Here is a 57671-nt window from a genome sequence, read left to right as displayed (position 1 = left end):
CCCAGGCCTTTTGGACGGCAAGCACCGTACGCGTCCGGCGAAGCAGCTGCAGGCCGTAGGCAAGCTCGCCCCCGCCAGCCGCAGCGGTAGCCAAGCCTTCGAGCTGCTCCAGTGAAAACGGCTGGGCCGCAAAGCGCAGAAACACTAGATGGAGTGTGCGGGCTGCTAAAGAATCCGGCTGCGCCTTCACCCCCGTCTGGGGGTCAAAAGCCATCCTGTTCATTGCCTACGCCTCCTTCTGATCCTGGCCGGTTTCCCCGTTCTTCGGACCTGCAAATCTGATCTTGTACTCATAACCTTGCTCAATCAAAAATAGCTGGCGTCTTTCGGCAAACTCCTGCTCCCGGGTTTGGTCCGATACCAGACTGTAAAAAAAGGCCCGGTTATCCCCTCGTTTCGGTCTCAGAATGCGCCCGAGCCGCTGCGCTTCCTCCTGCCTTGAGCCGAAGCTTCCTGAAATTTGAATCGCCACCGAGGCATCGGGCAAATCCACTGCAAAATTGGCCACCTTGGAAACAGCCAGCACCCGGATCGTCCCCTCGCGAAAGCCGGAATATAGCTCGCTGCGCTGTGCTTGGGGCATCGCTCCCGTAATCAACGGAATGCCCAGTTCGGCAGCGAGCGCCTTCAGTTGGCCGACATACTGCCCGATAATCAGGATCTGCCGTTCGCCATGGCGTTCGATAAGCTGCCGGACAATGGCTGTCTTTCCAGGGTTCTCGGCGGCAATTCGAAATTTGCCCCGCCCCGTTTCCTGCTCATAACGTTTCTGAAAGCCTTGTTCCATCGGCACCCGAACCTCGCAGCAATCCACTTCCGCGATCCATCCCTTCGCCTCAAGCTCCTTCCAGGCTACTTCTTTCTGCTTGGGGCCGATCAGCGAGAATACATCCCGCTCGCAGCCGTCTTCACGCACCAGCGTAGCGGTCAGCCCCAGCCGGCGTGTTGCCTGGATATCGGCTGTAGCCCGGAATACGGGCGCAGGCAGCAAATGGACCTCATCATAAATGATCAGCCCCCAGTCCCGACCGCTCAGCAGCGGCATATGCTTAAACCCTTCTCCCTTGCGGGAACGATGGGTTAATATTTGATAAGTTGAGACCGTTACCGGCCTTACTTCCTTTCGCTCACCCGAATATTCTCCGATTTGTTCCGGCCTAAGCGTTGTTTTGGCCAGCAGCTCATGAATCCATTGGCGCACTGATGTGATGTTGGAGGTCAGAATCAGTGTTTCGCACTGAACCCGCTCTATCACTCCAAGACCAATTACGGTTTTTCCAGCTCCGCATGGAAGCACAAGAACACCGCTCCCCTGGGCTCCTTCAATGCCGAGAAAGGAAAGGATACTTTCCTGCTGATAATCCCGCAGCCGGAATTCCCCTCCTCCAGGCAAAGCGGAACGGAAGCCGAACGATAGAGGAGCGCCTTTGCGATAACCGGCCTCATCAAGAACCGGGTATCCCAATCTTGTAAGCTCCTGTTTCAGCAATCCCCGATATGAGGCCTTCACAATTAGGCGATCCGGCTTGGCGTGCTTAAGTCCGAACTGCTTCAGTGAAGGAAGACGCAGCAGTTCTTCCGGCAGACGGGAGCCGCCGCTTCGGGCAATGAGGGCAAGGCTCCCTTCTTCCTCCCCGGATGGTTGAAGCACAAGCTGTCCGTACCTTGACATCCACAGCACAATGTTGTCCTTCACTTTGGCTGGTACATCCCAGCGGGACAAGCTGTGCAGCGTTTCTACTGTCTCCGCAGGCGTCCATCCGGCTGCTGCCGCATTCCAGAGCGAAAGAGGGGTAATCCGGTAAGTATGAAACATGGCCGGATTTTTCACCAGTTCCGCAAAGCCCGACAGCTTTTCTCTTGCCTCTTCGAATTCGGGGTGAGAGGTATCCAGCAGAACCGTTTGATCGTTTTGTACAATGCAGGCTCCCTGTCCATTCATTAAACAAGTCCTCCTGTTTCCTCCTGTTAGTGTACACATCCGATGCTCTTCTCGGAGATTCCCCGTATTTAGTAGACTTTCCCAGCAAAGGCTTGCTCATTCACATTATTTCGGCTGCCATTCCTTCATGTAAGATTCGGCCAGTGAAATGAGCAGCCCGGCAGCATGTCCCATCGCTTCCTCGTCCAGGTCAAACTTCGGATGGTGGTGCGGATATTCGGCCTGTTTAGCCGGGTTTCCGGCACCGACAAGAATAAAGCAGCCCGGCACCTGCTGAAGGTAATAAGCAAAGTCTTCTGCGGGCATGATCGGCTGTGAAATTTCCGGTTTGATGGAATCAAGCTGTTCCGCTACCTGGAAGAAGCGGTTTGCTTCCGTCTCATCGTTAACCAGCGTCGGATACCCGGACATATATTCGAGCGTTGCCTCGGCCCCGTAGGCCCGGGCAGTATTCTCCACAACCGCCGTAATGCGCTCGCGAATGAGATGCCTTGCTTCCTCATTAAAGCAACGCACCGTGCCTGCCAGACGGCAGCGCTCTGCTATGATATTTTGCGCGGTTCCGCCTTGAATGAAGCCAATTGTCACCACAGCCGGATCCAGCGGATTGACAGAGCGGCTCACGATACTTTGAAGCTGCATAACTAAAGCGGCTCCGGCCACTACACTGTCCACCGTTTTATGAGGCATGCCACCATGGCCCCCGCGCCCATGAATGTCTACAAAAAACTCGTCGGTAGAGGCCATCAGCGGTCCCGCTGCGCTTGCCGACGTACCTACCGGGATCGGTGTCCACAAATGCACACCGTATATGACGTCTACGCCTTCTAGCGCTCCGTCCTGAATCATCGCCACAGCGCCGCCGGGGCATACCTCTTCGGCCGGCTGGAACAAAAGCCTGATTTCCCCGCTCAGCTCCGCCTTTTTCTTGCCGAAGTATTCGGCTACTCCAAGCAGTGCGGCCGTATGGCCGTCATGTCCGCAGGCATGCATCACGCCGGGGACCTGCGATTTATATTCGCAATCCTTCTCATCCTGAATAGGCAGCGCGTCCATATCCGCTCTGATAGCCACGACGGGGCCCGGAAGGCTGCCTTTTATGCTGCCGACCACACCGTGTCCGCCGACTTCCGTCTGTACCTCAGCCCCCGCCTGACGCAAGATTTGTGCGACATAGGCCGAAGTCTCTTTTTCCTCATAAGATAGTTCAGGATGGCGGTGCAAATGGCGTCTGCGCTCCACCATTGCCGGATACAACTGTGCGATTTCTCCCCGTTCCATATTCCGTACCTCCGCTATTCATGCCGGCGGGCGGTCCCGCCCGGCTTTTTATCCCATTGTATCAGAAAACAATCGCCTTGGGGTACATGCCGGAAAAACCGCAGCAGATGGAGGTTATATGCTTCTTTTTCTATAAATGCCAATGCTTGCACAAGCCTGGTAAACATACTATCATTGTACTGACAGCTCTAGCAGCTTTGAAAGTTAGGAGGATGTTCATGTACGTGGACACTGGATACAACGGTTTGGGCAGATTAAACGGTATTCCTTTGGTAAACAACGCCGCCGATTCACGGTGCGGGTTGTCAAATATACAGTTAACCGGGTGTGAACATTCAGCAAGTTTCCGGGGCGCGTTCCCGTCCCTTCTTAATAGCCCATATATGGCGAAGCTGACCTGCAGGTCTTCGTCTGCTTCGGCCGCTTCGGCTTCAGCTTGGCTAGCTCGGCTTTGAAGCGCAGCGGTCCACAGGGCAAGAATACTGTACCCAAACGAGGAACGCCGGATTTTCAACTGCTTATTCTTACGTTATTGCTTGTAGGATTCGGCTTGGTTATGGTATTCAGCTCCAGCTCCAGCATTGCGGTCATCGACAAGGATTTCAATTTCGATTCGATGTATTTCGTCAAGAAACAGCTTATCTTCGCGATTGCGGGCGTGTTCTGCATGTTCATCGCCATGAACATCCCTTTTTCGAAATATAAAAAGCTATTTATTCCCGCGTTCATCATCGTAATGATTATCCTTCTGATGATGCCGTTTATCGGATCTGTCCGGAACGGGTCCAGAAGCTGGCTGATCATCGGGCCTTTCAGCATACAGCCTACGGAATTCGCCAAAATTACAATTATTTTGTATTTGTCCGCGCTGATCGCCAAGAAAGGCGAACGGTTCCGCGATCTGCGCACCGGATACATTCCGGTCATGATGATTGTCGGTTTTGTAGCAGGACTGATCATGCTGCAGCCCGATTACGGATCATGTTTTATTCTGGTTGCTACCTCCTTCCTGATTATTTTTGCGGGAGGGGCCAACCTTAAGCATATTCTCGGGTCGCTGGCACTGCTGCTGCTTGGCGCCAGCCTTGTGCTCGGCACACAGGCGCTTTTGAACGGCCTTCACTCGTCCGGCTCCACAGAGGCGGGCACATCGGACTACAAAGCCGGACGGATTCAGGCCTACCTGAATCCTTGGGAAGATGAAAAGGGCACCAGTTGGAACCTCCTTCAATCGCTTGCTGCTATCGGGCATGGCAAGATTACAGGCACCGGATTCGGGCAGAGCATCCAGAAGCTTCATTACCTTCCGAATGCTTATAATGATTTTATTTTCTCGGTTATCGGAGAAGAATTCGGATTTATCGGAACGTCCATCTTTCTGCTGTTATACATTTATTTTATATGGAGGGGGCTGCTTGTCTCCCTGCGCTGCCGGGATACATTCGGAACGCTTGTCGGAGTAGGAATCATGGGGCTTATTGCGATCCAGGCTTTCGTCAACATCGGCGGGGTAACCCGCACCATACCGATTACCGGTGTAACGCTGCCCTTTATCAGTTATGGGGGATCCTCTCTCCTCGTGATGATGGCCAGCATGGGGATCGTCCTCAGCATTTCCAGATCGTCCGCCGTCCCGCACAAGCAGGAAGTAACCAAGTCCGTCGTGATCCGGCAAGAGGAAGCCGGCAGACGGGACAGACGCTTCGGACGTTATGAAACAAGATAACAAGAAAGCCATCCCAAGTCCGGTTTCGCGGACTGAACGGGATGGCTTTCTTGTTGCTTTCTTCTGCGAGAACTATAAAAAGTCCGGCCGGGCAAATTCAATTCCCGAAAACCGGACTTTCTTCAAGATCCCGCCTCGCGACTTCGCTCCCGCGCGGGATGCTGCTGCAGCTTGAGAAACAGGCTGCATCTATGTCAATCATAGCCTGCAAGCCCTTCGCTGTTAAACTTCGTCATTCTTGAAGGCTACGCCTTCAACCTTTACATTCACTTCAACCACTTTAAGCCCTGTCATACTCTCTACCGCTTCCCGGACATTCTGCTGAAGCATCCGGCATACTTCGTGGATAGGCGTTTCGTAGAGCACGATAATGCGCAAATCGATGGCCGCTTCCAGTTGACCAACTTCCACGGTCACGCCTTTTTGCACATTTTTGCCGCTAAGCCGTTTGGCCCATCCTTCCGACAAGCCTCCGGACATAGCCGCAATTCCAGGGGTTTCCAGTGCCGCCATTCCCGCCATCTTGGCAACGACATCATCGGCAATCCGAATGCTGCCCTTTTCGAGTTGAAGTTGCTCGGTCATGGTTATTCCTCCCAACCTTGTAGACGACACTTTTTGCAAAAAGTAACCGCTACAAGCTCATTTATTTACAATTGTAATTGTAACCGCCTCGGAAAGCAAATATAGACTTAGGATAAATTTATCATTTATAATCTTCCTCATATTGGTTATATTGAATTTGTAATGTTTTGTCGGCTGCAAGACGAAACAGCCCGTATCTTACTTAAAATCGAGGTGTCTTTGTTGAAAAAAATGTGGTTTCCAGCATTACTTATCACCAGCTTTGTGCTAAGCGCAATCGGGCATTATGCCGGTTTCCCTTACACAATCGAGTTTATCATTTCGGCCATTTCCGTTATTTTCGTCGCGGGCTTTCTAGGCAAAGCTACAGAGAGCGTTGCCCATCATGCCGGACAGCGGCTTGGCGGATTCCTGAACGCCACCTTCGGCAATGCAGCGGAATTGATTATCGGCATACTCCTTGTCAAGGAAGGTCATTTTGAAATGGTAAAAGCGAGCATTACAGGCTCCATTATCGGCAACCTGCTGCTCGTACTGGGTCTCAGCCTTCTGGCCGGCGGTCTGAAATATAAGGTCCAGAATTTCAATATTTCACTCGCCGGTCTCAACGGCTCGCTTATGATCCTGGCGATTATCGCCCTGTTCGTGCCGGCTATTTTCTTACATACCCGGGCTTTGCGCACAGATGATGCCAATCTGCTTAGCCTCGTCGTATCCGGAATACTTATCGTGGCTTACCTGCTGTGGCTTGTGTTCTCCATGATCACTCACAAGGATTATTTGGCCGACGTTACAGATAAACGCGATGAGGAACTACCGCACGAACGGGAAGCGGAATGGTCCAAAGGACGATCTGTTCTGTATCTCGTCATTGCCACCGTCATGGTCGCATTTGTCAGCGAATGGCTCGTGCACACCCTGGATCCGATCACCGAAAGATTTGGATTGTCTGAAATTTTCATCGGCGCTTTCGTTGTTGCGATTGTCGGGAATGCGGCGGAGCACTCCGCGGCCATACTACTGGCGATGAAAAACAAGATCGGAGCAGCGGTAGAAATTGCTGTCGGCAGCAGTCTGCAAATCGCTTTGTTCGTCGCTCCTGTACTTGTATTTGTCAGCCAACTGTTCGCGTCAGGACCTATGGATATTATTTTTACCGTCATTGAGCTTGCAGCTATCGGCGTGGCTGTATTTATTGCCAAGTCGATCACCCAGGACGGTTCTACCAACTGGTACGAAGGGCTGCTGCTGCTTACGGTTTATGCGATTCTTGGCGTTTCCTTCTATCTCGTATAAGAGCATAATCACCTATTCAAAAAGGGACGAACCCCGTCAGATCTTTCAATCCAACCGGGTTCGTCCCTTTTTCCATTTCAATCTATGTTGGCCTGCCGAATGCGGCAGACTATTCTTTAGTGTTCAGTGCTTCGTAGAGAAGAGCCAAATTCCGTTCCAACTTACTCAGAATCTGCTTGCCGACCAGTTCGTTCACAAGCCCGGCTCTTACTGCGAAATCAATTTCCTTGGAAAACCCGAACATTTGCGTGTCAAGCACTTCCTCATAGAGTGGGCAGTAACGCGTAGCCAAATTCTCCATCTGCACTTCGATTAATTTTTCTATTTTATAAGCATCTTCCTGCAGAAGATTCAGCGCTTTTAAATTCAGCTGTTCTTGCAAATCAGATGAAGTCATGCATCTTCTCCCCCTCTCAGTGTCAGTAATCTTTAGTCCACTTATTTAACTTAATATTAGTCGAAATCACGGAGCAATACAAGGCTCCACATAAAAAGCACTCCTCCCGCTTCGGAGAGAGTGCTTTCATGAGTCCGATTATTCAGGTATAACCGTTACTTTCAATCCATGTTTGGCGAAAACTTCTGTTAAAGCCGCCTTGGCTTCTTCGGCGTCCGGCCCGTGAACATGCAGCTCATAGGTATGACCGCCTACCAACGTCGTAAAAAGTCCAAGAATACTTTTCACGTCGATGTACTTGTTCTCGGCTTGCAGAACGATGGAAGAAGTAAACTTAGCCGCTGTTTGGGCAATTTCCACTACAGCTTGATTGTTCGATGCCATTCAAAACCCCTCCGAATTCAGCGATGAATTGTCTACACCCATCATACAATGAATCCGCTTTCCAAGCAAGAACATTATGAAATTATTTCAGGTTCTCCGGGTTCAGAGGCTCCAGCTCGGGAAGCACAAAAATGCCGTCTTTTCGAATCAGAACGTCATCAAAATAGATCTCGCCTCCACCGTAATCTGGGCGCTGGATCAGCACGAGATCCCAATGGATGGAAGAACGGTTGCCATTGTCGGCGACTTCATAGGCCTGGCCGGGAGTAAAATGCAGGCTTCCCGCGATTTTCTCATCAAACAGTGTATCTTTCATCGGGTGGAGAATATACGGGTTGAAGCCGATCGCAAACTCGCCGATATACCGTGCGCCTTCGTCGGAATCCAGAATTTCGTTGATGCGGACATTATTATTACTCGTCGCCTCAACAATTTTACCGTTTTCGAAACGGAAAACCACATTTTCAAAGGTAACGCCATTGTACAGCGAAGCTGCGTTATAGCTGATCGTGCCGTTAACGGAATCCCGAACCGGCGCCGTGTACACTTCTCCATCCGGAATATTGGCTTGTCCGGAACATTTTATGGCATCGATGCCTTTAATCGAAAATTGAAGGTCCGTGCCGGGTCCGGTAATCCGCACCTTATCCGTGCGTTTCATCAGATCGGCCAGCGCATCCTGGGCCCGGTCCATCTTGGCGTAGTCCAAATTGCAAACGTCAAAATAAAAATCCTCAAAAGCTTCCGTACTCGTATTGGCAAGCTGCGCCATGCTGGCATTCGGATAGCGAAGCACGACCCATTTCGTATGCTTGACGCGTCGTTCGCTGTGCACAGGATGATTATATAAGGAATTATACAGTTTCATTTTATCTTCCGGAACATCCGCAAGATCATTGACATTTTCTCCCGCCCGGATTCCGATATAAGCCTGCATTTGCTTCATGCGGTTCAAATCGAAGGCGGCCCAGGTTTTGATCTGCTCTTCCGTCGCATTCATGAGCATGGCGCGCTGTGTCGTTTTGTCCGTGAGCTGAACAAAGGGATGACCGCCCTTTTTAGCCACTTCCTCTACAATCGCATTGATCAGATCGCGTTCACTGCCAGTCATCTCAATAAGCACATTTTCACCAGGCTGCACATCCACCGAATAACCGACGAGATTTTGCGCTAGTTTCTGAATTCTTGGATCTTTCAAGCTCTCTCCTCCTCCAAAAGAAGCAGCTTGGCCGTTCCGGTAGAGCCGGGAGCCAAACTGCAATTGAACAATGGTAAATTCGTGTTTTATTGTAGCACGTTTGCGGCACAAAGTCAGTGTTCTGCTTCGGAAAATGCAGTTGCTAGCGGTATCCGGTGAATTTTGCGTCATTCCATAATGACTCTCTTTGCAACGTCCCCTTGCCGTCGCGATAGGTGATCTGCGTCTCCGATGTCATCCGCATAGGAAGGTTGTTTCTCTTGTCGATCGTCAAATGATAGACCGTGTTTACTTTGGCTGTATCCAGCATCCCGGTCATCTGACGACGGCTCCGCGCAAGGAGCTCATCCCCTTCCGCTTTGACTGAATCCGCCACTTTCCCCTTCGTGTACATCTTCCATGCAGACTGGAGGCGGAACATCTCTTCCTCTAGCGCATTTTTCAGGCGCAGCCGTTCCTGCTCGGAATCCGGCTTAATTCTTAAAATTCGCGTTCCTCTTGCAGCCCCATGCTCTTCACGTATGCTTTTCTGCATGGAACGAAGCTCTTCGATCGCAGCCAGCGGATTAATCCGGCTAACGGCCGACGAAGACGGAGACCACGGATAAACCGCTTTTTTATCCTGCAAAACAACCCACCTGCCGCCGTCCTCCAAATGGAATTTTGCCGTATTTCCTGATACTGTTTTGGAGGCAGCCGCGTTCAGCCCTCCGCCTTGGACTTCAAACGGAGGAACCGTCTTGATGGTCAGCTCCGTATGATTGTCCAGATTGGCTGTATAATGAAATGTATGCGCAGCTTTTGATTGTCCTGACTGAATAATCTCGGCTTCGCCTTGAATATGGAAAGCATCTGCGCCTGCCAAACCGGTCCATGTCAAATCAAACCATTCCTGCGGCGTCTTATTGTTCTGGCACCCGGTGAAGAGCATGGCAAAGAGCGGCAAGCACGCTATGTAACGCACGAATTTTCGCATAAGGCCATTCCTCCCTTAACATATGGAACCTACATTCAGTAGATTGTCCTCTCTGCCTGCTGTTATACACAAAGCTATCCCCACAAAGTGACATAGATGCTTCGAGGTTATTTCCGATTACTTTGCGGGGACCCCAAAACTCTTACCCCCACAAAGTGACGCGGATACTACGAGGCTGGGGTCTCAGCAAAAAAAAGAACGCCCCTTGCCTTTAAGGAGCGTCCTTGCTTGGAAACAATAAGCTTATACCTTCCAGCCCTTCGCCGCAGCGGTCTACCTCCGTTCGGTTTCTTCCGCCGTTCTTCGCTTTGTACAATGCCATATCGGCACAGTAGAACAGCACTTCCGCGCTGATTCTTTCACCGCTGTAGGTCCATCCTCCAACGCCGCAGGATACGGTGACGCCGGGGTGCGTCTCGGCAATGACCCGTTCGCGGATCCTCTCCGATACCGCAAAGCATTCTTCTGCAGTCATAAATGGAAAATAGACGGCCAATTCCTCTCCGCCCCAGCGCGCGGCAATATCCACCGGTTGGGCCTGGCTTTTGATAATATCGCATACCTGCTTCAGAATCCGGTCACCCGCCTGATGCCCGTAGCTGTCATTCACCTGCTTGAAGTTGTCAATATCCACGATCAGCAAGGAGCCGGCGTTGTCGGTCTGCAGCCTTTGCTGAACGCAATCATCCAAATAATGCCGGGCATACAAGCCGGTAAGCATGTCCCGGTTAGCCATGAACTGAACCGCATCATAGAGAGACGCGTTCGCAATGGCAAGGCCGATATGGGTGGCCAGCACCTGCAGCAGCTTATAGTTCTCATATGAAAAATAATGCGCCTGCCTGTGCGACAATAAGATAGCGCCGCTCACTTCTCCCCGTATGGTGACTGGGGCCGCGATCAGCGATTTTGAACCGGTTGATTCCATCATTTTGGAATGAACCTTGCTAAGAGCGTTGTAGTCCGACATAATCAGCGGTTCACCGGTTGTATAAACAACCCCGCAATATCCGTAGCTCGCCGGAAAAAGCTCATTTTCCATGGAAAGGACATTGGTCGACATCACTTGGAAATGATCCTTGTCCGGGTTAAATTCGGTAATGCAGCAGTAATCGGCTTTAAAAACATCCAGCAGCTCTTTCGTCGCAAATTCAAACACCTCTGCGGGCTGAAGACTTTGACTGAGCTGCCTCGACAGTTCGTTGATCAGTCGAAGCTCATGAATCAGCAGATTGGACTGCTCATACAGCTTCGCATTTTCAAAGGCATTGCCTGCCGTATCGGCAAGCATGCTGACGAGTTGCAGATCCATGTCTTTTCCAAGCTCGCCCGGAATAAGGAAGTGAAAAACGCCATAAACCCCTTGTTTGCCGCTTAAGGGAACGGCGATTTCAAGCGTCTTGGCCCCGCTCTCCGACATCTTGTCCTTAGACAGCATCGTGTTCTGCATATAGGCCCTGATACAAAGCTTCTCATCTTCGTTCAAGGTATTCATCTGCAGCAGCTTGACTCTCGGGTCACTGCTCCGGTAGTCTTGAGAGATCAGGAGCTCAAGCTGGGCACCGGGATAAATATCGGTCATGCTCTCGAACACTTCGGTCAATACGGAATTGACATCTATCTTGTCATGCATTCTTTTAACGATCTGAAGCAGCGCAGTCCAGCGGGCAGCCTCTTCCCTTTCCTTTTGCTCGCGCAGATTGAATAGATCGCTGAGAAACACATATTTTAGCTGCTGATAAAAACAGGTCCGGAAGTGCCTAGCGGAAACCGCCGTTAATGCCAGGCTTGCCGTCAGGTTGTCCGCAAGGCAAACCAGACTCCCAAAAATTTCACCCTGAAGTCTCGTCCTGAGCGGCACCGCCGCAGCCTCAACTCCGCTAAAGGCGACAATCTGCGGTTCCCCCGTCACCCGTGCGCTTTCTGCCGCAAGACGGCCGGCTTCAACCTCGGGCCCGGACCTTCCCTCCGTTCCTGCGATCAGTTTCCCTGCATGATCGGCCAGCAGCCAGCGGGCTTCTTCCATCCCTGGAACAGGAAGAGCTTCTTGAGTCCAGATCGAAAAAGCTCTTTGTATTAACGTTTCAATATAGGGAAAGTCATGTTTGGTAACGTCCATATCGTCCAACCATGCCGTCGCATCTCTGGCAATCTGCGGATTACCATTTCTGAGAAACGTATTGATGTGATGTTCAGTCCGGTCTTCCCGTAGATATTCAGCCATAGAAAGCTCCTTTTGCCGTTACATCTCCGGCTCATGATATCCCCAAGTAAACAACCCAATACGACTTAACCGTCCGCTAGAACCAACTTATATCCTATATTCTACTATTTCTATACTCATTTTGCATTATTATTAAGGAGATTTCAAAGTGTTTTTTAGTCCTAAAGGCCTACAAGGAAAAATCTACGTTTATTTCGTTTCTCTTCCCTTGACTTTGCATGGGTATTTCATATAATATATATTGATGAAAAAGACTGGATAGAGTCTTTACCATGGGCGTAATTATTGTGTCACCCTCACGATTTTGTTGCTGACAGGACAGCGGCTGAACTTTCCTGTCAGTAGAGCGGATACTTCTATCCTTCCGCCCGTCAAAACAAATTCGGCGCAAGTGTAGCCCCATAAAGAAAATTTCTTTCATAAAGGAGTCTACCTATACAATGGCACGTTACACTGGTCCTAAATTTAAACTTAGCCGCCGTCTTGGCATTTCCCTGAGCGGTACAGGCAAAGAATTGAAACGTCCTTTCCCGCCGGGGCAACATGGTCCTAACCAACGGAGAAAGATCAGCAACTACGGCATGCAGCTTCAAGAGAAACAAAAGCTTCGCCACATGTATGGATTGGGCGAAAAGCAATTCCGTACTTTGTTCTCCAAAGCGCACAAATTGCCTGGTATTGCCGGCGAGAACTTCATGTTCCTGCTTGAAAGCCGTTTGGACAACCTCGTATACCGTCTTGGCTTTGCCAACTCCCGTGCAGGCGCACGTCAGCTGGTATCCCATGGCCACGTAACGGTTAACGGCAAGAAAGTCGACATCGCTTCTTACCAAGTAAGCGTTGGCGACGTAGTCGGCCTTCGCGAAAGAAGCCGCGGCCTCTCTTCCATCAAGGAAGCTCTTGAGAACCGTACGCATCTTCCGGCTTACCTCGAGTACAACGACAATGCGATTGAAGGCAAATATGTCCGTTTCCCTGAACGGTCCGAGTTGTCTCAAGATATCGACGAGAAACAAATCGTCGAATTCTACAACCGTTAAGATTGGCGCAGGGCCGTAAAAACCCCCTCGAAAGAGGGGGTTTTTACTTTTCCTTTTTCCTTATCCCATTTGAAGAAAGTGAAAAGAAGGGCTTCCCCTGCTTGTTTAAAGCCAGAGGAAGCCCTTCTTCAATGCTCCCGTATTATTGTACAATCAGCTTCGCGAATTTGCGTTTACCCACCTGCAAAATGTCCCCGGTTTGGACGGCTACAGCCGCCCCTATATCCGTCAGCTTTTCTTCATTGATCTTGACGGCGCCCTGCTGAATGCTGCGCTTCGCTTCAGCGTTGGAAGAAGCAAAGCCAACCAGTGTTATCAGCTTGATCAGGCGAATCTCCCCTTCGTCAAATTCGGATGCCGCAATTCGGGCCTCTTCGATGTCATCCGGAAGCGCCCGCTGCTGAAACACCGTAACGAAATGCTCCTCGGCGCTGTCCGCGTCCGCTTCGCTGTGGTACATGCGGACAAGCGTATGGGCCAGCTTCATTTTGGCGTCACGCGGATGCAGTGTTCCGGCCTTCAGCCCCTCTTCGATCGCTTTCAGCTCTTCATTGGACAGGTCGGTGACCAGTTCGTAATACTTGATCATCAGCTCGTCCGGCACAGACATCGCTTTGCCGTAAATTTCATTTGGCTCTTCATCGATGCCGATGTAATTGCCGAGGCTCTTGCTCATTTTCTTCACACCATCCAGGCCTTCCAGCAGCGGCGTCATCATAATAACCTGAGGTTCAAGCTTATCTTCCTTTTGAAGGGTCCGGCCCATGAGCAGGTTGAATTTCTGGTCCGTTCCTCCGAGCTCGACATCGCTTTTTAACGCTACGGAATCCATGCCCTGCATAAGCGGGTAGAAAAATTCATGGATGCTGATCGGCTGTCCGCTCTGGTAACGCTTTGTGAAGTCATCTCTTTCCAGCATACGGGCAACCGTCACTTTGGCTGCAAGTTTAACGACATCCGCAAAGTTCATCGGCGCAAGCCATTCCGAATTGAAAAATACCTGCGTCTTCTCCGAATCCAGAATTTTGAAGATCTGTTCCTTGTAAGTCTCGGCATTTCGAAGGACATCTTCCCTTGTAAGCTGCTTGCGGGTTTCCGATTTGCCCGTCGGATCGCCGATCATCCCTGTGAAGTCGCCGATGACAAGCTGAACCTGATGTCCCAATTGCTGGAACTGGCGCAGTTTCTGCATGACGACCGTATGGCCGACATGAATGTCCGGAGCCGACGGATCCAGACCCAGCTTAATTTTCAGCGGCTCATTCGTAGCGACCGATTTCATGATTTTGTGCTTCAGTTCCTCCTCCGGAACCGTCTCTACAATACCCCGATTAAGGATGCCGAGCTGGCGCTCCACTTCCTCACGCTGCGGCAATGACAATTCATCCCACTTCACGATTCATTCCTCCAAATAATTGATCTTAAGCGTAAAACGAACACAAAAAAGCTCCTTCCCATCCCAAAGGGACGAGAAGGAGCGCTCGCGTTACCACCCTAATTAAAACCGATGGACTCCCGGAAAAAAAGCAGGCCGAAAGCAGCATCGATCTTCACTTCATTAACATAACGGTTGCCCGGTACCAGACTACTTGCGGCAAAGCGCTTTCCCCCGGACAGCTCCAGACTGTAATTCAAAGGGGACCGCTCTGTCGGTTCGCACCATCCACCGTTTCTCTGCCAGCGTAATCCTGCCTTTTACTTGTGTCTTTCTCAGCTTTTCGAATATGCAGCTTTGAGTTTTTTTATAACACAGAACATTTCGGCAAGTCAAGGCTTGCCGGTATTCCCGGAAGGGCAGGACGGCCCCGGTTGGTCGAAAGAACGATTCAAACCGCATATTTTGTGCTATAATGTTGCTGTTAAAAGGAGGATGCTCATGGCTTTTGATAAAGACAACAATCCGGAACAGCAGGCAACCCAGTCTAAGAAAAGAAGCAAAGGCCGGGTCGTATGGAGAATTATCCTGGGACTATTCGTCCTTGCCGTGGCCGGAGTGCTGTTTATCGGCGGTACTGGGTTCGGTTATCTTTCCGCCATTGTAAAGGATGACCCGATAAGGTCCCAGGCAGAAATCCAGGACAAGATCAGCTATAATAACATCACCACTTTTGCTTACTTCCGGGATGCTTCACCCATCGGGCAGCTTCGTTCGGAAGAAGACAGACGGCCTGTCGAGTATAAGGAAATTCCTTCTTCCGTTATCAACGCAGTAATCGCCATTGAAGACAATCATTTCGATGAGCACAAGGGCGTTGACATCAGCGGAACGCTTCGCGCCGTCAAGCAGCGGGTTCTCAAAGAGGATATTCAAACCGGCGGAAGTACCTTGACTCAGCAGCTGGCGAGGCGCGTCTTCCTGAACCTGGACCGTACGGATAACCGAAAGTTCAAGGAAATTCTCCTGGCCCTCCGTCTGGAGCGGTTTTTGTCCAAACAGGAAATTTTGACGGCTTATCTGAACAAGGTTCCATTCGGCAACGGAGCGTCAGGCTATAATTTGTATGGAATTAAGGCGGCAGCCAAAGGGATATTCGGGATCAATGATCTGAACAAACTGAATATTGCTGAGGCCGCTTATTTGGCCGGTCTTCCGCAGCTCCCTTCAACGTACTCGGCCTTTAACGGCAAAGGGGAGTTCAATCAGGGAGCGTTTGACCGCGCGGTCAAACGGCAGCGTCTTGTCTTGCTGCGCATGCTGGAGGAAGGAAAAATCAACCAGAGCCAATACAATGAAGCACTGGCATTTGATCTTAAGTCCGCGCTCGCTCCGACAATGAAGAAAGCATACGACACTTATCCCTATCTGATGCTGGAAACGGAGCGTCAAGGAGCGCAAATTCTTGCCAAGCTCAAAAACCCCGGGCTGGACCAAAGTGCGCTGGATAGCAAAGAGAACAGCCAGATTCTCGAGGATGCCAGACAGCAGCTGCTTACCGGCGGCTACCGGATCTACACGACGATTGACAAGAAAGTGTACAACGCCATGCACAAGGTGTCGGGCAACCCGGATAACTTCTCACCATACAGTGAGAAGAAAGGGCTTGAGCAGGTTGCAGGCATGCTGATCAATCATAAAACCGGCGCTATACTTGGCATGATTGAAGGCCGGGATTTCTACACGGAACAAATGAACTATGCAACCCAAATGGTACGCCAGCCGGGGTCGACCATGAAGCCGATTGCCGCATATCTTCCTGCCCTGGAGAATGGGTTGATCCAGCCGGCAAGCATCATCGACGATTCACCGATCATCCTGAAAGACTATGAAAAGGGCTTTCATATTCCGGTGAACTCGAGCGGTGGGTATAAAGGACTCGTTACAGCACGGACTGCGCTAAACGAATCGCGCAACATTCCGGCGCTCAAGCTGTTCAATAATGTGGTTGGCATTGATAAATCATGGGCTTTTGCGAAAAGCCTTGGCATTACCACTCTCGAAGATTCGGACTATCAGGCACAGACCGGCGTTCTTGGCGGGCTCGCCCATGGTGTAAGCGTTGAGGAGCTTACGAACGCTTATGGAGCAATTGCCAATCAGGGAGTCTTCAACGATGCCTATATGATTGAACGGATCGAGGATTCGAAGGGCAATGTCGTTTACCAGCATAAACCTGAGCCGAAGCGTGTTTTCTCCAAGCAGACGGCGTACCTGATGACGGACATGCTCCGGACTGTCATTTCAGAGCCGGGCTCAACCGGCCATTCGGTAGCAAGCGAGTTCAAGGAATACGGCAAAATTCCGGTTGTAGGTAAAACCGGTACAACCCAGAACTATGCGGATGTCTGGTTCGAAGGCTATTCGCCGGATGTGACGCTTGGCATTTGGATCGGTTATTCGGAACAGGCCAATACGCTGACCGATGACGGCAAGAAGCGCGCCCGAAAAATATGGGCTAAAGTCATGAATGAAGTCGCAGACAGCAAACCCGAGCTGTTCCAGACCAAAGCTTTCGAGAAGCCGGATGGAATTGTCAGAATGACCGTGTCGGGCTACAGCGGACTTCTGCCTACGCCTCTGACGGAGCAGGCCGGCAAGACTGTGACCGATATTTTCAATGCCAAATATGTACCGAAGAAGCAGGATGATGTTCTCGTTCGCGCCAAGTATGTTACGTATAACGGTGTAAACTATATTCCGCACGACGAAACGCCATCCGATATGGTGTTGGAGAAAGTCGTAATGAAGCGAGAGAAGCCGATCAAGGAGCTCATTGATGAGCTCGAGAACGCTTTTGCCAAAATGAAAGGCGACCATAAACCGCTTAGCTTCTATCTCCCAAAAGATGCTGGCGATGATGCTCCGTATGAGGTCGATCCGCGGGTCGATGACGGAATGGTGCCGGTAGCGCCAGCAGGAGTCGCTGTTGATTCCTCCACAGGCCGAGCGATTATCACCTTTAACAAGAACAATGAGGCGGATATCGCGGGCTACCGTTTTTACAAGGCGTTAAACGGAGGAGATTTTAAGTACGCAGGATCCAAGCTGGGAGAAGACACTCGTTTTGTCGACTACGTTTCTGCGGGCAACAACTACGCTTATTATGTGACCGCTGTGGATGTGGTGGGCAAGGAATCCGCTCCAAGCAGCCAGGTTTCACTGAATAACGGTTCTGCGCCCGGCAGCATCATCGGAATCCCCGGTGTCGGTGAGGGAGATCCGGGTTCTAACGGAGAGGCTGCAAATGTGCCTTCCGAGCCGGGCCAGCCTCAAGGCGTATGGAACGATTCGGGTATTACGCTCAGTTGGAACGCCAATCCGTCCGAAGATCAGGTAACAGCCTACAATATCTACTACTCGGATCATGCTGATGGCAATTATACGCTGGTCGGTACGACAGAGCTTACCCAGTTTGAGTATGCCGGTGCTCCTGCGAGCGGCTTTATCCGGATCACCGCAGTGAACGTTAGCGGAGAATCCAGTCCTTCCGGTTCGCTGAGTATTGAGAAGAACTGAAATCATTCAAAGAAAGAGGATTCCCTGGGCCGTTTTCAATGGCTGCCTCAAGGGATCCTCTTTTTTTATCGAAAACAATAAATTAATCTTCAATCGTGGACAAATCGCCGGTAGGCAGATTCAATTCCCACGCTTTCAGCACCCGTCTCATAATTTTGCCGGAACGGGTCTTCGGCAGCTTCGCTTTAAATTCAATTTCACGCGGCGCGGCATGGGCGGACAAGCCTTCTTTTACAAACCGGGCAATTTCCGCTTTCAGCTCCTCCGTTGGCTCGTAACCGTCCCGCAGAGCGATGAACGCCTTGATGATTTCTCCGCGCACAGAGTCCGGCTTGCCAATCACGCCGGCCTCGGCCACAGCCGGGTGCTCTACCAGCTTGCTCTCGACCTCGAACGGTCCGATCCGCTCTCCAGATGAATTGATAACGTCGTCAATTCGGCCCTGAAACCAGAAGTAGCCATCCTCATCCATAAACGCGGAATCACCTGATATATACCAGCCCGGGATTCTGAAGTATTCTTCATATTTCGCTTCATTGTTCCAAATACGGCGCATCATGGACGGCCACGGTGTCCGGATCGCCAAATTCCCCATATGGTTCGGCGGCAATACATTGCCCTGATCATCGATAATCGCAGCCTGTATTCCCGGCAGCGGCTTGCCCATGGAACCGGGCTTGATCTCCATTGAAGGATAGTTGCAGATGAGCTGTGCTCCTGTCTCGGTCATCCACCAGGTATCGTGAATTCTCTGCCCATATGTGCTCAGCCCCCACCGCACCACTTCAGGGTTAAGCGGTTCGCCGACGGACAGAACATGACGCAGGCTCGACAAATCGTACGTGCTAGCCAGTTCCTCCCCCGCTCCCATCAGCATGCGGAATGCCGTAGGCGCGCTGTACCAAACGGTGACGCCAAATTTCTGTATAGCTCCATACCAGTCTGCCGGATGAAACCGTCCGCCAAGCACCAGATTACAGGCCCCATTCAGCCAAGGAGCAAAGATGCCGTACGAGGTTCCGGTAACCCATCCCGGGTCTGCCGTACACCAGTAGATATCGTCTTCGCGCAAATCAAGCACCATCTTGCCCGTAAAATAATGCTGCAGCATCGCATTATGAACGTGGTATACGCCCTTTGGCTTGCCGGTGGAACCCGAGGTATAGTGAAGGATAAGTCCGTCTTCCCGGTCGACCCATTCGATGTCGGCATTCTCGGCGGACAAACTCATCTCTGTTTCAAAATGGTAAACCCCTTCGGCCCCGGCTGTCTCAAAAGCTTCCCCTGCGACCACAACAGTTCGAAGCTCCGGGAGCTCTTCCCCCTTTACACGCGGCAGCAAAGCGTTCGTCGTAACGAGAGCAACCGCGCCGCTGTCTTCCAGCCGGTCCTTTACCGCCGTCTCCATAAACGCTTCGAACAACGGACCAACGACAGCTCCCACTTTGATGGCGCCCAAAATACTGATGTACAGCTCAGGAGTTCTGGGCATGAAGACAAACACCCTTTCTCCCTTGCCGATCCCGTGTCTGCGCAGCACATTCGCAAATTTGTTCGACAATGTCTGAAGGTCTGCAAAGGTATACGACTCCTCACGATTGGCATCGGAGTAGACAAGTGCGGTCTTGTTCCCCCGTCCTTCCGCCACATGGCGGTCGATCGCTTCATAAGCCATGTTGACAAGGCCTGTGCGGTGCCATGTAAAGTCCTTCTCTACATCCGCCCACTCAAATTGCTTGCGTTCATCCTCGTATGTTCCCATGTTGGAGTAGGCCGCCGCCGCTGAAATGATTTCTCCCTGCAATTTGTTCATCGCTTCATCCTCCTTAAATGTTCATGCACACGCTGCTTAGGTGCACTCTGAATGAAAACGGATACATAATAGAGCAAAACAAGCAAAAACGGCGGGTTCCGTCCTGTGGCGACGAGATCCGTTTCTGCTGCGAAATACAAGTTAGGGAGAACAAATAAACTGATCCTTGGCTCATATTTCAGGATTAAACCGAACGGATGAATGTTGTTTGGAGAAAAACAAAAATGGGGCTGCTTGAATCAAGTGCGTCTCGGGGAGAATAGATGTACTTCTTTTGGAATTGTGAACTTTTTATGTCAAAAGCATTATAACATATGGCAATGAAGGGCGCTATAACTTTTCAATTTTTCATTTTTCTGTTATAAGTGAGTGGAAGAGGAAGGAGGCTAAAAACGAATGCTCCACTCCAAAATCCACTGCAGACATGAACTCCCTTCCACCAGGGATGAGCCGCTTATTGTAGAGGGACCCGTCGATCCCGGTATGTTGCGCACGCTTCGCATGCACCCTTCATTGGATGCTTTTCGGCCTCCTCCCGAGCAGCATGAAGCTCTCATTGAAATCGCAGGCCTGCCCGAAGGACGGATTATCATAGCAAGGCATACGGAAACGATAGTAGGCTATGTAACCTTTCATTACCCGGATGAAATGGAGCGCTGGTCGGAAGAAAACATGCAGGACCTGATCGAGCTTGGCGCCATTGAGGTTGCGGATGAATACCGGAAATTCGGAGCCGGTTCCTCCATGCTCCGCACCGCTTTCGAAATGGGACAATTGGAGCCGTATATTGTGTTCACGACTGAATATTACTGGCACTGGGACCTTACAACAAGCGGCCTCGGAGTTTGGGAGTACCGGCGAATGATGGAGAAGCTGATGAAGAGCGTGAACATGGTCTGGTATGCGACAGACGACCCCGAAATCTGTTCCCATCCTGCCAATTGCCTCATGGTGCGGGTAGGGCGCGATGTACCGCTGGCCTCGAAAGAACAATTTGACCGGATTCGCTTCCACCAGCGGTTTATGTACTAAATCGCCCGCCGAATTTCTTTTGGTTATCCTAATTGGAATTTACGTCATTTCTTATGATTTTATGCTCCCGAGCATTTCGCTCAGAATCGCGTAAGAGCGATTAGATGCCTCCACCGTAAATTCAGCAAAATTAACATGCGCCGACCCGTCCGCCTTGTCGCTCATCGAACGCAGCACAACGTAAGGAACGCTGTTCATGAAGCATACTTGCGCCACAGCCGCCCCCTCCATTTCCACGCATGCCCCGTTCATGGCGTCATGCAGGTCCTGCACGGCGGCGCGGTCGGCCACAAAGCGGTCTCCCGACAGCACCTTGCCGACCATAAACTGATGGTCCCGGCAGACCTTTTCGCAGGCCTCTTTGGCCAATTGAACAAGACCGTTATCCGCCGGAAAATCCGATACCTCCTGATAAGGGATCACACCTCTTTCAAATCCCAGCGCGGTTACATCCATATCATGCTGCTGGCAGGAAGATGAAATGACGATATCTCCGATCTGAAGCTTCGGGTTCACAGCGCCGGCCACGCCCGTAAACAGCACTGAAGCAACTTTGAACCGGTCGATCAACAGCTGTGTGGTGACTGCCGCATTTACCTTTCCGACACCGGATTTGCATACGACGACACTGCGGCCTTGAAATGTTCCGGCAATGAAAGAAATGCCGGCATGAGTATGGGTCTCCTTCGAGTCCATTTGCTGAAGCAGCAGCTTAATCTCCTCATCCATAGCTCCTAAGATTCCAATACGCTCCACGCAGCAATCAGCTCCTTCCATATATGTACGGCTATAAGCAGCCGCCGGACTGTCCCTCAAGAGACAGGTTCCGTATTTAGCGGGAATCATCACTCTCAAAAAAAAGCTCCCGCAGAGGAGCTTTTTAAGGTGAACCCTATGAATCTGGTTTTACATGAAGTAATTTTACAAATGACTTACGGATAAACGCAGAATCGTTTCATGCGGCAAAATAACCCGCGTATTCTCCACATTTTCCTTCTTCATCAGCTTTGTAAGCAAACGCATGGCAACCGCTCCAAGGTCGTACATCGGTTGGGCCACCGTAGTGAGCTGAGGACGTACCATCGAAGCCATCCGGGTATTGTCGACACTGATAATCGAAAAATCATCCGGAACTTTAAGTCCATCGTCCTGAATGCTGTGAATGGCGCCAATCGCCATCTCGTCGGTTGCGGCAAAAATGGCGGTCGGACGTTTCTTCAGGCCAATAAAATATTTCATCGCCTCTACGCCGGACTCATAACGGTAGTTGCCAATCCGGACAAGATCTTCCTGGTACTCGATCCCAGCCTTCTCCAACGCTTTCTTGTAACCCTGAAAACGGGCATACCCGTTCGCCGGATCCTGCAAGGTGCCGCTGATCATCGCAATCTCGCGATGTCCATGACGAATCAGCGCGCTTACCGCATCAAAAGCGGCAGCTTCATGGTCAATGTCGACCGAAGGAATAACACCGTTCTCATCGCTCGTGGCGCAAAGCACGATCGGTACGGCTGACGTCTGGAAAGCCTGAAGATGCTCGTCCGTCACAGTACCGCCCATGAATAACAGCCCGTCCACCTGCTTCTCAAGCAAGGTGTTGATGACGCGAATTTCCTTTTCCTTCTTCTTATCCGCATTGCACAAAATAATGTTATAGTGGTACATGTTTGCTATGTCTTCGATCCCCCGGGCAATTTCCGCAAAAATCGAGTTTGAAATATCCGGAATCACCACGCCGACCGTAGTTGTCTTCTTGCTCGCAAGCCCTCGGGCAACGGCATTCGGACGATATCCCAGACGTTCAATTGCTTCATACACTTTCTTCCGGGTCTGCGGCTTCACATTAGGGTTATTATTCACAACCCGTGAAACCGTGGCCATCGAGACTCCTGCTTCGCGTGCCACATCGTAAATGGTTACCGTCACATTCTTCTCTCCATTGCCAATAAATTTTCATTCGTTCTTCGGGTTAGGTAAGGAGCTTTGTTAGGTCTTATGATACGACAAAATACTGCATTCTGCAATGATAACGCTTCACTTTCATAGATTTTCCTTCAGATTTTCAGAAGTGATGCCCGAATGGGATGTATTCCACACCGCTTTTCCGTCCTTCACGAGAATTGCCTGCGGGGATTCGTGCTTCACACCGAGCAAATCTGCAGCCTCCAGGGAAACCGGACGATCTTCGACAACATGAATCAGAGCATAGATGACGTTTTCATTTGGCTGATCGTTCAAATAGTCTGAAACTTCCTGATAGGCCCGGGCGCTGATCGGACAGCGCGTACTGTGCTTAAACAGCAGAACCGGCTGGTTTGCCGAAGCTTTCAATACATCCTGCAGTTGTTCGGCTGAAGTAATTTGAGTCATTGCAGACACCGTGATCTAACCCCTTTCCGAATCATCAAAACGAATAAATAATCGAACTTTCTGATATTTTATCAAAAAGAAAAGAAAAAAGCCAATTTCCATGAAAATTTTCAATAAAACTTTAAAAGGCGCACCAAATAATCTTTTCAGCCTTTGAAAATTCATTTTCAATCACAAGTCAATGAATCATATTGGGCCTTTTAGCCAAGATCCCTCAGTTATGTAGCTTTCGCAGGTGCAAGAGTCAGCTGGGAAAGGCGTTCCATCAGTTTCTCCATCCACTCCCGGTCGCCGTTATTTTTGGCATAGCCATAAACGTCAAGCAGCAGGTTGATCCGTTCTTTGCAGCGGGCCGCCATCTCTGAAGTGAACAGATCCGCATCCAGCTCCGCAGATTCATTCTCTTTATAAATTTCGTACATCACATCAGCAAGCTCGTTGAGTTCGGTAAAGGTGACACCGGCAAGGCCGGACTGGCTCTTAAGCTGTCCAAGCACCTCGCATAAGTGGGACTTGATTTTGGAGTAAACCTCGTATCGTCCGCAGTGCTCGCATTCCCATATCGGAACTTTGTTTATCCGGATTCTTCTTTCATGAATAACGGTTCTAAAACCAAGGCTCTTGTTCTGTCCACAATTGCAGCGGGCGTACACTTGGACCACTTCCTCTATATCTAAACTTTTCACACAGCCTGTCCTTTTCAGGGGAACCGGACGTGTGAATTATAGAATTATTTTTGATACAATTAAATAATTGAATCGTTATTTCGTCAATAGAGAATTATACAGGAGGATTCAAATATGAGATTATCTGGAAAAAGAGTCATTGCACTCATAGACGAAGAATTTGAAGATTTGGAGCTATGGTATCCGGTATACCGCGTTCGCGAAGAGGGTGCGGAGGTCGTACTCGCGGGTGCGGAAAAAGGCAAAAAGTACATTGGAAAATACGGGGTGCCCGCTGTAGCCGAAGCCAGCTACGATGAACTGAATGCGAGCGAATTCGACGGCATTCTTGTCCCAGGCGGCTGGGCTCCTGACAAAATCAGACGTTATCCGAAGGTGCTTGAACTGATTCGCGACATGGATAAAGCCAAAAAACCGATCGGGCAAATTTGCCACGCCGGCTGGGTTTTGATCTCTGCAGGAATTTTGAAGGGAGTAACGGTGACTTCCACTCCGGGAATCCGGGATGATATGGAGAACGCAGACGCCATATGGAAAGATGAGGCCGTCGTTGTGGATGGGCACATCATTTCCGCGCGCCGCCCGCCCGACCTGCCGCCATACGGCAAAGCATTCTGCGATGCCCTTTTCGGCTCGGGGAAATAAATTTCATAATAACGGAAAACAAAGGCGGCCTTCCGACTATATCAGTCCGAAAGCCGCCTTTTCCTGTTTATTTGCTGAACCGTTTCACGCTTCAGCCTTCCTGAAGCTGTCTTGACGCCAGGAAGCTTTCAATTTCCATAGCCGTTCTGCAAGTGTAGCATTGTTCGCCGATGCGGGCTTCCTCCGCTGCGCTGATGTTCAGGAGACGGTGCTTGATTCTGAGCAAAGCTTGCGGCGACATGCTCAGATTGTACACACCCAGATATGCCCACAACGGGATGGCCCGTTCATCGCCGGCAAGCTCTCCGCACACGCTGACCGGGATGCCCCGAAGATGGGCCGCTTCCACCGCTGTCTTCATCATACGGAGCACGGCCGGGTGAAAAGGACGGTACATATGGGCAATTTTTTCATTCATTCGGTCTACGGCCAGCACGTATTGAACAAGATCGTTCGTCCCGATGCTGAAGAAATCGCATTCCTCGGCAAGCAGATCGGCAGAAGCTGCCGCGGCCGGGACTTCAATCATGATGCCGACCGGAACTTCCCGATTATAGGCCAATCCCCTGCGGTCCAGATCGGCCATAGCCTCCCTTAATATGAAATTGGCGCTGCGGATTTCCTCGACCGAAGAGATCATCGGATACATGATTTTCACATTGCCGTAAGCGCTGGCCCGGAGAATGGCAGTCAGTTGGGTCTTGAACAGGTCCCGCCGGTCAAGGCTGATCCGGATCGCCCGGTAGCCGAGAAACGGGTTGTCTTCTTTCGGCAGCGGAAAATATTCAAGCTGCTTGTCTCCGCCGATATCCAGCGTGCGGATGACTACCGAATGCTCTCCTGCAAGTTCGGCCACCTTGCGATATACTTCATACTGCTGCTCTTCGCTTGGAAATGCAGCGCGGTCCATATATAAAAACTCGGTCCGGAACAACCCCACACCCTCGGCTCCATGCTTGACTGCCAGCTCAAATTCCTTAAAGGAGCTGATATTGCCGGCCAAATGGAAATGGATTCCGTCGTGCGTTACCGCATCTTCAGATGCAAGCAGCTGCAGTTGTTCTTTACGCTGCTTCTGCTTCTCGGCAACCAAAGTATAGCGCCCCACAATATCAGTGTCCGGGTTTACATACAAGCAGCCCTCATCGCCATCAAGGACCAGCAGATCCCCGGTCTGAATCATCCGGTTAAGCTTGTCTTCAAAACCCGATACAAGCGGAATGCCGAGCGCTCTGGCCATGATTGCCGAATGGGAGGATTTTCCGCCAACCATCGTAACCATTCCCAGTACATTGTTTGGATTGAGATGGACCAGTTGGGAAGGCGAGAACTCCTTGGCAACCAGGATGTAAGGCTGATTATCCTTGGGCAGCGTCACTTCCGGCGTCCCCAGCAAGTGCTTCAGCAGGCGGTTGCCGACATCCTTGATGTCGAGGGCCCGTTCCTTCATATATTCATCGTCAAGCAGATCAAACATTGTCACAAAATGGTCAATGGCTTCTTTTACGGCAACCTCCGCCGCTTTATACTGTCTTTCGATAATGCCTCTGATTTCACTCATGAACACCGGATCTTCCAAAATCGCAAGATGCGCGTCAAAAATGGTCGACTCTTCTTTACCGACCATTTGCTGAATTTCATTTCTGATCTCTTCGATTTCATGTTTGGAAGTAATGATGCCTTCATGCAAACGCTCGAACTCTTTGCTGAGATCGATGGTTTCCAAACGCCGGTCCTGAACGTCCATCTCCCAGGCGGGCAATACAAAAGCCCTGCCGATGGCAACGCCGGCAGCAGCGCCAATACCTTGTATCATAATAAACTCAGACCCCTTCAGCTTGCGAATGATAGCTGTGCTCTCTTTACCCTAGTTATGGTAATCTTCGCTTTGCAGATTGTCAAAGGAATTTCAAGACAAAAGGATTATCCCACTAATCTGGCGCAAAACGATAAAAAAAGCCCCGAGGGCTCTTTTTGGGTGGCGCATCATAGAGCATCTCTTCGGGGCTGCGTGATTGCATCTTCGACTTTGATGCAGCGGTCCATTACGACCTTGAGGCCGGCTTGCGCTGCGATTTCGGCAGCCTGTTCGTTCACGATCCCCTGCTGAAGCCAAAGGGTTCTCGCACCGGCCTCCACCGCTTCCTTCGCGATATCGGGCGTAAATTCGCTGCGCCGGAAAACGTCCACAATGTCAATCGGCTCAGGAATGTCTTTAAGCGAGGCATAGGTCTTCTCCCCGAGGATGTCATCCTTCACGGCCGGATTTACCGGAATGATGCGGTATCCTCTTTTCTGCATCGCCTGCGCCACCATATACGAAGTACGGTCCGTTTTATCGGACAGTCCGACTACGGCGATCGTTCGGGCCGACTCCAGAATTTCCTTGATTTCCTCGCGTTCCGGGTTTTTAAAAGCCATCCGGGGTCCCGCCTTTCTTCTTTATCTTAAGTTTACGATACCCATTCTACAGATCCGCCAAGCGCGGCGATATGATCAAAAAATTGCGGATAGGATTTGGCCACATGATGGGCATCCTTGATAACAAGCGGATTTCTGGCTCTTAAACCTACAACGGTCAGCGCCATAATTACCCGGTGGTCATAATGGGCGTCGATCGTGGCGCCTCCCTCCACACCGTACGGTTTGCCGTGGACTATAATTTCATCCCTTTTCTCTTCCACATCCGCTCCGGCTTTTCTGAGCTCGGCAAGAAAATCCGTAATGCGGTCGCATTCCTTATAGCGCAAATTCTCGACGTTATAAAAACGCGACGTTCCCTCTGCAAAGACAGCCGCTGCAACCATGGCAAGCACAGCATCCGTTGCGGCGTCACCGTCAAATTCAACCGCCCGCAACCGGCCGTCTCCTTGCACATGCACGATGCCGTTTTCATGCCGCAGCGGCACATTCATCATCTGAAGCACGTCTACAACCGCACGTTCTCCCTGCTTGCTCCGCTCTTCCAGGCGGTGTACGGTAACATCCGAATTCGTAACGGCAGCCGCCGCCAGAATGGCCGCAGACCCCGGATAATCTCCCTGAACCGTATAAGTTTGGGCTTTATAAGCCTGCCCTCCGGGTACTTTGAAAGTCGTGTAATCGTCAGAAGCCTGAACGGTAATCCCCGCCTGTTCCAAAACTTCAAGCGTTTGTCCGACAACGACTTTGGACTTCAAATCCCCGGTCACTTCGATTTCGCTGTCCTCAGCAAGGAGAGGCGTCAGAAACAGCAGTGCGCTCAGATATTGAGAGCTTACCTCGCCGGATACCTTAATTTTGCCGCCTTTTGGCGCTCCGCCGCGGATCGTAATCGGCAGCCGGCCTTCCTGGTGCTCGACCTGGACGCCGATCTGCTGCAGCGCATCGATCAGATCGTCATGCGGACGTTTTCCAAGCGAATCCGGATAGGTGTTAATAAACGTAATTTCAGGAGAGAGGGAGGCAATGGCCATGAGAAAACGCAAAACCGCTCCCGCATTGCCAACGTTCAGCTCCTTAACCCCGCTCAAGTTTTTCCCAAAGCCCTTAATGACTATTTGCTCATCGTTCTCTTCCAGCACTGCACCGAGATCAGCAATGCAGCGGCGCATCGCATCGCTGTCCTGACTGTGCGCCGGATATCTTACCGTGCTTGTTCCTTCCGCAAGAGCCGCAGCCAGCAGATAGCGTGTAGTATAATTTTTGGATGATAGCGCCTGAATTTCACCCTTTAGTTCAGGGGTTGGCCTAACGATGATATCCATTCCATTTGCTCCTCTCACGATTGTGGATAAACGCGGTGACGCATTAAAATATTCATAGCCACTTCTTCCTCCCCAAGGTCCGATGTATCCACCGTGCAATGGGCGAAATCATAGGCAAGCTTCCGCTCTTCCAGCAATAAGCTGATTTTTTCCTCCGCTCCTCCAGTGAGCAGCGGCCGGTTCGAATCGTTGCCGACCCGGGCAAATATCGTCTTGGCATCGGCCTTCAGAGCGATGACCCATCCGTTCTCCAGCATAATCCGTCTGTTCTCAGGCTTCAGAACAGCCCCGCCTCCTGTGGCCAGAACAATTCCTTGTCCTTCAAGAACCCGTGCAAGAATCCGCGATTCAAGAGCCCGAAACTCCGCTTCCCCCTGCTGTTCAAACAGTTCCGGAATCGAACAGCCGGCTTCACGGACAATTTCCGCATCAAGATCGACCATCTTTCTGCCTGTCTCCTTCGCGAGCAGCGCCGCGACCGTGGATTTACCGGTTCCCATCATGCCGACGAGGATCCAGTTGACCTGTTCCGGCTGCATGACGCACCTACCTTCTGTTGTTAACTTTTTTCCTATCATATCACATGTCGTTCAAGTCGGCATTCCCTTTTACAAAAGGTTTGGCGCTGATAGACACTTTGCTTGTTATTCTGAAAAAAGCGCCAGGTCCGGCTGCCTGAGCCGATCCTGACGCTTTTCCTCCAAACCGGACAATCAGAACCACTGATGGTGGAATACGCCTTCCTTGTCCACTCTCTTGAAGGTATGCGCTCCGAAATAGTCGCGCTGTGCCTGAAGCAGGTTTGCCGGGAGGCGCTCTGTGCGGTAGCTGTCATAGTAAGACAGGGCGCTGGAGAAGCCCGGTACAGGAATACCGTTTGATACGGCAGCGCTGATGACTTTGCGCCATGCATCCTGATAGCTCTCAACCACATTTTTGAAGTAAGGGTCCAGCAGCAGGTTCTTGAGCGCAGGATCACGATCATAGGCATCCTTAATATTCTGCAGGAACTGAGAACGGATGATGCAGCCGCCGCGGAAAATCATGGCGATGTTGCCATATTTCAGATCCCAACCGTACTCGTCGGAAGCGGAGCGCATTTGCGCAAAGCCTTGGGCATAGGAAACGATCTTGCTGGCGAAGAGCGCCTTGCGGACGTTCTCGATAAATTCCTGTTTGTCCCCGTCAAACGCTTTAACAGCAGCAGGCCCACTCAAAATTTTGCTGGCTGCTACGCGCTCTTCCTTCATGGCGGACAGGAAACGGGAGAATACGGACTCCGTAATCATGGACAGCGGTACGCCGAGGTCAAGGGCGCTTTGGCTCGTCCATTTTCCCGTACCCTTCTGTCCGGCTGCGTCAAGAATGACATCAACCATCGGCTTGCCGGTTTCTTCATCATATTTCGAGAAAATATCGGCTGTTATTTCGATCAGGTAGCTGTCCAGTTCCCCTTTGTTCCATTCGGTGAAAATTTCGTGCAATTCCTTGGCGTCAAGACCCAGTACATCTTTCAGCAAATGGTAAGCTTCTCCGATCAGCTGCATATCGCCGTATTCAATGCCGTTGTGCACCATCTTCACGTAATGCCCGGCACCGTCCGGTCCGATATATGTACAGCAAGGATCGCCATTTACTTTGGCGGAAATAGCCGTCAGAATCGGTTTTACAAGCTCGTAGGCGCTTTCCTGACCGCCAGGCATAATTGCAGGACCATGGAGCGCACCCTCTTCGCCGCCGGATACACCGGTGCCGATAAAGCGGAACCCTTTGGCTTCAAGCTCTTTGCTGCGGCGCTGCGTATCAGGGAAGTACGCGTTGCCTCCATCGATAATAATATCTCCTTCATCCAGGTGAGGGACGAGCTGCTCGATGGTTGCGTCCGTTGCCGGACCGGCTTGTACCATGATCAAAATTTTGCGCGGCTTTTCAAGCGACTCTACAAATTCTTCAATCGAAAAAGTGCCTGCCAGGTTTTTGCCTTTTGCTTCTTCCAGAAGATCGTGCGTCTTCTGCGGAGAACGGTTAAATACAGAAACCGTAAATCCTCTGCTTTCAATATTCAGCGCCAGGTTTTTACCCATGACGGCAAGTCCAATAACGCCAATTTGCTGTTTTGACATCTGCTCTCCATCCTTTGCGACATTGTATATATCAAAATAATATCATTTTAACGCGTTAATATCCACTCATGCAAAAATCCTTCATCAAACCAACATAAAACACCCCTGGAATTCTACAGTTCCGAGGTGCTTATGTCCGATGAAAAACAGTCCTGCCTTCCTTTAATAAAGATACCCCATCCGGTTACCACTCAAGCTCCATCAAATCCCGCCGGATGCCTTGCAGCACGTTCTTGATGGCCTCCGCCTCTTCCGTGCTGCCGGCCCGGATGGCCGCATGCAGTTTCGCAAGCTGCTCATCCAGCTTCGTTCGCAGTTCTTCTATTCGCCGTTCAGACATTTGGGATTTATACATCTGGGCAAATTTGGCTGCGCTAGGTACAGGATCCTTTTGATACAAGACTTTATGCTCCATTCCTGAAATCTGGACTTGTCGGATCACTTCGCCGAATAAAATATTTTCAATTAAAATTTGCCTGTCTTTGATTCTTTTGACCACAGCATGCCCCCGCAGGTCTCCAATCAGCTTCTCCAGCCATTCCGCCAGCTTGGCGTCTTTGATGATATAGTCGCCAACCAGCTTATAACCTTGACCGAGCCGTTCAAACCGCAGCTTTGTCAGCTTCCGGCCGGTTCGCACCGAAATAATAAAGATGGAGTCATTTTCGCTCCAATACAGCGAATATCCGTCCTGGATCAAATCACGGATCAACTGCTGCAGGTGCCGGCGCTCGAAACGCAGATCCAAATTACAGTACTCGACCTCGTAGCTCTTATTCACGGCACTCCCTCCTCTGGCGTATTGCACCCTGCAAGACGATCATTCGTCACAAGCGTAAGCAAGCTTACAATATCTTATACTCCATCCTATGTGAAGGTAACTTGGATTAATGATTATTTTTAACCTCTCTGCAGCTTGTATAGGGGCAGCGGGCTGCCGATAGCCTGAAGCTTCAGGAAAGAGCGGCCTCCATTAGGGGCGGCCAGCGTCCGTAAGCCAGCGCGAAGCGCGGGCGTATAACCTGTGCTATAATCGGGACATGCTGGCACTTGCCGGCCGATTTTGCTACATAAACGGGAGGAAGATAGATATATGTCGATTACGGGGTTTACCGATAAAGATTTTGACAGCATGGCCGTTCCCGGCCTCGAGTCCAGAATGGAGGCTCTGATCGCCAACGTTCGCCCGAAGCTGGAGGGCATCGGAGCGGAAGTAGGGCCGTTTCTTTCCGGGCTCTGCGGCAGCGAGATGTATCCCCATGTGGCGAAGCATGCCAGACGGACCGTCCATCCGCCTAATGATACCTGGGTCGCCTGGAGCAGTAACAGCCGCGGGTACAAGGCGCTTCCTCATTTTCAAGTTGGTCTGTTTGCCACGCATCTGTTCATCGTTTTCGCGGTCATTTATGAGAGCCCGAATAAAGCGGTATTCGGACGCTACCTGGAGCAGCATGCCGAGCAGGTCAAGCGCCTTGTCCCGGACTGCTACTTCTGGTCGCTTGACCATATGACGCCTGGCGGCAGGCTGAATGGAGAACTGTCGGAAAGCGGTCTTGCGGAGATGGGACAAAGGCTGCAAAAAGTGAAGAAATCGGAAATTTTGTGCGGACTGAGCCTTCCGCGCACAGCGGAAGAACTTAAGGACGGAAACGAGCTTACGAACCTTATCGAGCAGACCTTCGAAACGCTGCTTCCGCTGTACAAGGGTTCCTTTTGATCAAGAGCGGGCTTCGTCCCGCTCTTTTCTAGATTTCAAGGCAACTTGCGCTAAACTCCTCGCGTACGTTGTACTAAACCGCTATACTTGTATTGGCACAGCGGGTTGGGAGCAAGCTCCCTAAGCCTTGTGCGGTTTTCCTGCAAACTCTGTCTGCGGACGCGAAAGCCACAGATGCAGGAAGAACAACGTTCCCATCGAGATGGCGCTCGCTACAAACGGAGCTGACGGACCAAGCATATCCCAAAGTTTGCCGGATACGATTGGGCCGATCACCATTCCGCATCCTTGTACAGTCAGAAACAGTCCCCAAACCGTGCCCTTCTCTCCTTCCGGAAGATACTGCGCAATCTTCGTATCCCAGCTTGGCAGAATCAATGAATAGCTCACACCGAGACCAATAACGAGCACCCATACCATCGTGATCTCACGGAACAGGGCCAAGCCCAAAATCGACAAGAAAGCCGTCAGAAATCCGGCATGCAAAAACATCTTCGTACCAAACTTATCGACCATTTTACCTACCGGTATCAGTCCCAGAGCCGTTATCCCGCCGCCGACGATCAGCATGCTGCTAAAAGCCCCCGGCGATAACCCCAATACGGTTCGGATGTACAGCGTAATGACCGGGGTCAGAAGCCCTACGGCGAACGACTGTAGAAACAAGGCAGGATACAGCAGGGGACTTACATGCAGATTGTTTCGAATTTCAATGAATGTATGCTTCAGATTGGCTCCGAGCTTCTTGATTCCTCCGACCAGGAGCAGATTTCCCTTCTTTGGCAGTCTGCCGACCTGTCGATCCGCTTTTGCAGCATCCTTGCTCATGCCGGGCAGCAGTACAGCCAGCGCAATCGTTACCGCCAGGCAGCCAAGCAAAATCCAGAAGACCAGGCTGTAAGATTTATCGACGAAAAAATTGATCACAACCGGTCCGGCGCCTGTCCCGCCCAAAGTTGACATCTGGATGACTCCCATGGCCGTGCCAAAATTTTGATTCCTGCTGGATATATCCGATATTCCGATCAGGACGCAAGGCCAAAGCGGCGCCGTTCCGATACCAAGCAGCGTGCTGGCGAGTGCGATGAATCCCGCCTGCTTGGTCCATGCGATCATCGCGACCGCTCCCGCGGAAATCACTAAGCCAGACAGCATGGTAGCCCGAAACCCGATACGTTCTACGATCCATCCGGCAGGACCTCGGGAAAAATTGTCTCCAATATACTGAAGCGATAATGCTAATCCGATGGCAAAGGCGGACAGCTGGAGCACACTTCCCATGTAAACTGGCAAAATGGTCACCAGCAAAGCACTTTTGACCAGCTCGACAAGGAACATAATCAACCATAAATAAATGAATGTCGGTGTCAGCAGTTCTCGGCCTATCCCTTTGCTCTTAAGCTGCATAATTATCTTCCACCCCCACCCGAAGTTATCAAAATCGTGTCTGGTTAACAGTCTACCCTTTAATGGAATCATTTTAACCCTCGACTCGCAGATCTCTTAAATGCATCAGATGCTTGCATTCCCCTCTCTTTTTGTTATACTCAACTTTGTTTATATTTCACATTAGAAAGGCAGTGACGGCCTCAGATGGACCACAACCGCACGCCGCTCTTTACCGCATTGAAAAACCATGCGGCCGGCGACCCCGTCCAGTTCCACATTCCGGGACACAAAAAAGGCATAGGAATGGACGAAGAATTTCGAACATTTATCGGTGACAACGCCTTGTCCATCGACTTGATCAATATTGCTCCACTTGATGATCTTCATCAGCCTACGGGTGTCATTGAAGAAGCTCAAAAGCTTGCGGCGGATGCGTTCGGCTCCGACTTCACCTTTTTCTCCGTGCAAGGGACAAGCGGCGCCATTATGACGATGATCATGTCGGTTTGTTCTCCCGGCGATAAAATCATTGTTCCGCGCAACATTCATAAATCGGTTATGTCTGCGATCATTTTCGCCGGTGCGAAGCCTGTATTCGTTTCGCCTGCCCAGGACCATAACCTCGGAATCGACCATGGCATTACGACCTCTTCTGTCAGCCGTGCGCTGAAACGGCATCCCGACGCCAAGGGCGTGCTCGTCATCAATCCGACCTATTTCGGAGTTGTGGCTCATTTGGAAGAAATCGTAGAGCTGGCACACAGCCACCACATACCGGTCCTTGTCGATGAAGCGCATGGCGTGCACATCCATTTTCACGAGGACCTTCCGGCATCGGCGATGCAGGCCGGAGCCGACATGGCGGCCACCAGCGTGCACAAGCTGGGCGGTTCCATGACCCAGAGCTCCATTTTGAACGTAAACACCAAAAATGGCCTGGTGAATCCACAGCGTATTCAGACGATTATAAGCATGCTGACAACAACGTCCACTTCTTATATTCTGCTGGCTTCGCTGGATGCAGCACGGCGGAATTTGGCTCTGAACGGCCACGAAATGTTGAATAATGCTTTACAGCTGGCTAATTATGCCCGTGATGAAATCAACAAAATTGAAGGACTTTATTCTTTCGGCAAGGAAATTTTGGGTGGAGAAGCCACGTACGGGCTGGACCCGACCAAGGTGACGATCCATGTCCGCCATTTGGGTATCACCGGTTACGAGACGGAGAACTGGCTCCGGGAGCATTATAATATCGAAGTTGAGCTTTCTGACATGTATAACATTCTTTGTCTGATTACACCCGGAGATACCCGCGAGTCGGTCGACACGCTGATCATAGCGCTGCGCGAACTGTCCAGAACTTTCTATAAAGTAGGCGAAGTCAAGGAACTCATTGTCAAAACGCCGGAAATCCCGCAGCTGTCCCTGATTCCGCGCGATGCTTTCTATGCGGATACCGAGGTTATTCCGTTCCGGGAATCGGCAGGACGCATTATCGCAGAATTTATTTATGTGTACCCGCCGGGGATTCCAATTCTGCTTCCAGGCGAAGTCATTACCCAGGAGAATATCGACTATATTGTCGATCACGTGGAGGTGGGTCTTCCCGTCAAAGGCCCTGAGGACCGCAATATCAACAACGTCAAGGTCATCATTGAAGCGGATCCTATTTTCTAGAACGAAATAACGGTACAAGCTCTGCTCTGAAGCTTGTGCCGTTTCTTTGCCGGCATCTCAAGTAGAAAAGCTCCCCTTTAAGGGGAGCTTTTTAGGCTTTGAAGATTCAGCTTATGCTTCGTCTTGCGCAGCAACCAGTTCGTTGAAGGCTTCTTCTACACGAGCCCATTCTGCTTCGTCTTCAATGTTGAGAAGAACCATTTCTTCTTCCTGTTCTTCCAGACGGAGAATAATGCCGTCGGCTTCGGGATTATTGCGTTCCAGAAGCAGCGCATACACGTTCTCTCCGACATCGAATGTCTCCACAAGAGCCATTTCCACCTCGTTGCCTTCTTCATCCGTCAAAGTTAACACGAACTCTTCATGTTCGTGATCGTGATCATGTCCGCATCCGCATGCTTCGCCATGTTCATGTTTGTGATCGCTCATGATTCTACCTACTTTCCTGGTTGTTTTAGAAAAACCTGCCTGTTACCATCGTATCGTATCATTTTCCAGGAAGCAGGTCAATTTTGGCGGCCAGGCAATCCCTAATTGTCAATTGCGTTGACGATTTTCTCCGAGATCAAGGTATAATCATCACTTTGGGACTGCTTGATATAGAAGCCGACCGAATATTTGCCGGAACTTTTGAAATCGTAAGTAAAGTCGTCAGTCCGGAACCAGAAGTTGTCCTTCTGATTGCTGCCAATATTCTGGGACTGTATCGACTTCACCGTTCCGTCAGGCGCGGTGATAGCCACTTTAACAGCGCTAATATCCGTTCTCAAGCTGTCGATCTGACAAAAGACATTAAACTTCAGTTTCCCTACATTTACATTTCCAAAAGGCGTTTCCCCCTTAAACAGGAACATATGCACATTCGGTTTGTTGAAAGAAACCACCTTGGCATTGTCGTTATACGTAACAAGTCCGTTAAATTCACGGATTGGAACATAAGTTTTCCCATCAATGACGTAAGCTCCGTCAGCCAGCTCCCGGCCGTTATACAAAACCTTGATCTTCTGCGTAACCCCGTCCGCATACAATAGCGTGCTGCCCATGAGGGAAAACAACAGCACAAACGCCGTCGTTCTCTTCCATTTCATATCGTAATCCCCCCAATCTATCATCGCTGCTGTACAATTATACGAGGGGACTTTATCTCAAGTTGCGGTCGAATGAAGTAAAAATCTCATATTTTTTATGTTACTATTCGGATAGAGCACAAGATTGTTTATTAGGAGGCTTTCTCATGGAACTGCAACTGCAAATGCTTGGAACGGGCAACGCATTCGCCAAAACAAACTATAACAACAACGCGCTTGTTTATAGCAACGATTTCACCCTGCTGATCGATTGCGGGATTACAGCACCCGTTTCTCTCTACGAGCTTGGCCGAAACTGGGGGCAGATTGATGCCTGCCTCATTACGCATATCCACGCTGACCATGTTGGCGGGCTTGAAGAATTCGCCTTCCAGATGAAATATGTGTATAAGCGCCGGCCTGTTCTCTATATCGCCGAATCTCTGGTCCAGCCGCTTTGGGACCATACGCTCAAAGGGGGCATGAGCCAGGAAAATATGAACACGCTTGCCGATTTTTTCGAAGTAAGGCCGCTTCAGGAGGGGAATATCTACAGCTTGTTTCCTTCCCTCACCGTACAATTAATCCGCACCCCGCATATCACCGGCAAGAACAGCTACTCACTTGTGCTGAACGGCGATATTTTCTACAGCGCCGATATGACCTTTCAGCCGGAGCTGCTGAAAAAGCTCGTTTATGAACGCGGGGTAAAACGGATTTTTCATGAATGCCAGCTCATCGGGCCCGGTGAAGTCCATACGACGCTGGAAGAGCTGAAATCCCTGCCGGAAGATATCCGGTCGCTTATATCGCTTATGCACTACGGCGACGAATTCACTGACTTCGAGGGCAAAACATCCGGTATGCCTTTTCTCAAGCAGCATCAGATTTATGAGCTGTAGCAAGCCCGGCGTTTTGCGGCTTCGGTTACATCCGGCTTGGAGCAGGCAATCCAAGGGTTTCCAGAACGTCTTTCAAAGCAGCATTAAACTCGCTGACCAGCCACAGCCGGAAAGAACGCAGGTCGTCAGCCGCTTTGATGATGGGACAGGCGGCATAAAAATTGTTGAACAGGGCGCACAGCTCGTAAGCGTAGCTGCAGATCAAATTGGGTGTCAGTTCGCGGCATGCCTTGTCCAGCACATCCGGCCAGGCTGCAATTTGTCTGATCAAGGCATATTCCGGCTGCTCGAACGCCGGCAGCTTCTCAGGAACTGCCGGTAACGCCTCCGGAGTTGCGCCGCCCTTGTTCAGAACGCTCAGGGAGCGGGAATAGGTATACAGCAAATACACGCCCGTGTTCCCTGAAATTTCGGTCGCCTGCTGCAGGTCAAACACCACTTCGGTCTGCAAATTGTACCGCAGCAGGTAAAAGCGGATGGAAGCGGCCGCAATCATCCGGCTGGAAAGGCCGGTATGGTCAGAACGGCTGTCTTCTATCACCTGCTCCATTTTATCCAGCAGCGTTGATACCTTCATGCCGATGCCCTGTCTGCCTGACATGGCATAAGAGGCTTTTCCGTCCGAAGTATCTATTCCAAGCTCCGCTGCCGCTGACCTGCTCAGCGATACGACGCCATAAGCTACATGGCGCAGCCCCTTTGCCTGTTCCCGGTATCCGAGCAGTTCGAGCGCCTGCTTCACCATCGCCTGCGGATATTCCTGCCTGTGGTCGATCACATTGATGACGCTGTCCGCCCTGCCGAATTGCCGGCTTGCTCCCTTCCTTACGGTGGACCAAACCCCGTCCTGAAACAGGCTATAGCAAAAATCGTTGTCCAGCAGCCCGAATTTCCACAGGTGGTAAGCAATATCCTTGGCCGTATAAGTCAAGATTCCGTTCGAGCGAACCAGCACCTTATCCTTGCTGTGCGCCGAGTCTCCCGCTTCCTCCGCAGAAGTGTTCGTCAGGGGCAAAACTGGATCTGTCTCCTGCACGGGGTTCTTTTCCCCGTCCCCGGACCGCTCGGTTTGCTTGAGTACCCAACACCCCGCCAGCTTTCCCTCGGCTTCTTTATGAAAATAAGGAGTTTGCTTCAGCAGCTCAAAAGCCGAATTCCAGAAGCCTTCCCTTACGATGCTGCTTTCCCAGACAAGCAGATCATAATGGATGCCGAACTGCTTCATTTCCTCGAGATGCTCGCGTACAATCCGTTCGGCGGTAATCGTCCCCGTCCAGGCGAGATTGCCGTCCCCTTCTTCCAGCGCATGGAGGACATTCGTACGCTCCTCAAGCAGCTCGGGACGAGTTTCAAACTGCTTATGGAGCTTCGAGTAGACGTCCCAGCAGAAGTCACCAAACCTGCTGTAATCTCCGGTTACAGGCGTGTGCAGAAGGCCGACAACCGTGTCCGCGAGCTGGTTCCCCAGGTCATCGATATAATTGTGAACTTCAACCTGGGCACCGCTTCTTCTCAGCATCCTCACCAGCGTATCGCCGATGCAGGAGTTGCGGAGATGGCCGATATGAGCTGATTTATTCGGATTGATGGAGGTATGCTCCACCACAACTTTCCGGACAGGCACCGCTTTGCTCTCCGGTTTCCCTGAGGCCCAATGATTCCAGTCGACATAGACGTTCAGAAAACCGGGAGCCACCGCCTCCATTTTCCGAACAAGCGGATCTCCACCGCTGCGCTCCAGCTCGGCCTTGATTTCCTGAGCAATTTTGAGGGGCGGCTGTTTAAGCATTTTGGCAAGCTGCATCGCTATATTCGTGGAGTAATCCCCGTGCTCTAACCTGGCCGGCGTCTCCACCTGAATATGCACGTCAGGCGCATCATATCCTAAAGCCGTTAACCACCTCCTCAAACCGGTTTCGATGTAATCCGAAATTCTTTGACTTAACATCCCCGTACTTCCTCCTTCATAAAAAAACAAAAAGTCCCCGTCTCCAAAAAGAGACGAGGACGGGGATTGCTCGCGGTACCACTCTTGTTGTCCGACCTTCCATGGTCCGACCACTTGAACAAATAACGGTTTGTTTCCGGGGCAGCCTACGCCGCAATAGTTCGGCAGCCCATCTCCCGGGTCCGTTTCACTACAGCTTCCGTACCGGCTCCCACCCTTCCGGCTCTCTTGAACTTCCGCTATACAGCTACTCTCCCGATCTTCGATTTTGCATTAATTTCTAATCATTATAGAGAGAACAGCGTAAAAAATCAAGCATCAAGATAAAAAAGAACGCTCCCGGACAAACCGGAAACGCTCTGCTTTGTAAACTGATGTCTGGCAAGTTTCAGGAATCAAATGTCGGAAGCGAGTCCAGATTGTTGGTCGGATCGCCATCCGCGTCCCCGCGGATATAAAATTCCCCGTCCCGGCCTTTGAATACATTGACGCCGGCTATTGCCCCGCTCTGTACTTCGCGCAGCGCATCTTCATAAGCAAGAACGCGCCCGCTGGACGTCTTGAAGGCGGTCAGATCGCCGTCTCCATTTTTCCGGACTGCTATAAAGGTTTCTCTTGTAGGTAAAGCCATCATCATCACAGCTCCTTGATGTGGATTTCCTTCAATTGCAGGATAGCGTTATGATGTCCGGAAATGGATAGCTTATTCAAGCCGTTACAGCTTTTTCTCCATTCGGTGATGCATAATGCCCGCATCCTCAAACGGTTCCTGACTGGCCACCTCATAACCAAGCTTTTCATAAAACGGTACGGCATGAAGCTGCCCGTCCAGAACGGCTTTCTCAAAGCCAAGCTCGCGGGCCAGCTCCTCGAGCGCCAGCATCAGAACTTGGCCGATGCCCTGGGAGCGGAACTCTTTCCGGACGGCTATACGCTGCATTTTCGCCGCGTTATCCTTATAATAGGTAATTCTTCCGGTTGCGGCATTTTTGCCGTCTTGCTCAATCAGCAGATGATGGGCATCCGGACTGATGCGGTCGAACTCGTCGATTTCCAGCTCGATGGGAACTTGCTGCTCCTCGACAAAAACCTCCTTGCGGATATCCAGACAGCTCTGAAGCTGTTCTTCTGTTCTAACGGGTATGATCACAGCGGCCATTAAACGAATAACCTCCTATGTACAAGTACTTAACCGCATTATTATACAAAAAAATGACCGGCATGCATACATCGGCTGTTTACCGTTCTTATGGCAGTCTTAATCTGTCCGGGTTGTACACGTCCGACTCTACGGAAGATCCGTACACATCATCGATCATCGGCAGGTCCGTCGAAGATTCCGGCATCTGCATTTGAAGCGTCTGTTCACTTGGCTTCATCGCCCCGCAGCCGGTTAGGACTGAAAGAATCAGCCCGCACAGCGCTGCTCCCAGCACTGCCCTGACGGAAACGGAAATGATACTGATGCGCTTCGTTTTCTTTTTCTTCAAGCTATTGTTCACTGCGGACCCTCCCTCGCACGGCTAAATTCAATATCCATTGTTGCCGCGGATAGGAGGTTTATACGCAAAATCTGTTTGACAGTTAGCCATCGGGATGATATCATATTACTTGTTCCCTTTATTTTGATCTGCTAGCTCAGCTGGGAGAGCACCATCTTGACAGGGTGGGGGTCAGTGGTTCGAGCCCACTGCAGATCATACGAGAAAAACCCTTGAGGCATGAGGCTTCAAGGGTTTTTCTTTCTTGAAAGTACTATTAAAAATGTCTTTTGGGGTCTAATCGGGGTCTGATTTTACTTCAGGTAAATTGCGAATTCACTATCAAGTATCATTATACGTTCGGCATATCCGTCTGAATTGAATATTGCAGAAATCACATATGTACTCTTCGCATCATCTTCTGACTTAGGTGATATCTTATTCAAGAACTTGCCTTCTTTACTGTCATAAGCATAATCCAAGTTTAATGGAGTCTGGTCGATGGCATGCTTTTCTCCATACATTTTTTTTATCTTGCCTTTAAGCATCTTTATTTCAGCTCCACGAGTTGTTTTATAGTGACCATTCGAATGCTCACGTAACGCAATTCCTGCAACTGAATCATCTCTATAAAATACTGAAACTCCAGATTTATAATCAATCATTCCTAATGCAGATTTGTCACCTGTTCCTAATATATCTTCAGCTTCTGTCCTGCTCATTCCATAAATAACTTTGTTTCCGCTATCGATTTGAACAATACCCATGTCGTCTTGAGAAAATGTGTCCGGTTTGAAATCTATATTACTGCATGCACTTAAAATTATAGTCACTATAAAAGTCAAGTATAGCATGTACTTTTTCACAAGATCACCCCTACCATTTTCTCTAAATTTTACCACGAAAAAGGTGGATTTATATGCTCAAATAAGCCTTCAAAATGGTTTACTATTTCCCGAAAACTGAGTGGTTTTATTTCGTATATTTTCTAAGTAATTTGATTACGAGATATACTATATATCCAACAAATATCGCACATAAAATTGGTAGTATAATCCCTATAAATTTTAACATTTCCATCCTCCCTCAGTGTTTTATGTAATTATATTACAAAAAAATCAGGAAGAAAGAAATGAAAAATCCGTACTCAAACACTTGCGTGGCGCGGATTTTAAGACGAAATTCGGTATTGCCTCCGCTTATTTTCTTCATACCATAAATCCTTAACAGAATGATGCCCGTTCATCTGGTACAATATTTTCATAAGAATAACATTGATTTTCAATGGATTTTGCCAACTTTATCTATTGATACTATACTACGAGTAAAGTTCATTGTTGATTGTGATCCCGCCGTTCGTGCTTGACAAAAAAAGCAATGTATTGGAGTGATCATCCATGAAAAAAGTGCTGATCCCCGTTGTCGGAACCCTTGGCGCAGGGGTAATCATCATCTCAGGCATGTCCACTTTTGCTCACAAAGATAATCCTTTCTCCGCCTCCCCTCCTGTGAACCTTGCTTCTTCCGGCAATGATGCTTCAGCTACAACCAGCACCCCTAGCGTAAAAACGCTGGGACTTGTCGATATCCACTACCAGCTTTACCATCTGGACAGGCTTGCCAGCAATCAGATTGCAATCTGGATTGAAGACAGCCAGGGCAACTATGTAAAAACGCTGCGCGCATCGAGCTTTACGGCGAATGGCGGTTACAGAACAAGACCGGAAAGCCTTCCGGAATGGCGCGAAGCGGCAAACTGGGAGAATGCTTCGGAAAATGAAATCAAGCGAGTCAGTCTTCCCGAGCAGGAACCGGGAATGCATGTCGTGTACTGGGATTGCACGGATGAGTCCGGCCAGGCGGTCGATCCCGGAACCTACGTTTATAAAGTTGAAGGCAATATTTTCTGGGAAAACCGCGTGATTTACACCGGCGAAATCGCTGTCGGCAGCGATTTCGCCGGTGAGACGAAAGCCAAAGTCGAATATAAACCTGCAGATGCTGAATCCCAAGGAACGCTTCTGGAAAATGTAAGCGCAGGATTCAAGCCAGGGGCAAGCATCGCTTCCGCTCAGCAGGAACCGGTCACTCAAACCAGAGGATCCTGAGAATGGCGACATTCCAAATCCGGGCGATGAACACCAGCATCCTGACCGCCGGACTGAGCGCTGAGGACGCGGCACAAGTGTTCCAGTGGTTCCGATTCATTGAAGCAAAATTTTCACGCTTCCTGCCTGCAAGCGAGCTCAGTCTTGTGAACGGGAAGGCAGGAGAGGCCACAAAAGTCTCCGAGCTTTTTGCGCATCTTGTATATGAATCTCTTCATTACTTTGAAGAGACTGGCGGTATTTTTACTCCTTTTTTGGGAAAAACGCTGTCAGGATCAGGCTACGGGCAATCTTTTGAAAAAGTAGAACGGGAAAATGCGCGGACCGATGACCCGGTTGATAATCCTACGGGATTCGTAGAACCGATTCGGTTCAACCTGGACCTGCGGACCGTGAATATTAATGACGAATGTTTGTTCGATTTTGGCGGAATCGCCAAAGGCTGGAGTGCGGAGCAAATGGCTGCGTCCTTGATGAAAAAAGGACGGAAGGAAGGACTAATCGACGCTGGCGGCGATATCATGTCCTGGAAAAGCGGGAGTTCCGGAGAACCTTGGCTGATCGGCATCGCGCATCCCTATTCGGATGACAAAACAATCGCCAGGCTGCAGTTGAAGGAACAGGCAGGCGTCGCTACAAGCAGCGTTATCAAACGGAGCTGGAAGCTGGATGGACGCAAAATGCATCATATCATCGACCCGCGCACCGGGCTTCCCGCCGAGTCGGACCTTGTTCAAGCGACTGTAATCGGCCGGACGCTTGTTCCATGTGAAATCTACGCGAAATGTCTGCTGATTCTGGGTAGCGAACAAGGCCCTTCCTGGTTAAGATTACGCCAACCTGAGCTTGCCTATATTCTGGTCGATCAACAGGGGCGGCTTTCAGCCTCTTTGAATATTGACCAATACCTGGATGAAGCGGATCTGTCAAAGCAAATCACACTTGATGGATCATGAAGGGAGCATTTTTTCATGGAACATAAGCACAAACCGTTAAAATGGATAACCGTCATTGCCCTCATCATGATCTACGCCATTTTTATAGAAATGGTTCGCCGTTCCGGATCGCCGCTTTCAACCGTTCCAACATGGGTGATCACGCGGACACTCGGAATTACCGCTTACCTGCTGCTGTTTCTTGGAATATGCCTTGGAATTACATACGGCATGCCGATCTGGAAAGGGAAACAAAAAATCCGATCCAGGGTTAGAGATTTTCATTTTCTGACCAACACTGGCGGCGTTTTTCTGGCGATGCTGCATCCGATGCTGCTCGTGATTGATGCCTATGTTCCCTTTTCCTGGGGACAGCTGATCGTCCCGTTCACAGGACCCAAAGAACCGTTTATCTACGGGCTGGGGACATTGACTCTGTACGGACTTCTGTTCGTCGTTACCACGACCGATCTGAGGGCAAAAATGTCCGTCAAACTGTGGCGCGCCATTCACCTTTCGGCCTACATTCTCTTTATTTTCGCGCTTGCTCACGGAATGATGGGGGGCACGGATACGAGAAAAATCTGGATTTTTTCGATGTACGTCGTTACTTTCTGCACGGTGCTTGCTCTGATGATTGCACAAGTGACCATGATCAGCAGCCTGAAGAAGAGAGCGCAGCACGGTCAGCATGTCCGTGAAAAAAATAGCATGAGATTTCATTCTTAACTGGTCGGGCAAGTAGTTCGAGTGATTCGAGCCTACTGCAGATTGCACGAGAACAACCTTGAGGCCGTTGGCTTCAAGGTTGTTTACTATGTTGAGCGGGATACATAAAAGAGAGCCTTCGTCATTTTTACATAATTCAGCCTAAAATCGACATTTAGACCTATATTCAAGGCAAATTGTGTGATTTTGTCTATTTTTGTGGATATATTTTCCTAGTTCTGATAGAGTCGGCGACTCGGTAACTTTTAATGATTTGGTAATCACCTTGAATTCTGTGAAAGACAACAGTGGAGACGATCTCATGAAACCTGCGGAAGGGAATGTTTATAAAGTTATCGATGTAACTGTTGAAAACAAAGGCACAGAGGACACTGTGGTTTCGTCCGTCATGAATACAAGCCTTGCGGACAGCGATGGCTATAAATACAACATATCGATCGTAACCTTCATTAATAATCAGCTGGACGGATCCGTCCCGGCAGGTCGCAAATTAAGAGGTCAGGTCGCTTATGAGGTTCCAAAGGGTGCAAAAGGATTGGAGTTTATTTTTTCCGATCCTTTAACAAACGGTCAAGCCATTTGGAGCTTGAAATAATCAATAGCTCTGCTCTCTTTCACCAGATTGTCCCCTTGAAGCAGACATTGCCCTCCCAATGAAGCTTTAGGTGATTTTTTAGCAAGAAAAAGTTCACTGCCTGGCGCAAGCCGGGCAGTGAAACTTTTTCCGGGAGATTGCTGCGATAGGTCAGTGTAAGTGCTGCTCAGAGATTTCGCTAAGCGCATCGCCGGCGTTATCCACAAAAATGTTGTGAACGGCCAAATCGCCGATGGAAATTACCCCGATCAACCGGTCGCCTTCCGTGACAGGCAGACGGCGGATTTTTTGCTGGGACATGAGCTCTGCTGCTTCATCCACAGACATGTCCGGAGTAGCGGTCCGAATTCCTTTGGTCATGACCGTTTCGACGGAAGAGGACCCGGAGTGCTTCTCCGCATAGCCGCGGATCACAAGGTCACGGTCTGTTACGACCCCGACCAGTTTCTCGCTTCCCGGACTTTCCACGACCGGAATAAACCCGGTGTCGTTATCTCTCATTTTAACGGCAATTTCAAAAATGTTATCCTGCGGGGTTACCGTTACAATGTCATCGGTCATAAATTCACTGACTTTTTTCATGTACATCCCCTCCTTTCGGATTTTAGGTTGCCCGGATTCCGGTTTCACATTCGCCAGCTTGAAAAAAAGCCGGGAGGCTCTTCCGCTTTCACCTTTGACTGGGCTTTTGCATAGACTGCCATATCTACATGAATAATTTGGAGGTCGTCAATGATGTCTGTAACTCCTACTCAGGCTTCGGTCATTTATCAGCTTCATCCGAATGCGGCAGAGTCCATGAAAGGCGTTCGGGACCAGTTATATGAATCCTGCGGCAAATATTTAAACCGTCCGATCCGTGTTAAAACTATGGATGGACACGTTTATGAAGGCACTCTGGTGTCGCTGGACGGAGGACATCTCTACCTAAAAGTGTCGCCTCAAACTACAATGCCCCGGAGCGCTTCCCGGCTACAGAGCCCTCTACCCGCCTTATTACCCTTATTACCCTTCTTACTATTACTACAATACCATCCTTCCCCTTGTACTGTATGAGCTGCTGGTTATAAGCCTGCTGTAGCATGCGGTACGAACCGGGTCCACTGGGTCCGGTTTTTTTTACAAACCCGTACACTCCCTTCTTCCGCGATCCAAATAAATATTGACGCCGCAGGGTTCCTTCAAGGAGCCATTGCAAAAAGCACCGGCGAACATCCCGCTGTCCAAGGTTGGTGGGCCGCTTTTCTGGAACATGCGTCGCTGCCTGGAGTGAAGTTCTTTAATATTCTTCATCGCTGGGTTCTTCCTTTCCTCCGCAATTTGTTCAGACATGGTGGCCCTGCAGATCCTGCAAAAACACCGACCCCTATCAAAACAAAACATAATGCATAACCTGAAAATCAAAAGGGATATCCTCCTGGCTGAAAAATTCGGCTCAAGAGGATATCCTTTTAGTATAAAACATAGCCATTTTAGCCCTTCCATTCCCACTGTTTATCCGGTATTCCGGCTTCGTGCATATTCATCATCTGCAGCAGGGTCACCGGGTCCTCCGCTACATGAATGGAACTCAGGCTCGCCGGAGCCGAAAATCCCTCACGGATGCTGTGCCCTATTAGTTCAAGCAGCGGACCATAATATCCGCGGACATTAAGCAGTCCGACCGGCTTTCGGTGAAGTCCGATTTGGGACCAGCACAGCACTTCAAACAGCTCTTCAAAGGTTCCGATTCCGCCCGGCAGAGCAATAAACCCATCCGACAATTCCCCCATCTTCGCTTTTCGCTCATGCATTCCGCTTACCTCGATCAGCTCGGTCAATTCGCGGTGGACAATCTCGGCTTTAAACAGCCCTGTAGGCATAATACCTGTCACTTCACCGCCGCATGCCAAAGCTTCATTGGCCGCATAGCCCATCAAACCATTACGCGAGCCTCCATAGACAAGCCGGATGCCGGCACGGGCCAACGTTTGGCCCAAACTCACCGCTGTATCTACATATTCCGGATGAATGCCAAGGCGGCTCCCAGCAAAAACACAAACGGATTGCACTCCGCTCAACTCCCGTTCCTTAGTGATGATTACTTGCTATATAAGTTTGAAAGAATGATTGAATCATGTGTCACTACAAAGATGGATAGTTCTTACAATCGCTGTTCTTTAGCAACTTATATAGCTATAATTTATATTTTACTATATCCAGTAATGTTTATGTTAGAACCGGGAAGGCCCCCCTTACGTTTGGACGCTCGCTTGCTCCGCTGTTCTTTTGCCACCCGGCGCTCCGGCTTAAGACCACAACAGCTCTACCGCGGCTTCCGCCATTTCTTTTCTGCATCGATATTTTCTTTGGCCGGGCCATATGCTATCCATCTAAAACGTGCTACACTGAACACAATGTTATTTTACATAGGATAATAACGCCAAGTTTTGTAAAGTTAGAAGTCTCGTATACAAGGAGGCAGTCCCTTATGAAGGAACCCATTTTTCTGAATCCCGTATTTCAAGAGCGAATCTGGGGCGGAACGAAGCTGAAGACATTGTTCGGATATGAGATCCCGAGTGACCACACCGGGGAGTGCTGGGCCGTTTCCGCACATCCTAACGGACAGAGCGCTGTCCGAAATGGAAAATACGAAGGGCTCAAGCTTGGTGAACTATGGACGGACCATCAAGAGCTGTTCCGTTCGGATTCCGCCGTGTTCCCGCTCCTGACCAAACTGCTGGATGCATCCGACGATTTGTCCGTACAGGTCCATCCTGATGATGCCTATGCCGGCGATCATGAGAACGGTGAGCTGGGCAAGACGGAGTGCTGGTATATTGTCGATGCCGAGCCCGGAGCCGAGATTGTCTACGGACATGAAGCCGCAAGCAAGGAGCAGCTTGTGCGCTGGATTAAGGATGGCAAATGGGACGAGCTTCTGTCCAAAATCGCCGTCAAGCCCGGCGACTTCTTCTATGTTCCGAGCGGAACGATCCACGCGCTTGGCAAGGGCATTGTCGTCCTGGAGACGCAGCAAAGCTCGGACACGACCTACCGGGTTTATGATTATGACCGCAAAGACAGCGCAGGCAAGTCCCGGGAGCTCCATCTCGAAAAAGCGATTGATGTGACGACCATCCCGCAGCATTTTGTGCCTTTAGAACAGACAACGGTTCAGCAGGACGGCACACAAATAATCACTTATGTATCCAATGACTTCTTCACCGTGCAAAAGTGGGAGGTTGCCGGACTAACCTCATTTGACCCGAGCGCGAAGTACCAAATTTTTAGCGCTATTGACGGTGAGGGCGAATTAAAGGCGAATGGCCAGTCCTATACGGTTCGCAAAGGAGACCATTTTATTTTGCCGGTTGACTTTGGTCCTTATGAACTCCATGGCAAGCTTCAGCTTATCGTTTCCTGGGAATGATTTCATTATGTGTATAAACAGCGAAACAGGGCATCTCCCAGAGCCTTGAAAATCATGAGATACCCTGTTTCACTATCCATATTCGAAAACCTAATCGTTCCAGACATCGTCCATCAGCTTCTGGATGCTGCGAGTTCTTGAAGCTGTGGCCACCGGATCGGTTACCCACTGTTTCCCGTTCCATTCCATTACATCTCCTGCACAAGCATCCGGGCTAACCTGCGCCCGAAGAATATCCTTCATCATCCCATCGATTTCGATAACGGCGTAATCACCTTCGAAGCGTTCCAAAATCCCTTTCACAAAAACCCTCTCACCTCTCGCTTGTAATATGCAGTTCAGATCCGTCAGAATCTGCTTCGACCGTCCCCTGAAGATCATTTCGATAAACCTCGACTCCCTGCTTCTTCAGGCGCTGCAGTATCGTTTTTGTCGGATGGCCGTAATTATTGTCTTTGCCTACTTGAATAATGCCATACCGAGGATGTACCGCCTTGAGAAACTGCGAGGATGTCGAGGATTTGGAACCGTGATGCCCCACTAGAAGAACATCCGCCCTGAGGTCGGCTCCGGATGCGATCATATCCTTCTCGCTTTCGATTTCGGCATCACCGGTGAGCAGAAAAGAAGTACTGCCATAGACGACCTTCACAACAGCGCTCTTGTCATTGTCGTCGTCATAATTTTTCACAGGAGCCAGCATATTTACCCTTACTCCATCTTCCCAATCCAGAGTTAACCCTGCCTTGGCCGTATTCACCTTAAGTCCTTTCCGCTTGATCGAAGTCAGCACAGACTCGAAGGTCTTCGTATTCGAAGCCGCTTTAGGCATATAAATCCTGCCGACGTCCGCGTAATCAATAACCTTATCCAGGCCCCCGATATGGTCGGCATCCGGGTGGGTCCCCATGACGATATCCAGCCTTGTCACTCCATACTGGCGCAAATAGTTCAGCATAACCTGTTCCTTGTCGTTGTTGCCGGCATCAATCAGCATCGTCTTCCCCGTTGGACCAATCAGCAATTGGGAGGCCCCCTGCCCGACATCCAAAAAGATAACTCTGAGCTTGCCTTCCCCATTCTCCGAATGAAGCGCTCCAGACTTAGAATCACCCGGCAAACTGACAGAACATCCCGACAGCATTAGCAAGACGGTTAGCAGGAGAATAAACCTTAAAGAAAAGCTTTTCAAACTGGAATGATGATTTGCTTGTCGATGTAGAAACATGGCTGCACAATCCTTCTATGTATGTATTAAGAACGTATGTTCTTTATAGTATATCGTAATTTTGACCTTTCCGCAATAAAACGACAAATTACGCCGTCATGAGACGCCATCAAAAAAAGTCCGCCTCTCCAAGGAAGCGGACCTTACCTGTGAAAATATTTATTTTACAGATACATAGATCGTTATGGTTTTGTCGCCAAATTTCGCTTTAACTGTTGCGGCCCCTTTAGCTATGGCCTCAATCTTGCCGGCTGTGACCTTCACTGCCGACGTATTGCTGCTTGTCCACTCTGCACTGCCCGTTACCGTTTCCGTTTTGCCTGTATCATATAGAGCCGTTACGGAAACAGCCTTGCTGCTGCCCGGAGATAGAGCAAGCCTTTTGTCGCTGGCCGTAAGCTTCGTCAGTTTGGGAACGACATTGACCGTTACTTTGTATTCTTTCCCCTGGTACGTTCCCGTCAACGTTGCCGTTCCTTCAGCTACTCCTCTTACGGTTGAATTGCTGACTGCGGCTACAGCCGGGTTGGAGGAAATCCAGTTCATTTTGGTGGAAAGGATAACGGACTTGCCGTCCGCGTAAAAGCCTTTGACTTTGATGCTCTTTGTCCTTTTAATGTTCAACATGGCAGTCTGCGGATCAATGACAACGGTTATAACTTCAGGCTCAACCGTGACCGGTATTTTTACCGTCCCGTTCGAATACTTGCCGGTTAATATCGCGCTGCCTCTCACCAAGCCTTTCATTGAGCCGTTCTTGATCACCGCACTCGCCCCTGATAGCGACCACTCCATCTTGGATGTGACATCCTCTTCATCCCCATTCCCAAACACAGCGGTTACTTCAGGCAGCGAAGCCGTCTTGCCGGCAATCAGTTGAAAGCTTTCCACGCTTGGCATCAGGAGAAGCACTTTCTCCGACACCTTAACTGTAACGGTAGCAACCGTTCTGGAACCGATCGTTCCGGTCAAAACAGCTGCTCCGGTATCCACCGCTTTAAACTTGCTTCCGTCCACTGTCACTGCCGCCTCATTGCCCGATTTCCACTGCACGACTCTGGTGAAGTCCTGCTCTTCCTCGTTTAGAAGGGTGCCAGTCACTTTGGGAGCAGACTCGGAATCACCTTTTAGCATATCCAGCTCTTCGGACGCAACCTTAAAGCTCGTAACCGTTGAATAAACCGTTACCTGGAATTCCTTGCTGATTCCGAGGTAAGAAACCGTGATCGTTGACGTTCCAGCCGATTTCGGAGTGATTACCCCTGCGCTCACTGCTGCAGCCAGAGGATTGGAAGATTTCCATTCCGCTTCAGCCGTCACCTCTGTGGAACTGTTGCTAGAGCTTTTGACCCACGCCGTAACCGGTTTGCTGTTATCGTTCAGGAACAGAACTGCATTTTTCACAAAATCCGTATCTTTCAGAATCAATGCTTCATACGGATTGCGGACATAAACATCCTTCTGGACCGTGCTTCCCAAATAAGATGCCGTGATCGTCGCCTTACCCAACGTCAGCGCAGTTACTTTGCCGTCCTCCACCTTGGCAACCGAAGTGTTGGAGGAAGACCATTCGGCCTTGTCGGTAACATCCACTTGTCCCGTACCGTCTGTATTTCTTGTAGTGACTTTAAGCTGTTCTGAACCGCCGGAAACCATCTCCAGATCGTCATCCGTCTCGAAGCCGAGACTTCCGAAAGGAGCCGTGACCTTTATGTTCACACTGGCAGAGAGGCCCTTGTAGTCAGCCTTGATTGTCGCCGTACCTTTGGACACCGGGGTCAGCAATCCCCCCTCTACCTTGACAATACTGCTGTTCGATGAGGACCAGGCCGTATCGTTGGTAACATCTTTGTCTGATGCCCCTTCAATCTCCGCAATGACGCGAAGCTGTTCCGTGGTCTCGTTGACGGTTAGAACAATATCACGATCGTTGTCAAACCGGATCGAGTTCACATCCCCCGTTGTTGCAAAGACATTGGCTGGAATAACGGTCGATACCATTAAAACGATTGAAAGAAACCATTTCATCACTTTCCTGTTTCCAATCATTCGTGTCGCTCCTTTTTGTCTTTCCGTGTTCGGTCTAATTACCCAAACCTATGTACTTTTATCGACATGAATCTTCATATTTGTTACCTTTTACATGATTTTCCTTGAAAAATAGACATAAAGACCTAATTTCCGCGGATCGATCTGGCGACAAAACAGTATTCCTGTTTAAGCAGCTTTTCGCCGCTTCTCAGCGTAACTTCCACTTTGTCATGGGCTACGATAATCGCCCGATAGCGGATGACCCGGTCTCCTTTCCATACGGTCACGGGGGAACGGAAAAGAATGGCGTTCTCATATTGAAGGCTGTCGTTCAGCACATAGCCTACGGAATGAGGATGTGCCGAAACGCCTGCTGCCGGTCCCCTTCGAAAAGGGCCAGGCTCCGATGGCATAATCTTCAATATATCGTCAGCCGAAATATAAACCGGTTTGGGACCGAGCTGCAGACGTCCCTTTTCCGGATCCCAGCCATCAACACGCGCCGAATAAGTGCGGTCGTCATTGATGCGAAAAACCGTGACATGGCGACCGATCCATTTCTCAAACTCCAATCCGTTCATCTCCTTTAACTTCCGTCCCCAAAGGCAAAAGAAAAGCTTCAATTGCTTACTTTCTGCCGTAGTCCGCTTTGATTTCTCCCCACCGCTTTGTCTGCCATTTCAGTATTTGGGTTTCATACTTGTTGCTGTGCAGCCAGTTTAGCGCCCGGTCAACAAGGCCCCAGATTTCAGCTGTCGAGTCGTCCCGGACCAGAGTCGTGGATACCGCCTTCTTTCTGACCCAGTTGATGGCATTCTCGGAATCGGAATAAATCACTTTGTCGCTGCCCGTTTTCTTCAAATGCGCGAGGGCATGTACGATAGCCAGAAATTCTCCGAGATTGTTGGTTCCTTTGCTGATCGGCCCGACCGAGAAAATCACTTCTCCCGAAGCGGTATCGACTCCCTTGTATTCCACGGGCCCGGGATTTCCGCGTGTTCCCACATCGACGGAAATGCTGTTGTAATTGATTTCAGCCGAAGCAAACCCACTACCTGCCGCCTTGGCGCTTGCCGTGCCTCTTCCACCCTTCTGCGCTCCGCAGCCCCAGTTCCCCTTCCAGCCTGCCTTGTAGGCCGCTTCCGCTTCCACTTTGGAGGAATAAGATTTATACTTCGCATTCGGATACTGGCTGGTCTGCTTCTGGCATTCCGCCCAGCTGCTATAAACACCTGGCGTTTTGCCTTCCCATACCACATAATATTTTTGTCCTGCCACCTGGTTCAACTCCTAACACAGCTTATTATATGAAAAAAATCCTCCTTACTCCAATCTGCCGGTCAGCAGGCAGTTCGGGTAAAGGAGGATTTATAGATTATGCCGAGGACCGGGCTCGAACCGGTACGGTAGTCACCTACCGCAGGATTTTAAGTCCTGTGCGTCTGCCAATTCCGCCACCCCGGCAAGGATTCAGGTACATCGCCTGAAGCAGACAACCTTTTAAATGTCACAAAAATTATTATATCCATAAACCAGGTCAAGATCAACCCTTTTTTTTGGAAAGCTGCATGAATGAAAGAAAAAGCTGTTAAGCATAATAACGTGGTTATTTCTCAGGGGGGAGCGGAGCTGCTCAAGCATCAGAATTCGCAACCGGTGAGAAAATACGGGCATAAAAGCAAAAAAGCGGGTCCGTAAGGACCGCCTTTTTGTCTTCGACCGCTATTTTTAAATGAAGAAGGAACGGGTAATAATGACCAACAGAATAAAGAGTACCAGGATCGTACCTGTCGAAGTCCAGAAATGGCCTGGGCCGACTGGGCCGACCGGACCGACCGGACCGCAGCCGACTCCACCAACAACGCCACCCATGTGAATTCCTCCTTTAGTTTGTGGATATATCATAAAATATGATGAATTCGAGGATACGCTTGGGTATATGCCTGCCGGTCGGCTAAAAAACTGAGCAGCCGCCTTGCCGAGATCATACCGATATCAGAACGAAGAAAGGATGTTCGTCCATGGATCACAAGAACGAAGAACTTCATCAGGAGCCCGGCTTCGATTCCCTTCCCGATCCGGATCCCGAAAGGCCCGCCCCTACCGATTATATTGAAGAGGCCGTAGGGGACATGATGAATGAAATCCAGGAGGATTTGACGGACAAACCGGAGGATCCGGACACAGCAAACAAATCAAACTCCTAAATGCATTTAAGCATTGCCTAAAACAACAGCCGGGCTAAAGAGAGAGATTCTCTTGCCCGGCTGTTGTTGTTCGTTTAACGGTCCAAATGGAAAGGAACAGTTGTAACTATGACTTCCTTATTTCTGATGAAAAACGCCCTCATCATGATGCTCGTTTGATTGTGCAGCACATTTTCCCACCAGTGCTTCGTAATGAATTGCGGGATCAGGATCGTCACATGATCTTCGGCAGCGATCTTCCATTCTACGGTTTGAATAAATTTGTATAACGGGCGCATGATGCTCCGGTATCTCGATTTGAGAACGACGAGGCGGATTCCCGGATCCCATTCCGCCCATTTCTGTTCCATTTTCTGAATGGACTCGTCATCGAAGCCGATATAAACGGCAACGACATTATCGGATAACGTCTTTGCGTAGCTGACCGTATTCAGCACGACCCGGGTAATGCCGGAAATCGGAATAATAACCGTATTTCCTTTTGTAATCGGCTTCTCGTTCCGTAGATCAATCCGCAGCTGGTCTGCCGTATTATCATAGTGAACACGGATTTTGTAGAACAGGTACACCACAAACGGAAGAAAAATAAAGGCTACCCATACCTGTTGAAATTTGGTGAAAATAAAGATCAGGGTAATGATCAGGGTCGTCAGCATGCCTACCGTATTGATAAACAATTTGACCATCCAGCCTTGCGGCTTAAGACGGATCCATCTTACCATCATGCCTGCCTGCGATAGCGTAAACGGGATAAACACGCCTACGGCATAAAGCGGAATCAGCATTTCGGTATTCCCGTGAAATACAATGACAAGCAAGGCCGACAGAACGCTCAGAAACAGAATGCCGTTGGAGAAACCCAGGCGGTCTCCGCGAACCATGAACATATGCGGCATATATTTGTCTTTGGCCAGCATGAAGGAAAGCAGCGGAAACGCTGAATATGCCGTATTGGCGGCCAGGAACAAAATGACGGCAGTCACACCCTGAACAATGAAATACATAACGCCGCGCCCGAACGTCGCTTCCGCAATTTGGGAAACAACCGTTGATTTGGACTCCGGCGAAATGCCGAACCAGTAGGCCAGCAGTGTAATGCCCGAAAACATCGCGCCTAGGATAATCCCCATCATCATGAGCGTTTTGGCCGCATTTTTAGGCGCAGGCTCCTTGAAGTTGGGAATCGCGTTGGAAACGGCTTCGACACCGGTCAATGCCGAACAGCCCGAGCTGAACGCTTTTAGCAGCAGAAACAGACTAACGCTTGATACCACCGAGCCGAATTCAGCGTGAGCTGCCGCAGCGCCGACTGTGAAATATTTAATTATTCCGCATACAATCAGAACAAAGATGGCCACAACAAACAGATAAATGGGAACGGCCAAAATACTGGCTGACTCGGTAACGCCTCTTAAGTTCAAAATTGTAAGAATCACGATCATCGATAAAGCAATGGTTACGCGATAATCATGCAGGGCAGGAAAGGCCGAAGTTATGGCATCCGTGCCTGCGGAAGAACTGACCGCAACGGTCAATATATAATCGACAAGCAGCGAGCCGCCTGCAACCAGACTGGATATCTTGCCCAAATTGTCTTTTGCAACGATATAAGCACCGCCGCCCGTGGGGTAGGCAAAAATGGTCTGGCGGTACGATACGATTAAAATGGCAAGCAGAGCGAGAACCGCAACGGCAATCGGAAGCGAGTACCAGAGGGCAGTAAAACCGGCTGCCACAAGCACAATCAAAATTTGCTCGGTACCATAAGCAACAGACGACAACGCATCGGAGGACAAAATCGCTAACGCTTTAAGCTTGCCCAGCTTTTCCGCTTCGAGCTCCGCCGACTTTCTTGGCCTCCCGATTAGAAGCCGTTTCATTTTTCCAAACATGCTAATCTCATCATCCTTTACAACACAAGTGACATTTTGAAAACAATTGCTATTATTGCTTAATTCGCTGGGGTTTTCAACTGTTTTTAAAATATTTTCCGAATCTGATTTATGGCCTTGGCCGTAACCTGGAACCCTGTGTCAAGGTACCCTTAATATTTCCAAAATGCTGTTACTTTCTTCACAGTATGCATGAAAAAAAGCCTGTCCTCCTTCTACGAAAGGAAGATCAGGCTTTTCACGCATTGAGTGTTCCTGAAGTACAAGTTTAATGAATGCTTTTCTTGGTAAAGCTTCCGCCGGAAACATCCGATACATGCTCGATCGCCATAAAGGCGCTTTTGTCAATATCGTGAACAATGGCTTTTAGCTTGGCCACTTCAAGGCGGGTCACTACACAATAAACCATCTGGGTATCTTCTTTCGTATAGCCGCCCCTGGCGTACAGATAGGTGGTGCTTCGGCCCAGCCGATCCATGATCGCCTGCGAAATTTCTTCGTACTCTTTCGAAATAATCGTGACCGATTTCGATTCGTTAAGACCTTCCACCACAATGTCCATAACTTTGGAAGCGATATAATAAGTGAAAATGGAATACATGGCCGAATCCCAGCCCAGATAAAATCCGGCGACGATAAAGATGATTACGTTAATGATAAGAATGATTTGTCCGACCGGGACATTGGTTTTCTTGGAAATCAGTATCGCCAGAATCTCCGCACCGTCCGTGGAACCTCCAAATTTTAGCACCAAACCGACGCCGAGGCCGAGCAGCAGCCCCCCGAAAAGGACGGCCAGAATCGTTTCGTTCGTAAACGCTTTCGCATGATGCAAGTACGTGGTCGTAATCGACAAAATCAAGATGCCGTACAGGGAAGAAACCGCAAAAGTCTTACCCACCTGCTTGTACCCGATGATCAGGAAGGGCAGATTGATCACAAAAAGAAACAGGCCGAGCGGAAGGCTCGTCGCCTGGTCCAGCATAATCGAAATCCCCGTAATGCCTCCATCAATAATATCATTCGGAACGAGGAAAATACCAAGGGCTACACCCGCTAAAACGGCGCCCGCCGTAATGAAAATAAACCGGGTTATGATTTCTCCGATCGATAGTTTCCTGTGCTTATGTACCATTGCTACAACCCCTTCTGTATATGTTCTTAGATAAATTTTAAAGCATTCTTAATATAGACTCAAATTTGAAGTAATATCATACACCGAAACTTGGACGCCCGCATACCTTATTTTATCAGTTAAAGGAGAATGTCTTATGCCCAATTACCGGATTATTGTCGATTTGTCAGATCATAGGCTATACTTGCTGGATGGGGATCGTGTCGTTCGGGGCTTTCCCGTCGGAACCGGGACCATTGTGAACCAAACTCCGCAGGGCGAATATACCATAGTCAACAAACAACCCAACCCGGGCGGACCTTTCGGCGCGTTCTGGATGGGCCTGTCCAAACCTCATTACGGTATCCATGGCACAAACGACCCTTCATCTATTGGAAAATCCGTTTCCCACGGGTGTATCCGGATGTACAATCAGGATGTACTTGCTCTGTCCAAGCTGGTTCCCCTCCACACGCGCGTCACGATCAGGCCTTAGACCGAAGAGCAAAGCCCACGAGAACTTTTTGTGTTCAGCCTCTCCGCTCGGCGTCCTCTTTTCATTTTCAGCAGCCCGCTTGGTATGGTACACTGGCTGTAAACGAATGAAGGGATTCTGGCGCATGTATATTTTGCTGATTGTTCTAGTCATTTGGATCATTTATATGGTCTCGCAAAAAAAGAAGAGAGGCTAAGGGCAGGCAGCCAAAGTCTTGGCAAATCAAAGCTATCCGGAAACGTCCGGATAACCTTGATTTGCCATAAGAATCAGCTGCTAGTTTGCCCGCCCCTGCCCGGCGCTGCCTTTTTCATAAATC

55 protein-coding genes, 2 tRNA genes, 1 pseudogene and 2 other annotated features (1 of these 60 only partly in view) are annotated in these 57671 nt (G+C 49.9%); of the genes and pseudogenes, 18 read left to right on the top strand and 40 right to left on the bottom strand.

The genetic code is table 11. From position 1 onward, the window contains the following. The 3 genes from K7397_RS02970 to K7397_RS02960 form a co-directional block, all read right to left on the bottom strand. A protein-coding gene (locus tag K7397_RS02970; protein ID WP_223066456.1) for a helicase-associated domain-containing protein crosses the window boundary here: on the bottom strand, positions 1–223 show its 5' end (the start). The gene continues 1781 nt to the left of window position 1, outside the view; the window shows 223 of its 2004 coding nt (coding positions 1–223); the start codon lies at positions 221–223; its stop codon lies beyond the left edge, outside the window. 3 nt (positions 224–226) lie between these two features. Continuing rightward, on the bottom strand, positions 227–1942 hold the full coding sequence (locus tag K7397_RS02965; protein WP_223066455.1) for a DNA repair helicase XPB: 1716 nt from the start codon (positions 1940–1942) through the stop codon (positions 227–229). A gap of 105 nt (positions 1943–2047) precedes the next feature. Continuing rightward, positions 2048–3223 (bottom strand): M20 metallopeptidase family protein, encoded by a 1176-nt coding sequence (locus K7397_RS02960; protein ID WP_223066454.1) that lies wholly within the window; start codon positions 3221–3223, stop codon positions 2048–2050. A gap of 451 nt (positions 3224–3674) precedes the next feature. Here K7397_RS02960 and ftsW point away from each other — a divergent pair, with 451 nt between their 5' ends. Further along, positions 3675–4949 carry a putative lipid II flippase FtsW gene (ftsW, locus tag K7397_RS02955; protein ID WP_223066453.1) on the top strand — a complete coding sequence of 425 codons (1275 nt, stop codon included), beginning with the start codon at positions 3675–3677 and terminating at the stop codon, positions 4947–4949. Between the two features lie 222 nt (positions 4950–5171). On the opposite strand, the gene K7397_RS02950 is transcribed toward ftsW, so the two are convergent. Further along, on the bottom strand, positions 5172–5534 hold the full coding sequence (locus K7397_RS02950) for an Asp23/Gls24 family envelope stress response protein (protein ID WP_223066452.1): 363 nt from the start codon (positions 5532–5534) through the stop codon (positions 5172–5174). A 222-nt stretch (positions 5535–5756) separates the two neighbouring features. On the opposite strand from K7397_RS02950, the gene cax reads away from it, so the two are divergent. Continuing rightward, the gene (cax, locus tag K7397_RS02945) at positions 5757–6830 is read left to right on the top strand and encodes a calcium/proton exchanger (RefSeq protein ID WP_223066451.1); all 1074 of its coding nucleotides are present in this window, start codon (positions 5757–5759) and stop codon (positions 6828–6830) included. Positions 6831–6939: 109 nt separating this feature from the next. Here cax and K7397_RS02940 read toward each other — a convergent pair whose 3' ends face one another. The 5 genes from K7397_RS02940 to K7397_RS02920 all read right to left on the bottom strand — a co-directional run bounded on the left by K7397_RS02940 (position 6940) and on the right by K7397_RS02920 (position 12009). Further along, on the bottom strand, positions 6940–7227 hold the full coding sequence (locus tag K7397_RS02940; RefSeq protein ID WP_223066450.1) for an Fpa/YlaN family protein: 288 nt from the start codon (positions 7225–7227) through the stop codon (positions 6940–6942). Between the two features lie 138 nt (positions 7228–7365). Continuing rightward, the gene (locus tag K7397_RS02935; RefSeq protein ID WP_223066449.1) at positions 7366–7611 is read right to left on the bottom strand and encodes an HPr family phosphocarrier protein; all 246 of its coding nucleotides are present in this window, start codon (positions 7609–7611) and stop codon (positions 7366–7368) included. 82 nt (positions 7612–7693) lie between these two features. Next, complete coding sequence (locus K7397_RS02930; RefSeq protein WP_223066448.1) at positions 7694–8809, bottom strand: aminopeptidase; 1116 nt, start codon at positions 8807–8809, stop codon at positions 7694–7696. 142 nt (positions 8810–8951) lie between these two features. Then, the gene (locus tag K7397_RS02925; RefSeq protein ID WP_223066447.1) at positions 8952–9785 is read right to left on the bottom strand and encodes a hypothetical protein; all 834 of its coding nucleotides are present in this window, start codon (positions 9783–9785) and stop codon (positions 8952–8954) included. Positions 9786–9996: 211 nt separating this feature from the next. Next, the gene (locus tag K7397_RS02920) at positions 9997–12009 is read right to left on the bottom strand and encodes a sensor domain-containing diguanylate cyclase (RefSeq protein WP_223066446.1); all 2013 of its coding nucleotides are present in this window, start codon (positions 12007–12009) and stop codon (positions 9997–9999) included. A 440-nt stretch (positions 12010–12449) separates the two neighbouring features. Here K7397_RS02920 and rpsD point away from each other — a divergent pair, with 440 nt between their 5' ends. Continuing rightward, positions 12450–13049: a 30S ribosomal protein S4 gene (rpsD, locus tag K7397_RS02915; protein ID WP_223066445.1), complete on the top strand. Its 600-nt coding sequence runs from the start codon at positions 12450–12452 to the stop codon at positions 13047–13049. Between the two features lie 142 nt (positions 13050–13191). Here rpsD and tyrS read toward each other — a convergent pair whose 3' ends face one another. Further along, positions 13192–14445, bottom strand: a complete 1254-nt coding sequence (gene tyrS, locus K7397_RS02910) for a tyrosine--tRNA ligase (protein WP_223066444.1) — start codon at positions 14443–14445, stop codon at positions 13192–13194. A gap of 64 nt (positions 14446–14509) precedes the next feature. Next, positions 14510–14770 (bottom strand) — a binding site (T-box leader). A 155-nt stretch (positions 14771–14925) separates the two neighbouring features. On the opposite strand from tyrS, the gene K7397_RS02905 reads away from it, so the two are divergent. Then, positions 14926–18003, top strand: coding sequence for a transglycosylase domain-containing protein (locus K7397_RS02905; protein WP_223066443.1), 3078 nt, complete (start codon positions 14926–14928; stop codon positions 18001–18003). Between the two features lie 82 nt (positions 18004–18085). Here the strand turns inward: K7397_RS02905 and acsA are convergent, their stop codons facing one another. Next, on the bottom strand, positions 18086–19816 hold the full coding sequence (gene acsA, locus K7397_RS02900; RefSeq protein ID WP_223066442.1) for an acetate--CoA ligase: 1731 nt from the start codon (positions 19814–19816) through the stop codon (positions 18086–18088). 396 nt (positions 19817–20212) lie between these two features. Here acsA and K7397_RS02895 point away from each other — a divergent pair, with 396 nt between their 5' ends. Further along, positions 20213–20848, top strand: coding sequence for a GNAT family N-acetyltransferase (locus K7397_RS02895; RefSeq protein ID WP_223066441.1), 636 nt, complete (start codon positions 20213–20215; stop codon positions 20846–20848). Positions 20849–20899: 51 nt separating this feature from the next. Here K7397_RS02895 and K7397_RS02890 read toward each other — a convergent pair whose 3' ends face one another. The 4 genes from K7397_RS02890 to K7397_RS02875 all read right to left on the bottom strand — a co-directional run bounded on the left by K7397_RS02890 (position 20900) and on the right by K7397_RS02875 (position 23904). Continuing rightward, positions 20900–21604 carry a 5'-methylthioadenosine/adenosylhomocysteine nucleosidase gene (locus K7397_RS02890; protein WP_223066440.1) on the bottom strand — a complete coding sequence of 235 codons (705 nt, stop codon included), beginning with the start codon at positions 21602–21604 and terminating at the stop codon, positions 20900–20902. Positions 21605–21769: 165 nt separating this feature from the next. After that, positions 21770–22774 carry a catabolite control protein A gene (ccpA, locus tag K7397_RS02885; RefSeq protein WP_223066439.1) on the bottom strand — a complete coding sequence of 335 codons (1005 nt, stop codon included), beginning with the start codon at positions 22772–22774 and terminating at the stop codon, positions 21770–21772. Positions 22775–22888: 114 nt separating this feature from the next. Continuing rightward, positions 22889–23227, bottom strand: coding sequence for a bacillithiol system redox-active protein YtxJ (ytxJ, locus tag K7397_RS02880; RefSeq protein WP_223066438.1), 339 nt, complete (start codon positions 23225–23227; stop codon positions 22889–22891). A 209-nt stretch (positions 23228–23436) separates the two neighbouring features. Next, on the bottom strand, positions 23437–23904 hold the full coding sequence (locus tag K7397_RS02875; RefSeq protein ID WP_223066437.1) for a hypothetical protein: 468 nt from the start codon (positions 23902–23904) through the stop codon (positions 23437–23439). Positions 23905–24018: 114 nt separating this feature from the next. Here K7397_RS02875 and K7397_RS02870 point away from each other — a divergent pair, with 114 nt between their 5' ends. Then, positions 24019–24549 carry a type 1 glutamine amidotransferase domain-containing protein gene (locus K7397_RS02870; RefSeq protein ID WP_223066436.1) on the top strand — a complete coding sequence of 177 codons (531 nt, stop codon included), beginning with the start codon at positions 24019–24021 and terminating at the stop codon, positions 24547–24549. Between the two features lie 91 nt (positions 24550–24640). Here the strand turns inward: K7397_RS02870 and ptsP are convergent, their stop codons facing one another. From ptsP to K7397_RS02840, 6 genes are all read right to left on the bottom strand, one after another. Next, positions 24641–26365, bottom strand: a complete 1725-nt coding sequence (gene ptsP / locus K7397_RS02865; protein WP_223066435.1) for a phosphoenolpyruvate--protein phosphotransferase — start codon at positions 26363–26365, stop codon at positions 24641–24643. Positions 26366–26535: 170 nt separating this feature from the next. Further along, positions 26536–26970 (bottom strand): CoA-binding protein, encoded by a 435-nt coding sequence (locus tag K7397_RS02860; protein WP_223066434.1) that lies wholly within the window; start codon positions 26968–26970, stop codon positions 26536–26538. A gap of 32 nt (positions 26971–27002) precedes the next feature. Next, a complete protein-coding gene (gene aroA / locus K7397_RS02855; protein ID WP_223066433.1) occupies positions 27003–28295 on the bottom strand; it encodes a 3-phosphoshikimate 1-carboxyvinyltransferase in 1293 nt (430 codons plus the stop codon). Between the two features lie 14 nt (positions 28296–28309). Then, on the bottom strand, positions 28310–28834 hold the full coding sequence (locus K7397_RS02850; RefSeq protein WP_223066432.1) for a shikimate kinase: 525 nt from the start codon (positions 28832–28834) through the stop codon (positions 28310–28312). A gap of 174 nt (positions 28835–29008) precedes the next feature. Further along, positions 29009–30418, bottom strand: a complete 1410-nt coding sequence (gndA, locus tag K7397_RS02845; protein ID WP_223066431.1) for an NADP-dependent phosphogluconate dehydrogenase — start codon at positions 30416–30418, stop codon at positions 29009–29011. A 184-nt stretch (positions 30419–30602) separates the two neighbouring features. Beyond that, on the bottom strand, positions 30603–31199 hold the full coding sequence (locus tag K7397_RS02840; RefSeq protein WP_223066430.1) for a hypothetical protein: 597 nt from the start codon (positions 31197–31199) through the stop codon (positions 30603–30605). 312 nt (positions 31200–31511) lie between these two features. On the opposite strand from K7397_RS02840, the gene K7397_RS02835 reads away from it, so the two are divergent. Continuing rightward, positions 31512–32135 carry a DUF1054 domain-containing protein gene (locus K7397_RS02835; RefSeq protein ID WP_223066429.1) on the top strand — a complete coding sequence of 208 codons (624 nt, stop codon included), beginning with the start codon at positions 31512–31514 and terminating at the stop codon, positions 32133–32135. 120 nt (positions 32136–32255) lie between these two features. Here K7397_RS02835 and K7397_RS02830 read toward each other — a convergent pair whose 3' ends face one another. After that, complete coding sequence (locus K7397_RS02830; RefSeq protein WP_223066428.1) at positions 32256–33542, bottom strand: MFS transporter; 1287 nt, start codon at positions 33540–33542, stop codon at positions 32256–32258. A 186-nt stretch (positions 33543–33728) separates the two neighbouring features. Here K7397_RS02830 and K7397_RS02825 point away from each other — a divergent pair, with 186 nt between their 5' ends. Continuing rightward, the gene (locus tag K7397_RS02825) at positions 33729–35204 is read left to right on the top strand and encodes an aminotransferase class I/II-fold pyridoxal phosphate-dependent enzyme (RefSeq protein ID WP_223066427.1); all 1476 of its coding nucleotides are present in this window, start codon (positions 33729–33731) and stop codon (positions 35202–35204) included. A gap of 111 nt (positions 35205–35315) precedes the next feature. On the opposite strand, the gene K7397_RS02820 is transcribed toward K7397_RS02825, so the two are convergent. Together K7397_RS02820 and K7397_RS02815 are read right to left on the bottom strand one after the other, a co-directional pair. Next, positions 35316–35633 carry a DUF1292 domain-containing protein gene (locus K7397_RS02820; protein WP_223066426.1) on the bottom strand — a complete coding sequence of 106 codons (318 nt, stop codon included), beginning with the start codon at positions 35631–35633 and terminating at the stop codon, positions 35316–35318. 101 nt (positions 35634–35734) lie between these two features. Next, positions 35735–36292 carry a copper amine oxidase gene (locus tag K7397_RS02815; protein WP_223066425.1) on the bottom strand — a complete coding sequence of 186 codons (558 nt, stop codon included), beginning with the start codon at positions 36290–36292 and terminating at the stop codon, positions 35735–35737. A 146-nt stretch (positions 36293–36438) separates the two neighbouring features. Between K7397_RS02815 and K7397_RS02810 the strand changes: the two genes are divergently transcribed. Next, the gene (locus tag K7397_RS02810; RefSeq protein ID WP_223066424.1) at positions 36439–37173 is read left to right on the top strand and encodes an MBL fold metallo-hydrolase; all 735 of its coding nucleotides are present in this window, start codon (positions 36439–36441) and stop codon (positions 37171–37173) included. A gap of 25 nt (positions 37174–37198) precedes the next feature. On the opposite strand, the gene K7397_RS02805 is transcribed toward K7397_RS02810, so the two are convergent. The 4 genes from K7397_RS02805 to K7397_RS02790 form a co-directional block, all read right to left on the bottom strand. Further along, positions 37199–39121 carry an arginine--tRNA ligase gene (locus K7397_RS02805; RefSeq protein WP_223066423.1) on the bottom strand — a complete coding sequence of 641 codons (1923 nt, stop codon included), beginning with the start codon at positions 39119–39121 and terminating at the stop codon, positions 37199–37201. Positions 39122–39167: 46 nt separating this feature from the next. Further along, positions 39168–39393: a binding site (T-box leader), on the bottom strand. 116 nt (positions 39394–39509) lie between these two features. Next, on the bottom strand, positions 39510–39752 hold the full coding sequence (locus tag K7397_RS02800; protein WP_223066509.1) for a DUF3892 domain-containing protein: 243 nt from the start codon (positions 39750–39752) through the stop codon (positions 39510–39512). Positions 39753–39836: 84 nt separating this feature from the next. Then, positions 39837–40280, bottom strand: coding sequence for a GNAT family N-acetyltransferase (locus K7397_RS02795; protein ID WP_223066422.1), 444 nt, complete (start codon positions 40278–40280; stop codon positions 39837–39839). An 88-nt stretch (positions 40281–40368) separates the two neighbouring features. Further along, positions 40369–40623 (bottom strand): hypothetical protein, encoded by a 255-nt coding sequence (locus tag K7397_RS02790; protein ID WP_223066421.1) that lies wholly within the window; start codon positions 40621–40623, stop codon positions 40369–40371. Positions 40624–40748: 125 nt separating this feature from the next. On the opposite strand from K7397_RS02790, the gene K7397_RS02785 reads away from it, so the two are divergent. Then, positions 40749–40821 (top strand) — tRNA-Val (locus K7397_RS02785). Between the two features lie 95 nt (positions 40822–40916). On the opposite strand, the gene K7397_RS02780 is transcribed toward K7397_RS02785, so the two are convergent. Continuing rightward, positions 40917–41468 (bottom strand): hypothetical protein, encoded by a 552-nt coding sequence (locus tag K7397_RS02780; RefSeq protein ID WP_223066420.1) that lies wholly within the window; start codon positions 41466–41468, stop codon positions 40917–40919. A 531-nt stretch (positions 41469–41999) separates the two neighbouring features. Here K7397_RS02780 and K7397_RS02775 point away from each other — a divergent pair. From K7397_RS02775 to K7397_RS02760, 4 genes are all read left to right on the top strand, one after another. Further along, positions 42000–42710 carry a DUF2271 domain-containing protein gene (locus K7397_RS02775; protein ID WP_223066419.1) on the top strand — a complete coding sequence of 237 codons (711 nt, stop codon included), beginning with the start codon at positions 42000–42002 and terminating at the stop codon, positions 42708–42710. Positions 42711–42712: 2 nt separating this feature from the next. Next, on the top strand, positions 42713–43666 hold the full coding sequence (locus K7397_RS02770) for an FAD:protein FMN transferase (protein WP_223066418.1): 954 nt from the start codon (positions 42713–42715) through the stop codon (positions 43664–43666). A 15-nt stretch (positions 43667–43681) separates the two neighbouring features. Further along, positions 43682–44374, top strand: coding sequence for a ferric reductase-like transmembrane domain-containing protein (locus tag K7397_RS02765; RefSeq protein ID WP_223066417.1), 693 nt, complete (start codon positions 43682–43684; stop codon positions 44372–44374). A gap of 196 nt (positions 44375–44570) precedes the next feature. Further along, entirely contained in the window at positions 44571–44969 is a 399-nt protein-coding gene (locus tag K7397_RS02760) for a DUF4352 domain-containing protein (RefSeq protein ID WP_273545564.1), read from the top strand. A 150-nt stretch (positions 44970–45119) separates the two neighbouring features. Here the strand turns inward: K7397_RS02760 and K7397_RS02755 are convergent, their stop codons facing one another. Beyond that, positions 45120–45551, bottom strand: a complete 432-nt coding sequence (locus tag K7397_RS02755) for a CBS domain-containing protein (protein ID WP_223066415.1) — start codon at positions 45549–45551, stop codon at positions 45120–45122. Between the two features lie 582 nt (positions 45552–46133). Between K7397_RS02755 and K7397_RS21270 the strand changes: the two are divergent. Next, positions 46134–46259, top strand: a pseudogene (locus tag K7397_RS21270) (Crp/Fnr family transcriptional regulator); the annotation flags it as partial. Positions 46260–46441: 182 nt separating this feature from the next. Here K7397_RS21270 and K7397_RS02745 read toward each other — a convergent pair. After that, positions 46442–47020: an LOG family protein gene (locus K7397_RS02745; RefSeq protein WP_223066413.1), complete on the bottom strand. Its 579-nt coding sequence runs from the start codon at positions 47018–47020 to the stop codon at positions 46442–46444. 419 nt (positions 47021–47439) lie between these two features. On the opposite strand from K7397_RS02745, the gene manA reads away from it, so the two are divergent. Next, positions 47440–48384, top strand: a complete 945-nt coding sequence (manA, locus tag K7397_RS02740) for a mannose-6-phosphate isomerase, class I (RefSeq protein WP_223066412.1) — start codon at positions 47440–47442, stop codon at positions 48382–48384. Positions 48385–48474: 90 nt separating this feature from the next. Here the strand turns inward: manA and K7397_RS02735 are convergent, their stop codons facing one another. From K7397_RS02735 to K7397_RS02705, 7 genes are all read right to left on the bottom strand, one after another. Beyond that, positions 48475–48687, bottom strand: a complete 213-nt coding sequence (locus K7397_RS02735; RefSeq protein WP_337926665.1) for a DUF3006 domain-containing protein — start codon at positions 48685–48687, stop codon at positions 48475–48477. A 10-nt stretch (positions 48688–48697) separates the two neighbouring features. Continuing rightward, on the bottom strand, positions 48698–49504 hold the full coding sequence (locus K7397_RS02730) for a ComEC/Rec2 family competence protein (protein WP_237690625.1): 807 nt from the start codon (positions 49502–49504) through the stop codon (positions 48698–48700). Between the two features lie 267 nt (positions 49505–49771). Beyond that, positions 49772–51661: an Ig-like domain-containing protein gene (locus K7397_RS02725; RefSeq protein WP_223066409.1), complete on the bottom strand. Its 1890-nt coding sequence runs from the start codon at positions 51659–51661 to the stop codon at positions 49772–49774. Between the two features lie 125 nt (positions 51662–51786). Further along, entirely contained in the window at positions 51787–52215 is a 429-nt protein-coding gene (locus K7397_RS02720) for a hypothetical protein (RefSeq protein WP_223066408.1), read from the bottom strand. A gap of 55 nt (positions 52216–52270) precedes the next feature. Next, complete coding sequence (gene rnhA / locus K7397_RS02715) at positions 52271–52921, bottom strand: ribonuclease H (RefSeq protein WP_223066407.1); 651 nt, start codon at positions 52919–52921, stop codon at positions 52271–52273. A 100-nt stretch (positions 52922–53021) separates the two neighbouring features. Further along, positions 53022–53107, bottom strand: a tRNA-Leu gene (locus K7397_RS02710). A 264-nt stretch (positions 53108–53371) separates the two neighbouring features. Beyond that, positions 53372–53515, bottom strand: coding sequence for a hypothetical protein (locus K7397_RS02705; RefSeq protein WP_223066406.1), 144 nt, complete (start codon positions 53513–53515; stop codon positions 53372–53374). A gap of 149 nt (positions 53516–53664) precedes the next feature. Here K7397_RS02705 and K7397_RS02700 point away from each other — a divergent pair, with 149 nt between their 5' ends. Then, entirely contained in the window at positions 53665–53850 is a 186-nt protein-coding gene (locus K7397_RS02700) for a hypothetical protein (RefSeq protein WP_223066405.1), read from the top strand. A gap of 74 nt (positions 53851–53924) precedes the next feature. On the opposite strand, the gene K7397_RS02695 is transcribed toward K7397_RS02700, so the two are convergent. Beyond that, entirely contained in the window at positions 53925–55742 is a 1818-nt protein-coding gene (locus K7397_RS02695; protein ID WP_223066404.1) for an APC family permease, read from the bottom strand. A 268-nt stretch (positions 55743–56010) separates the two neighbouring features. Beyond that, positions 56011–56877, bottom strand: a complete 867-nt coding sequence (locus K7397_RS02690) for a YitT family protein (RefSeq protein WP_223066403.1) — start codon at positions 56875–56877, stop codon at positions 56011–56013. A gap of 136 nt (positions 56878–57013) precedes the next feature. Here K7397_RS02690 and K7397_RS02685 point away from each other — a divergent pair, with 136 nt between their 5' ends. Then, the gene (locus tag K7397_RS02685; protein ID WP_223066402.1) at positions 57014–57352 is read left to right on the top strand and encodes a L,D-transpeptidase; all 339 of its coding nucleotides are present in this window, start codon (positions 57014–57016) and stop codon (positions 57350–57352) included. Positions 57353–57671: the final 319 nt, after the last annotated feature.

This window comes from Paenibacillus caui, assembly GCF_019904135.1.
Taxonomy (GTDB): Bacteria; Bacillota; Bacilli; order Paenibacillales; family Paenibacillaceae; genus Fontibacillus; species Fontibacillus caui.
The sequence above is the reverse complement of the archived record's forward strand: the minus strand, read 5'-3'. Positions and strand labels throughout refer to the sequence as shown.

What these genes read in the sequence shown, in the direction of transcription:
- K7397_RS02755 (WP_223066415.1), bottom strand. Translation starts at nt 45,551, where the DNA reads ATGAAAAAAGTCAGTGAATTTATGACCGATGACATTGTAACGGTAACC.
- K7397_RS02815 (WP_223066425.1), bottom strand. Translation starts at nt 36,292, where the DNA reads ATGAAATGGAAGAGAACGACGGCGTTTGTGCTGTTGTTTTCCCTCATG.
- gndA (WP_223066431.1), bottom strand. Translation starts at nt 30,418, where the DNA reads ATGTCAAAACAGCAAATTGGCGTTATTGGACTTGCCGTCATGGGTAAA.
- K7397_RS02775 (WP_223066419.1), top strand. Translation starts at nt 42,000, where the DNA reads ATGAAAAAAGTGCTGATCCCCGTTGTCGGAACCCTTGGCGCAGGGGTA.
- K7397_RS02830 (WP_223066428.1), bottom strand. Translation starts at nt 33,542, where the DNA reads ATGCAGCTTAAGAGCAAAGGGATAGGCCGAGAACTGCTGACACCGACA.
- K7397_RS02935 (WP_223066449.1), bottom strand. Translation starts at nt 7,611, where the DNA reads ATGGCATCGAACAATCAAGCTGTAGTGGAAATTGCCCAAACAGCGGCT.
- K7397_RS02795 (WP_223066422.1), bottom strand. Translation starts at nt 40,280, where the DNA reads ATGGCCGCTGTGATCATACCCGTTAGAACAGAAGAACAGCTTCAGAGC.
- K7397_RS02860 (WP_223066434.1), bottom strand. Translation starts at nt 26,970, where the DNA reads ATGGCTTTTAAAAACCCGGAACGCGAGGAAATCAAGGAAATTCTGGAG.
- K7397_RS02765 (WP_223066417.1), top strand. Translation starts at nt 43,682, where the DNA reads ATGGAACATAAGCACAAACCGTTAAAATGGATAACCGTCATTGCCCTC.
- aroA (WP_223066433.1), bottom strand. Translation starts at nt 28,295, where the DNA reads ATGGATATCATCGTTAGGCCAACCCCTGAACTAAAGGGTGAAATTCAG.
- K7397_RS02690 (WP_223066403.1), bottom strand. Translation starts at nt 56,877, where the DNA reads ATGGTACATAAGCACAGGAAACTATCGATCGGAGAAATCATAACCCGG.
- K7397_RS02895 (WP_223066441.1), top strand. Translation starts at nt 20,213, where the DNA reads ATGCTCCACTCCAAAATCCACTGCAGACATGAACTCCCTTCCACCAGG.
- acsA (WP_223066442.1), bottom strand. Translation starts at nt 19,816, where the DNA reads ATGAACAAATTGCAGGGAGAAATCATTTCAGCGGCGGCGGCCTACTCC.
- K7397_RS02685 (WP_223066402.1), top strand. Translation starts at nt 57,014, where the DNA reads ATGCCCAATTACCGGATTATTGTCGATTTGTCAGATCATAGGCTATAC.
- K7397_RS02965 (WP_223066455.1), bottom strand. Translation starts at nt 1,942, where the DNA reads ATGAATGGACAGGGAGCCTGCATTGTACAAAACGATCAAACGGTTCTG.
- K7397_RS02800 (WP_223066509.1), bottom strand. Translation starts at nt 39,752, where the DNA reads ATGGCTTTACCTACAAGAGAAACCTTTATAGCAGTCCGGAAAAATGGA.
- K7397_RS02870 (WP_223066436.1), top strand. Translation starts at nt 24,019, where the DNA reads ATGAGATTATCTGGAAAAAGAGTCATTGCACTCATAGACGAAGAATTT.
- K7397_RS02700 (WP_223066405.1), top strand. Translation starts at nt 53,665, where the DNA reads ATGGATCACAAGAACGAAGAACTTCATCAGGAGCCCGGCTTCGATTCC.
- K7397_RS02770 (WP_223066418.1), top strand. Translation starts at nt 42,713, where the DNA reads ATGGCGACATTCCAAATCCGGGCGATGAACACCAGCATCCTGACCGCC.
- K7397_RS02905 (WP_223066443.1), top strand. Translation starts at nt 14,926, where the DNA reads ATGGCTTTTGATAAAGACAACAATCCGGAACAGCAGGCAACCCAGTCT.
- ptsP (WP_223066435.1), bottom strand. Translation starts at nt 26,365, where the DNA reads ATGATACAAGGTATTGGCGCTGCTGCCGGCGTTGCCATCGGCAGGGCT.
- rpsD (WP_223066445.1), top strand. Translation starts at nt 12,450, where the DNA reads ATGGCACGTTACACTGGTCCTAAATTTAAACTTAGCCGCCGTCTTGGC.
- K7397_RS02850 (WP_223066432.1), bottom strand. Translation starts at nt 28,834, where the DNA reads ATGCAGCCGGAACAGGTCAACTGGATCCTCGTCGGCATGATGGGAACC.
- K7397_RS02835 (WP_223066429.1), top strand. Translation starts at nt 31,512, where the DNA reads ATGTCGATTACGGGGTTTACCGATAAAGATTTTGACAGCATGGCCGTT.
- K7397_RS02920 (WP_223066446.1), bottom strand. Translation starts at nt 12,009, where the DNA reads ATGGCTGAATATCTACGGGAAGACCGGACTGAACATCACATCAATACG.
- K7397_RS02960 (WP_223066454.1), bottom strand. Translation starts at nt 3,223, where the DNA reads ATGGAACGGGGAGAAATCGCACAGTTGTATCCGGCAATGGTGGAGCGC.
- K7397_RS02705 (WP_223066406.1), bottom strand. Translation starts at nt 53,515, where the DNA reads ATGGGTGGCGTTGTTGGTGGAGTCGGCTGCGGTCCGGTCGGTCCGGTC.
- K7397_RS02695 (WP_223066404.1), bottom strand. Translation starts at nt 55,742, where the DNA reads ATGTTTGGAAAAATGAAACGGCTTCTAATCGGGAGGCCAAGAAAGTCG.
- K7397_RS02820 (WP_223066426.1), bottom strand. Translation starts at nt 35,633, where the DNA reads ATGAGCGATCACAAACATGAACATGGCGAAGCATGCGGATGCGGACAT.
- K7397_RS02925 (WP_223066447.1), bottom strand. Translation starts at nt 9,785, where the DNA reads ATGCGAAAATTCGTGCGTTACATAGCGTGCTTGCCGCTCTTTGCCATG.
- K7397_RS02805 (WP_223066423.1), bottom strand. Translation starts at nt 39,121, where the DNA reads ATGTTAAGTCAAAGAATTTCGGATTACATCGAAACCGGTTTGAGGAGG.
- K7397_RS02725 (WP_223066409.1), bottom strand. Translation starts at nt 51,661, where the DNA reads ATGATTGGAAACAGGAAAGTGATGAAATGGTTTCTTTCAATCGTTTTA.
- K7397_RS02825 (WP_223066427.1), top strand. Translation starts at nt 33,729, where the DNA reads ATGGACCACAACCGCACGCCGCTCTTTACCGCATTGAAAAACCATGCG.
- manA (WP_223066412.1), top strand. Translation starts at nt 47,440, where the DNA reads ATGAAGGAACCCATTTTTCTGAATCCCGTATTTCAAGAGCGAATCTGG.
- K7397_RS02810 (WP_223066424.1), top strand. Translation starts at nt 36,439, where the DNA reads ATGGAACTGCAACTGCAAATGCTTGGAACGGGCAACGCATTCGCCAAA.
- K7397_RS02950 (WP_223066452.1), bottom strand. Translation starts at nt 5,534, where the DNA reads ATGACCGAGCAACTTCAACTCGAAAAGGGCAGCATTCGGATTGCCGAT.
- K7397_RS02940 (WP_223066450.1), bottom strand. Translation starts at nt 7,227, where the DNA reads ATGACTTCATCTGATTTGCAAGAACAGCTGAATTTAAAAGCGCTGAAT.